The organism is Paenibacillus silvestris (genome assembly GCF_009882985.1).
Lineage (GTDB): Bacteria > Bacillota > Bacilli > Paenibacillales > NBRC-103111 > Paenibacillus_E > Paenibacillus_E silvestris.
Map to the genome: position 1 here is coordinate 1 of NZ_WTUZ01000040.1, position 57671 is coordinate 57671.

Consider the following 57671-nt stretch of genomic DNA (forward strand, 5'->3'; position numbering starts at 1 on the left):
CGATACATAGATTATTACAATCACAAACGTATCAAATCAAAACTAAAAGGCATGAGCCCGGTACAGTACCGAGCTCATGCCCAACAGGTTGCATAAAACATTTGTCTAACTTTAAGGGGTCACTTCAACAGGAAGGCTGCCTTTAAGTTTTTCATAACTGGATCCAAAAACGTCTAACCATATTGCCATTTTCCTCCGCGTATTCCGATTCAAATCGGCCACCGTTTTTCAGAATGGTTCTCTCAGATGCCTCATTCCCCTTATCACAAACAAGAAGTACCTTATTCAGACCCATTTCTTTCATCCGTCCTAAGGTTAAGGCCAGAAGTTGAGAGGCATACCCTTTGCGCCTTTCAGTAGGTCGTATGCCATAGCCGATATGCCCGCCGGAATTGAGCAGTTTTTCGTTGAGTCTATGCCTGAGATTTGCAGCCCCAACAATCTTTCCTGAAACCTCATCTAGTAACCAATACGTAGAGTGAGGCACAAAACTTCCGTCCATTATCTTATCTTCTGAATCCTGCGAGTATAAGAAGTTCACCATGCCTGTGAAATCATAAGGCTCCTTCTCAACAACCCATGGAACAATATCTTCACCACTGTCTTTCCAATCCTCATAAAACGACATATATTCATCCTTATATTCAGTTGACGGTTTTACCAGCTTAACTGAATTTTGCATCTCTCCACCTCTATTCCCATAACCTCGCAACATTTTTTAGTTCCTTTTCCTTAAATTCAAGTTTATATATATCTGGTTTGCTTGTTTGCTTCCAGAATTCGTAGCCGTAATTAGAATCAAAATATTTTAATATGATCGTCATTATATTTCCATGAGTCCCTATAACGATTTTCTTACCCTCAAAGTCAGAAAGCAGTTTTAAAATAATGGGTATCGCTCGATCTTGAGCTTGTCTTGTTGTCTCCCCCTCAGGCATGCAAAAATCAATGTCCGTGAATGATTTCTCAATCCCAAGTAATAGTTCTTCTTCAGAAATTGGATAACTTAAGGTTGCAATGGGCCTTTCAATGAGTTCATCGTATGGAATGACCTCTTTCTGCAGCTGCTCTGCCAATGGAGCAACGGTTTCTTTGGCTCGATGATACGAACTAGAAACTATTACATCTATGCTTTCGCCACCTAATAACTCTGCCACTCTTAGGGCATCTGCTTTTCCTTGTTCAGAGAGACTTGCCCCTCCTGCTCGTTCAAGCTCAAGTGAAAATGGTGCAATACCGTGACGAACAAAATAAATGTATGTGGTCATAAAGGCAGACCCTCCTTCTTCATCGTCTTTACCGAATAATACCATATTAGCTCTTAACGAAAAAGCCACCGAGCATAGCTCGGCAGCCCAAGTATATCTGTTCATTCATCCCTTCACAGCGGAACTGACCGTCAATGCGCTTTCCACTTGTTCCGTGAAGATGAGATATAACACGACCATTGGCAAGCTCGCGATCGTCATGACAGCTCCCATCCCACCCCAGTCTGTCGCGTGAAGACCTTGAAAATATATGAGTCCAATTGGCAATGTCATTAATGACTCTTTGGTTATCAATATTGATGCCAAAAAGAACTCATTCCACGTTCCCATAAACTGCAGAATAACAATGGTGGCAACTGCTGGAGTTAAGATTGGCAGCATAATACGGAAGAATGTGAGATAAATCGAGGCGCCGTCCATACAAGCCGACTCCTCCAGTTCTTGTGGAATGCCACGCAGGAAGCCGTAGAATACCATCGATGCAAAGGGCAGCCCGAACGCCACATAAGGGATTAAGAGAGCGCCGTAAGTATTCGTCAAGTGAAAATCTTTCACGATAATCGCCAAGGGAATAATAATGACTTGAATCGGAATAAACATCCCGATAATCATGTAAATCCGTACCGTTTCACGAAATTTCCACCGGAGCCTGGCAATGGCATAGGCAAACATGACGGCGAAAAGGACGACGCCGATCGTCGTAACAGTAGAAACAACTATACTGTTGGTGATATAAGTAGGAACACTGAATTTATTCCATGCATTCACATAGTTCTCATATCTGAAGTGAGACGGTATTCCGAAAGGATTGGTAACGAAGATTTCATCATTGTTTTTCAATGAATAGAAAACCATCCAAATTAACGGATAAACGGAAATAACGAAATAAATCCATAAAAAAGACTGCAGGACGACACTGACGATTTTGTTCATACGATGACTCTCCTTTACCCCTGTTCCAAACCGGTTTCTCTGCTATCAAACACTTTGTTGATGATGATGGTGGCGACTAGGCTAATCACAATCAACAAAACCGAAATGGCACACGCATATCCGTATTGATTACCCGAAAAAGCGTTTCGAATAATCATAAATGTGATCGTGTAGTTTGTCGTGCCTGGTCCGCCATTCGTCATAATTGCCATTTGAACATAAGCACCTATTCCAGCCGTAATGGCAATAATAAAGCAAAACTTGAACGTCTCTTTCATCAATGGAAGCGTGATGTGCCAATGTGCCCTCCATTTACCCGCACCGTCGATTCGAGCTGCCTCTGTGTAATGTTCGGGTACGGATTTTGCGCCGGCATAAAGCAAGGCAAACTGAAACCCCATATACTGCCATGCATTGACGAAAGCAATCGCAATAATCGAGACGCTCGGCGAGTTCAGCCAGTCTTGACGATACGTCATCCCAAGTGCTTCAAACAATTTATTGATGATTCCGTTAACCGGGTCATACATGGAGAGCCAAAGCTGGCACACAACCGTGACAGACAGCACAACGGGAATGAAATAAGCGGTTTTCAGTACTTTTCGTCCTTTAACCGTTGGATCCGAGCAAATAAGCGCCAGCAAAGTGCCTAGACCGATTTGGAAAATAACGAGAACGAGCGCGAATAAAAGCCCATTCCGGAGTGAAGTCGTCAATAAATAATCTTGACTAAGCTCGATATAATTTCTGACGCCTATAAAAGTCGCTTCGCTCAGCCCATCCCATTCAAAGAAGCTGCGATAAAAGGTCTGAAGAATGGGATAAAACACAATCACACTATATAGAACAATTGCCGGAGTTAGAAAAATTAAAATAGCCCATTTGTTTCCTAAATATTGTTTCATCTCTATGCTCCCTTTCTTTGAAAAGACTCACACCGACTTACAGGTCGATGTGAGCCATTAGGTACTGAAAGGATCTATTTCTTCAGCGACTTATTGAGATTCGTTACGAATTGCTCTGCGGTAAACCCTGCAACTACCAAGTTCTGCGAATTGTCATCAATGCTCAGGTTCACATTCGTATCATTTTGCACGGTCGCGAAGCTAGTAATATTCGGGATCACTTCTTTTCCAAGTCGAGTTAGCATCGCAGGAACTTGCGCTGTAACTGGCTTATCGACCTTGACGGAGACAATCGGCGTCCCTACTTGCGTGTACTTGTACTCTGCATATTTACGTGCCATGAACGCTGCTACTTTCGTTGCGGCTTCTTTGTTTTTCGTTTTTGCAGAAACGGCGAAACCTCCTGGGCCACCTGCTCCATTCATGGCGAACTTTGCTTTTTCATAAGTAGCTTCATCTTTCGCAGGGAAGTTCATGAAATCTACATTGTCACCCAGATTCTTCTGCGAACTCGGAATTTCCCATTGGCCATTCACGAACATGGCAGCCTTGCCTTGGTAAAAGAGTGAAGAAGCTTGATCGTAATTCGTCTGAGTTGCATTTTTAGCGAATAAACCTGCCTTTTGCAGCTCCTCTACTTGCTTAGCAGCCAGCTTCAGAGCTTCAGGTGTCTCTGCCGCGCCGTTGAGAGCACCATAGCCTTTCGATTCCTCACGTGTCATGAAGCCTTGTAATAAGGCATTTCCAATCCATTTTTCTTTCGAGAAGATGGCGAGCGGAGTGATTCCCTTCGCATTGAATTTTTTTGCGGCGTCCTTCAATTGATCGATCGTTTTGATCGGCGCCTGCACGCCAGCTTCAGCAAAAAGCTTTTTATTATAATACAAAATGATAAATTCAGTTCCAGCATACGGATAGCCATACACGTGGCCGTCTGGTGCAATCAATTTCGCTTCATTGCCTTTGTTCAAATCTTTCTTGAATTGCGCCGTTTCTGGGGCAGTATCTAACGTTAAAATATTGTTCGACTTACTGCCGATCTGCATGATATCCCAGTTCGTGTCGATAATGTCAGGCAAGTCTCCTGTTGCCATTTGCGTTTTAATTTTCTGCCCATTATCTTGCAGCCCAGGGACCAGAGTAACTTCAATGTTTGGCATTTCTTTCTTAAGCTCCGCAACCGCGTAATCGTAAGGCTTCGATGTGTCATCATCAAAATGATTTGTATAGATGCTAAGCTTAATTACGGCATCCGCTGGTGCTGCAGCAGCTGTCGCTGCCGGCGCAGATGTAGCTACTGCAGCTGGTGCTGCTGACGGTGCTGGCGTTGCTTTTGCGCCTGTCTCATTCTTCGTTTCCGTTCCACACGCGGTAAGCGAAACTGCCATGATTGATGCGAGTGTGATGCTGCTCAATTTCGTCCAGTTACTCACTATGTTTACCCCCATTAATAAAATCTAGATTTTGTTAAGCGCTTACATGACTGATTGTAAGGGAAAAATGATTTGACCATAAGGTACGATTCCCCCTTAAAACGTACAAATAACCTGTTTAACTGGAGGGCAATTTTCATGGATACGTGCTTTTTTCCTTTTTCACTTTACTTTATTTGCCAGAATGAGAGTTGGTCATTATACTTATACATAGATATACGAGGTATTAATGGATTCGCATGGAAAGGAGGATTTTTTATGAAAATTAGCAAAGAACTTATGAAAGGCAGTACGGTCATTCTGATTCTAACGCTTCTGAACCGTAAGGATATGTATGGGTATGAGATGACTAAAGAGATGGAAACGCATACGGACGGTGTGTTCACTTTAAAGGAAGGGACACTATACCCCATTCTTCATACCCTTGAATCAGATCAACTGGTGGAAGCCTATTGGCATGAAAAGGATGGCCGTAAACGCAAATATTATCGAATTACGAAAAGCGGCCAAGATGAACTTAGCCTTAAAACAAAGGAATGGACGTTGTTTCGTAGTACGGTTGACCGTGTTATAGAGGAGGGCGGCCGTATATGACGCAGATTCGATATCAGGAAGATATTAAAGAATTCTTAAAGCAAGTCTGCTCGCACATTCGAGCCAAGGAAGTTCATCACGAAGTGAAAATGGAACTTGAGAGTCATTTGCAGGATATCATCGAGGAGAAATTAGACCGAGGCATTGACCTAAATACCGCTATACAAGAAGCGATTAGCCAGATGGGAGCACCCGACCTTATCGGCGCTCAGTTTCAAAGAGTGCATCGCCCTAGGACAGATTGGAAGCTGCTTGCGCTTGTGGCCTGCTTCATCCTTTTGGGACTTGTCGCCGTTTTTGCCGCTCAGACTTCAATTGCTGAGCGGATAGGCTCCTCTACAATCGGAATGAAACAAGTCATCTATGTTTTTATTGGCGTACTCCTTATGCTTAGAATCCGTTTATTTAATTATGAGACATTAGCTCCCTATTCCTGGGTGCTGTATATTGGAACGTTGATCCTATTGATTTTCTCCACAGGGCCAGGATACCGAATGAATGGTTATTTGTACTTAGGAACAGAAATGGTGCATATTGTATCCATCACACCGTATTTGTTGCTCTTGTCAATAGCAGGAATATGGACGGCTAGACCTGCCATCCAAACAACTTCGTCTTGGATGAAGAGAGTAACAAGATCGTCGTTCTTGAACTTCGGTATTCTTTTAATACCCTGTATCTGCTTGTTGAAAGCCCACTCCCTTAAGGATTTGATCTTGTTTATTGTAGGTTCTGCTTCATTGCTTCTTACACTAAAGAAAAGTCCACACATTCTAGTTACACATGTGAGTATATTAATCGGTTCCATGCTCATCTATTTGTTAACCTCATCGAGTCATATGAATGATAAGCTTCATCGTTTTGTAGCCTTTCTAAGACCTCATGAAGATACACAAGGGGTTAATTATGTCCTTACTCAGTCCAAAGAAGCTATCTCATCTGCTAGCTGGTGGGGACATGGCTACGCTTCTCCCCTAACGACTTTACCTGAGCTTCAGTCCAACATGATGTTTGCCTATTTAATTCATTGCTTCGGCTGGATTGCCGGTATTCTAGTTTTCTTGATGGTTATCATGTTTATCTTCCACTCCATACAAATCAGCGGCAAAATCCAAGAAACTTATGGTAAAGCCCTGCATTCAACCTTTCTCACGTTATTTGTCATCCAGTTTATTTGGCCAATACTAATGTCTATCGGCTTGGCACCTATCAGTGCTTTCTCGCTTCCCTTTGTCAGCTATAACGGCACGCATGTTATTTTTCAGTTTGCAGCTATTGGCTTAATACTTAGCGTATATCGACGGAAGGATTTACAAGGGGCTTCAAATAGGATGATAAGAACTTAACCAACTTCATCTCAACCAATTTAGATAAATGTCTTACGACATATAATTAATCCTATATTGTAAAACGTAGACTCTCCCCCATTGGACGCGGCGGCTTTTTTTGTCAACAAAAAAAAGAAGCCCGCCTCAGCGAGCTCCTTATTAATCTTAATGCACCGCATTCATCGTTGCATGCTTAACGATAACGCGGCGAATGAAGAATGCCACTGCTAAGCCGATAAGTGTCACAATCATTGCGAACAAAAATACGTGCTGGGAACCGAACATCATGGCCTTAGCAGCCTCAACGGGTTCACTCGGCTTCGAGGAGCTGACGAGATACTTTTCTATGCCACTTGTTAGAATACTGATTGCGATGGCTGTACCGATAGCGCCTGCAACCTGTTGCAACGTATTCATGACAGCCGTACCATGCGGATAAAGCTCTGGCGGAAGTTGGTTAAGTCCATTCGTCTGCGACGGCATCCATACCATGGAGATACCAACCATAAGTCCGATATGCAGAACTACGATGAAGGCCACAGAAGAGGCAACTGTAATGCTGGAGAAAAACCATAACATCACAGCCACGATGGCAAGACCTGGGACTACAAGCCATTTAGGCCCATACTTATCGAATAAGCGTCCCATACGTGGCGACAAGATACCGTTCAACGCACTACCAGGCAGCAGCATGAGCCCTGTCGTAAACGCGGATAACTTCATCCCGTTCTGTAGATACATCGGCAGAATAATCATAGTTGACAAGATAATCATCATACAGGATAACACTAGAAGCAATCCGACAATAAACATTGGGTACTTGAAGACACGCAAGTTCATCATCGGTGCGCGCATAGAGATCTGGCGAAGTGCGAACAACACAAGAGCGACCAGGCCGATTATGATCGATGAGAGAACGATTGTACTCGTCCAGCCACCGTCCCCTTCGCCTGCTTTACTGAAGCCAAATACGACACCGCCGAAGCCTATCGTTGATAAAATAATGGAAATTAGATCAATACGCGGTCTTGTGACCTCGGTGACGTTGTCTAAGTTTTTCAAACCAATGAATAGACCAATGATCAAAAATGGAAGAGACAACCAGAAAATGTAGTGCCATGTTAAATATTCAATTAGAAGACCCGCCACAGTTGGGCCGGTTGCTGGTGCGAACATGATGACTAGACCAACGAAGCCCATCGCTGCACCGCGCTTCTCTGGAGGATATACGACTAGAATAGTATTAAACATGAGCGGAATCAATAAACCCATACCGGCTGCCTGAAGAACGCGAGCAACCATCAGCATCTCGAAATTGACAGCTAACGCAGCAATCAATGTTCCAACGATTGAGCTTGCAAGCGATACGACGAACATTTGCCTTGTAGTCAACCATTGCAGCAGTAGACCAGTCATCGGCATCAGAATCCCGAGAGTCAGCAAGAATCCTGTTGTTAACCACTGTGCAGTAGCCGCTGAAATCTGGAACACATCCATTAAGTTACTAATTGCTATGTTGAGTGCCGTCTCACTGAACATGCCAACAAAGCCGCAGATAAGCAGCGACGCCATAATAGCCTTAGTATTGTATTGCTTCATTTGTTTCTTCACTTCCCTCTCCTGAAAACTACTCTCATAGTTTTCTTTCTTTATAGTCCGTTCTAAATTACAACAGTCTGTCGAATTATACAAGAGCAAAAATAAATAAAATATATTTCTCCTATACAAAAAAAGAAAACACCTCCAAATAATTCAGGGAGGTGCAGTTCCTCATTTCAGCCCAATTAGTGCCAAAAGTCCTGATAGCATGGTGAATATTGATGGTTTCACGTTAGATCGCGTCCACTGCCAAGCATTATTTTCAATCTCTTTGAGCTCCTGTCTATGTTCTTTCATCTTTTCTTCAAAAAAATGCGGATAATGATGCACGATTTGCACCTCCAATTTCTTTATGTATGATGACCTCCCTTTGCTTTATGCTCATTATAATCAAGCAAGTATGACAGCAGTCTGTCATATTTATAGATAGCGATTTAACATTTTTTCAATTTTATTTTGGAGTAATTGCCTTAATGTGAGTGGTTCAAGTACCTCCACATCTTCACCAAAACTTAATATCGTTTCAATTAACCAGTCAACTTCTATAGGATTAATAATGGTTACCGTTAGCGTGCCATCTTCATTAAAATAGTTGTCTTCTGCATAAAAACAATCCAAAGCATGCGCCGATGATCTCCCTGAGATACGAAGAACAGCTCCCACGATTTCTTGTTTCTGATAGTTCATCGAGAAATCTTGTAGAATTACTGGGTGAATACGCTGATATGTTTCAGTCAGGGTAACCAGATCTATCATTCTTGTAAGTTTAAATACACGGTAATCCTTACGAGCTCTACAATACCCATGTAAATACCACGTATAATACTTAAACAGCAGGCTGACTGGCTCGACGATCCGATTAGCCCTCTCATTCTTAGCATTCAAATATTCAAAACGAATGACCTGACTATCCTTAATGGCAGCTCGAAGGTTATGTAGAATGGCATTATTGGCTCGCCAGCTGCCTAAATCTATGGTCAGGCTCGGCATTTTATCTCTTTGAATAGTTTGAAGCCTATGTATAGTCTCCGTCGCTCGTTCATCTTTGAACACTGTCGCCGTGCTGTGAAGAAGCGTGATCAAAGACTCAATATCGTTGGCGTTTAATAAACTTTTCTCCATTTTATACTCTTTAATGATGCCATATCCTCCATTGACGCCTTGATGGGATACAACTGGGATTCCTGCTGCACAAATAGTCTCTATATCACGGTAAATGGTTCGTTGAGAGACCTGATATTTATTAGCAAGCTCAGAAGCAGAAATCACATCATTATTTAGAAGCGCATAAGTAATCGATATTAATCGTTCAAGTTTCATCTAATCACCCGCTATAACATATAATCGAACATGTGTTTGTATATATTACACCATAATAATCCAATGGGTTCAAGAGGAAATAGGAAAACCGTCAGGATGGATTTCACCTGACGGTCTATAGGAACTGGAGTCCGCTATTTCGAGAAAAACAAAATGTTTCCACTCTGATCGGAACTACAGGGTCTTATATTGCCACTAGGGTATGTTTTTGTGTTAATTTCGACAAAATAGCCGACTGTAGTTCCCCCAGCCTGTGAAATATGCAGCTTTTCTCCCATATAGCGGACTGTAGTTCCTCCTTCTCCTCCTTGGACGTCATCTCCTCGTAGATATTCCCATTTTAAATCCTACACTTAGCGTAAGGGTCGAGAGAGAAAAGTTGAAAACTGACGACTCTTAAACGCCAAAAGGCAGTACGCTTTAATTAGCGTGCTGCCTTCTTTCTTATTAGCTATATATTAATTCGAGTCAGCTTCAACTGAACGATCGTACCATGTATTGAGTTCTTCCATCCGTTTGGTATAAGCATCACGAATCGAATAGGCTGATTGGGAACCAACTGGAAGGCGCAGCGGCGCATTTTCGCTTTTGATTACAGAGATAATATATTGTACCGCTTTGGCTGGCTCGCCAATCTTGATGTTTGATAATCCTTTTTCATAAGCTTCGTAATATGGAATGTATTCCGGCTTTTTCTCCGTCTGCTCCAAGGAATGTCCGAGAAACTCGGTTGCAAAAACCGCCGGTTCCACAATTGTCGTCTTGATCCCAAAGCTTGCGAATTCCTGTGCGAAAGCTTCCGAGAAGCCTTCAAGAGCAAATTTGGAAGCCGCATAAAGACTGAACGGCGGGAAAGACACAACTCCAAAGAATGATGAGAAATTAATATAATGACCTGATCCCTGACGCTTGAATACAGGAAGTGTTGCGCGAATGACATCCAATACGCCAAATACATTGACATCGAACTGTTTCCGAATTTGTTCATTCGTATATTCCTCAAGCATGCCGAACAGTCCGTATCCTGCATTATTTACGACAATATCAATTCTACCGAATACATCAACGGCTTCTTGAACCGCGGCTTGAATTTGGTCTGATTTGGTAACGTCTAAAGCTACAAGATGCACACGATCCGGAGCGAGTGCTTTAAAATCCTGAATGGCTTCGAGTTTACGTGCTGTAGCGACTACTTTGTCCCCAGCTTGAAGAAGTTGCTCTACAAAATGACGTCCGAATCCTGTTGAAGTTCCTGTAATAAACCATACTTTACTCATGTTTAATGTCTCCTTTGATGATTAGATTATTGAGAATGATCATTCTAATATTGGTAAAAAAACGCTGATCCAATTACACATCAAGCAGTGATATAGCGGAATCAGCTATGCGGTGCAGCTTCTCTTTGTTAGCCGAGGTTCGTGCGAGTACTCGCAAGCCCAGCATGGTGTTATGCATGTTTTCCGCGAGCTCACTTGCATCACGATTTGTTACGAACTCTCCACTTTCCTGGCCCCGTTGGATCAGTTCGACGAGAAGCTTCTCTACCTTATCGAAACTTTCTAAGGTCTTCATATCCACTTCTTGATCCCATGGAGCAACCTCCACAGCCATATTGACAAGCAGGCAGCCCGGAGGCTTGTCGTCATATCCTTCGATCATGAAGTCAAACAGAAATCGCACGGCTTGCCTAGTACTATCGGCGCGGGTGATGCCTGAGTGAAATTGCCCGCTCAAGTACTCGTTGTAACGTTCGATGGCTTGTAGAAACAATTGATGCTTGTCACCGAACGTATCGTACAAGCTTCTGCGATGAATACCCAAATGCTCGACTAGAGCATTGATAGAGGTTTTCTCATAACCTTGTTCCCAGAACAACCTCACAGCTTTCAACAACACTTCATCTACGTCAAATTCCTTGACCCGCGGCATTTCACATCCCCTCCTTCCATGAATATAGTTATATCACATTGGGAACGTTCGGTAAAGAATTATTTTTACCGAACGTTCCCGTATTCCGATTAGGGCACTGACAGCACTCCTCCAATCACATAGAAGGTATATTCGCAGCATCGAGTAGTTTATTCCTAAATCAAGAGGCTATCCCGGGAGTCATTTAATGACAGAGGGATAGCCTCTTTTTGAACATTTGGGGCCGAGCCCCCATTTCAGAATAGCGGGAAATACTACCGCTAAATCGCCCAAAAACACTTTACAGGCATGAATAGATGGAATTTCTCCAATTAATGCGAACGATTGAGCTTGGAAACAGTGTCGAAGGAGAGAATTAAATGGATTTTTTCCAGTTATTCGGCCAAAGTAGCGAGGATTCCCATGAAATAAAGGGATTTTTCCCAGTTATTCTCATTCCGGCACTCCATACCTGACAAGAACAGACTTCACAACCTCACTGCCCAAAGCTTGCTCCGGCAATCTGACTCCTGCTGCAATGAGACACTCAGCGACCGCGGCATAATCTCCTTGAGGATCTTGGTAATTAGCCGATCCCCAGATACAGCTATTGAGTGGAGTACCTCCATACTCGTTGACAATATCGGTGGATGCGCCGTGTCCAAGCAGCAATTGGACAATCTCACGGTCCCCTCGTATCGCAGCACGATGTAGAGCTGTCATCGAATGGTTATTACGGCGTGCATCTGGTTGAAAACCAACATCCAACATGAGTCGAACAGCCTCTGCCCGATGATCCCATGCAGCATCTGTGATGATACTCTGATCTTCCAAATCCAGAGAGTGGATAATATCCTGGTACTCCCTTATTAGGTTATGGACTGTTTTTGTATCTGCACGCATGCATGCAAGCAGAAGTTTCTGTTCAACTGAACTGTAAGGCAACATCACGTCTATAATGGCTTCATGTCCCAAGTGTGCCGCAAGAAAAAGTGGCCTTGCCGCTACGCCGATGCTGTACTCATAAATGTGTCCTCCAGTCGATTCACCAGAGGTAAAGTCTCCTTTTCCCATTTGAACTTGCAGGGCATTTGAATCCTCATGAAGAAGATTGCGAACAATTTCAATGTCCCCTAGTTTGATGGCCATAAAGATATCCGTACGGGCACCTCGATGAATCAAATGTCTACATTTGTCCGGATTATTTACTGCATATTGAGCAGGTGTGCTGTAATGGTCAATATCCCGCATGTTAATGTCAGCACCGTGATTCAGCAGGAAATCGATGACCTCAGGCGAAACAGCGTAATGCAGTGGAACCTGCCCATCAGGACCGCGCTGATTCACAACAGCTGGATTCTCCTCCACCATCTTTTGCAGGGCATCTATCATTCCCAAGGCTGCAGCAGCGTGTGGATCAACATGAGCTCCTCGTTCAATCAGATATTGGGATAATTGATGATGATCATGATGCAGTACACCAAACCCGCCTGCCCACCATTTACTCTTGGCATTGATGTCCGCCCCATACTGCAGCAGCACATCAACCATCTCGCGCTTACCTCTATATGCAGCAATGACAATAGCTGGTGTATCAAAAGCAAAACAGGGTTCGTTAATCCGTTTAACAAGGAATGGATGGCTTTGCAGCAAGTTTCCTACAGCTTGTGGGTCATTATTATCAACCGCTTGCTTGAATTGTTGAACAACCTTGTTGTCCTGATCATCCATTGGATGGGAATTATTTTTCGTATCCGTCACGTTCGCGTCCTTCCTCCCTTCCTATGCCTTAAGATTATAGAAAATCTCCGTTTCTAGTTTGGATTCATCCTCATTCCAGTGTCCATATACTTCCAATAACGGGAGCTCATGATGTTCACCTGAAGACTTTACGATTGAACGAATGCTTTCATAAGTTCTCTCTAGTTCACTGTAAGGGCCAACATGCTTACCATAAGCGTATTTTTCTAAAATAACATCCTTCTCTTCCAATAAAGTATCTTCATTAGGAGGTAGTAGCAGCTCAATTCCAGCAAAAATGTTGTCACCATCTTCATAAACAACATGGTTGGTTCCTTTATGTGAGAGTCCCTTTTCACTTACTTCTTTCCAAACTTTATCTAACAATTCGAAAATCGTATCACCATAAGCTTTGTTCTGATCATGAGTTTTAGAAAATCCAAACAAGGTAACCTTTTTTCTTTGATTAAAAATGATTGGTTCCATCATTATCACCTTTTATCTTTTGAATTTGTATTACCTGTCTTATCTAAGTGTAAAATGGTTATTTTTTACTTTCCTACTCCCCTAAACTCTTCTCCAGCCATTGCCAATATCCTGCTTTATGCTCGATAAAAGGACAGCACCCAGCACACGCCATTCCGGTCCGTAACGATGGCTAGCAGGCCGTTAAATGGAGCCTCATAAGCTTCCGTATTGATCGTCCCCTCAGACGAGAATGCTCCATAAATAGCACGGAACTTTTCCTCAGATTCGATTTTCAGGAAAACTCTCACGAAATCACCTTTCATCGCCGGCTTCGCTGCCTCAGTATCGGCAAACTTAAGCGTTGCTGTCCCAACATGAAGGTCCGCGTTAAGCACCTCATCACCTTGCTTGCGCAAAATCGTAATCTCACCGCCAAAAATGCCTTGATAATACTTGATTTCGTCTTTGCAATTATCAACTACGATAAAAGGGTTCACTATCATTAACTAAAACCTCCTTCATTATTGTTTTCTTGCTCACTAAGGTTGCTGAGGACTGTCTTCAAAAGGTCATTTAGCAAGTCGTACTGCTCATCCGTAATGCCCTTCCGGGTTTTCCGCTTGACGCGGCTTAAAGCTTCTTGCACCTTAGGCACCACCTCACGTCCTGATTCTGTCAAAAAGAGCAGCTGATATCGGTTATCCGTGGGATCTGCTTCCCTCCGAACATACCCTTCTGCCTCCAGTTTGGCGATTGCTTTGGCAGTTGTTGTCTTATCAATGAGCAGCCTTTCGCTAAGTGCTTTCTGCGTGATTGGCTGATGAAAAGCAATTGACATCAGGAAAATATACTGCCCACTTCCGATTCGATAAGACTGCAATTCAGATGAGATCAATATCTGCATGTGTCGGTAGATAGCTGAGATGTATTGACCGTGTGATTCCGTTGTGTCCTTGTTATCTGGGCTCCAATGATCGTTCATTTTACTCCTCCTTAAAATAGGGTGTTATTGCAACTAATTTCATCATATGTGAAATAGAATGCTATTGCAACTAATTTCAAACAAAAAGGCCTGACACCCCTGCAGATCAACCCGATTTCAGGTCAAAACACAAGGAACATCAAGCCTTTAATGTGATTTATTCTCCACTAACATAAGGAATTGTTAAAGGACCTAATGGCAAAACCGCTACTGTCATATTACTACCATACTTCGCTTTCAATTGCTCCAATGTAGCTTCGATGTTATGGGAAGTCTTTAGCATTGCTTTTTCCACGTCTTCATCCGCCAACGAGGAATACAAATAAACGTCAGCCCAGACCTGAATGACGGCCTGCTTCTGTACTTGCCATTGATCGAACTTTTGAAAACTGCCATCGTTGATCATCTCGAGAATTTCATGCGGTGTTTTTCTCAACTGCAGAATTTCCGCATAATTCCCATGGTTGGGAATACCATCCGAGCATTCGGAGGCACAGATAATGGTACCGCCCTCTTTGACGATCTTATGGGCTGCACTCATCCCTTTGACGGCCTGATAGAGATTCTGGTCCAATGGGTAACCTGAATTGGAAGTAATCACGACATCAAAACGCCCCTCAACGGGGATCATGGCATGCTTCTTGGTGAACGTACATCCTTGGTCATGGGCTTCAAACAACTCCCCAGCAAACACTTGCGAGATTTCCTTCGATTTATTGAGTGTCACATTAAGCATAAAATGGGGCTTGCACATGCGATTTACTTCCCGTGTCATATCCAGCAGAGGATTATTCACCATATTTCCCCACGTCGACAAGGGATCTCCAATCATTCGGGCGTTATGAAAAGTTAAGATGGTCTCAATTCCTGCGATGCCTGGCATAATCCCTTTCGGCCCTCCAGAAAACCCCGCAAAAAAGTGAGGCTCAATGAAACCGGTAACAATTCTGAAATCAGCTTCTACATAATCTTTATTTAAATAGACATCACATCCAAACTCACTATGGCCTACCTTCACCAGCTCATCTATGTTGTGGCAATGGTGATTGATCACCCGTACACTGTCGACAACGGACTTCCCCAACATTTGAACAAACTCTTCCTCCGTTTGATCGCGATGTGTTCCCGTACCGTTAATGATGACGAAATTTTCCTTAGGCACGTGAGATAGTTCTTCAATGATCCATGGCACCAGCTTCTCATTAGGGGTTGGACGTGTAATGTCACTAATGACAATAGCTACTTTGTCTGTAGCTTTGACCATGCCTGCCAAAGGCGGTAATCCTATTGGATGTCTGAGCGCCTCAATAACGGCTTGTTTATCTTCTTGTAGTCCTTCCAAATGATAAGGTTCGATGATCATCGAATGGTCAGGTACCTCTACCTTTAAAGTTCCTTTTCCGTACAGCAGGGCCGTTTGCATAACTATCCCTCCATCAAAATCAGTATGTAATAGTAAAAGTATAGCATAGACAAGCATAGACAATCTTCTTTTTAAAATTGAAGTTCATGACTGCCGCGGCTCAACAAAAACACAACTTTGGTTCACCATTATTTAATGATATAATGACCCTAGTTCTTCAAATTTCATAGAGTGAGGCGGTAAAAGTCATGGAAACAGCTAAACAAACAGTAACGGTAGAAACCACGGTACATGCGCCAGTTGAACAAGTGTGGGAATTTTGGACTCAGCCAGAACATATTACACAATGGTCTTTTGCCTCTGATGACTGGCATGCGCCAAGAGCCGAAAATGATTTGAAAGTTGGTGGAACATTCGTTACAAGATTGGAAGCCAAGGATGGAAGTTTTGGATTTGATCTTGGTGGCGTTTACGACGAAGTGAGAACGCATGAATTCATTTCCTATACGATGGGAGATGGCAGAAAAGTTGAGATTTCATTCATTCGTCAAGATAACGATACGAAGGTAATTGAATCTTTTGATGCCGAAACTGCGAATCCTGTTGAGATGCAAAAAGCAGGCTGGCAGGCATTTCTAGACAATTTCAAAACATATAGCGAAAATGCTAAATAAGATTTGAATCATATGAGTAAAATTGCATGCAAGCCTCCCTCTTGGGAGGTTTTTTTGCGCTAAAAAAGTCTATCAGATAGCATTTATCACTTTTTAGTTACTATATCACATAAAAGTGGGTACTTCCCATACTGATCCCTTTGATCCATAATAACATACGTGGGAGGTAAATAATTAGTTAAGAAGACTTTCTAACCTATTCTATTCATTTACTACAATATAAAAGGAGATCACATCATGGGAAAATTTACTGGTAAAGTAGCAGTTGTAACTGGAGGAACAAGCGGTATTGGTCTTGCAGCCGCGCAGCAATTTGCCAAAGAAGGTGCACACGTTTATATAACTGGACGCAGACAAAGCGAGCTAGATGCAGCGGTGAACTTAATAGGGTCAAATGTTACTGCTGTCCAAGGAGATATATCAAATCTAGCAGATCTAGATAAATTATACGAGACGATTAAGAACGAAAAAGGACATTTGGACATCCTGTTTGCCAATGCCGGACTCGGGTCATTACTTCCTTTAGGCGAGATTACGGAAGAGCAATATTATAAAACGTTCGACGTCAATGTAAAAGGCACGATTTTTACCGTGCAAAAGGCGTTGCCATTGTTTCCTAACAAAGTAGGGACAATTATCCTGACCGGCTCTACCGCTGGTTCGATTGGCGACCCTGCGTTCAGTGTCTATGGCGCATCGAAGGCAGCCATTAGACAGTTAATCCGCAACTGGATTCTTGATCTAAGAGGAACTAAAATCCGTGTAAACGTCGTAAGTCCTGGATTTGTTCATACTCCCGCGTATGATTATTTATTTGGTTCTGAGGTCGATAATGTCATTGAACACGCCAAATCGGTTACACCGCTAGGCAGAGTAGGAACACCCGAAGAAATTGCAAATGCTGTTATGTTCCTTGCTTCAGAAGAAAGCAGCTATGTGAATGGTATTGAACTATTCGTGGATGGTGGAACTGCACAAGTGTAATAGGAAAGAGGCTCTCCCTTGGTCATTAGTGACTTGGGACAGCCTCTTAGTTTGTTTTATTCCCTTTTAATCCACATTCAAAATTTCATACTCGTCCTCTGCGAATGATGTCTCTGCATAATTTTGGCCCCAATTACAAAGTGCACCCAAAACAGGTTCGAGTGACTGAGCAAGTTCTGTTGTGGAATACTCGACTTTTGGCGGTACTTGTTTGTACATCTCTCTATGTAAAAGTCCACTCGTCTCTAGCTCTCTAAGCGTTTGTATGAGCATTTTTTGAGTAATGTTAGGGATGAGTCGCTTTAACTCGCTTGTCCGTTTAGGACCCTTTATCAAATGATACAAAATAAGCCCCTTCCATTTCCCTCCGATGATCTCTAAAGTAACCTCCAGATTACAATAATACGTTCTCATTGTTGAATGAACATCTCCCTTAATTATCACTTTTTGGTTACTATGCACCATTTATATATGTACGATGATTATTATCATTTAAAACTCATCATATCATTTGCTGGTTTTCTTTGTATATATTTCATGCTGCTAGGAAAATATAACAAAAAGTTTTGAAAGTTAAGGGAGAATCAGGACGATGGATCCACTGATCAAAGAAATTACTACAAAATTTCTGAATAACGATGATTTCTTTCTTCAACAGGATTATTTCATGGATAGCCCTGTTATCTTAATGGGCTTTAATACGATGATTGATTTAACAGAGTCTCGAGAAGCCATTCATGTCTACATCGAACATGCTAATTCAGCTAGTAAGACAATAGATGAATTTATGAGCCTGTTCGGTGAAGTGAAAGAGAACGATATGAATGTAGTCATTTCTTCTATTGTGCAGGGCAAATTAATTATCTACTTCGCAAAATATAATAAATTTGTTGTTTCGCAGCCCATACCTAAATTACTCAATCGGTTTACGGAACCTCCTACGAATGAAAATGTTCTTCAAGGACCGTTAAGTTCCTTTGTTGAAGACATTGAGCAAAATGTTGGCCTTGTAAGAAAACAATTAAGCACAGATCAACTTTTAGTCAAATCGTTTTATGTCGGCCAGGATGAGAAAAAAAAGATTTCGTTAATGTACAGTGAAAATCATGTTCAAATGGAATTGGTGAATAACATTGTTCGTCAACTCGAAATGAATTTGGACAAGAATGTTCACAATTTACAAAACTTATCAAAAACAATGGGTTTTTCCAGCTGGGGACCTTTCACTAAATTTAACACAACAGAACTTCCCCAAGAGGTTGCTCATTCCTTACGTATGGGCAAAGTTGTTCTTTTTGTTGACCGCTTACCTTTTGCACTTGTGCTGCCAAGCTTGTTATGGGATTTGTTCGCGATGGAAAACGATCGCAATTTTCCGCTTCCTCTAATGCTGTCTATTCGATTTTTACGCATAACTGGCGTCTTAATGACTTTAATAATTCCTGCTTTATACGTAGCTCTTGTAGCCGTTAATCCTGAAGTGCTGAGAATTGAACTTGCGTTAGCTGTCTCCCAAAGCCGTGATGGTGTGCCTTATCCTGCACTCGTTGAGATCCTTATGATTCTTTTGCTTTTGGAATTAATCCTGGAAGCTAGCGTGAGATTGCCCAAGAGTATTGGCCCTACGCTTACCATGGTAGGCGGAATTATACTCGGGGAAGCCATCGTCGCAGCGAAATTAGTGAGTAACCTCATCATTATCATCCTTGCTGCTACAACAATCGCAAACTCAACGGTTGTTGGATTTCAAAATTCACTCTCCATTCGCTTATTTAAATATTTAATCGTTATTTTAGCAGCGATCTACGGTGTGTTAGGCATCTTAGCAGGTTTAGTCTTAGTATGTGCCTACTTAGCGAGTCTAACTACTTTCGGAGTTCCCTATATTCAAATTCATCTGGCAAAGGACCGAACTAAAAATGGATAAAAGCTCATCGATTATGATCACGTATTTACTCACTCACTTAGGGCTTATTTTCTTCTTGTATCCGGAAAATATTATTGGAAGCACTGATTCAGCGCATTGGATTCCTATCCTTGTAGGGGTTATTGTGCATTTTGTTGTCATTTCGATCTATATGAAAGGGCTGAGTTTTTTTCCAAACTGGGACATTATTCGTATCTATTCAAATGCTGGAAAAGGAATAACTCTCATTTTTCTTGCACCTATGGCACTGTATTTATTTATAATTGCTATCCTTGCTGTGCGCTCCTATTCAGAGGTAATTACTATCATCTTTTTATCTAGTACCCCATTGTGGTCAATCATGATCTTATTAATCTTCGTGTCCATGTATCTAGCATCCAAAGGTGTTGAAACGATATTACGCACCGGAGTTCTTCTTGGAATTATTTTTCTGCCTTCGATTTTCATCATTTGCTTTACTTCCTTACAGAACATTGATTGGAACTACACCTTTCCCCTTTTTGAACAAAATTTTTCATTCCTAACGAAAGGCTCGTATTTTCAAAGTTTTTTTGCCTTTACAGGAGGCTATTTGTTTCTAGGCTTCGTACAGCCAATGGTTACTTATCAAAGAAAAAAAGTTTTACTCGCGGCCGTTGTTCTTATCCCCTTCTTTATCTTCTCTGTCTATATTCCTATTCTCACTTTTGGAGAGGCGACAGCCGTAACTCTTCATTTCCCCTTTGTTGTTGTAGCGGAGACACTAAATATTTCTTGGCTCATGTTCGACAGAGTCACCATGTTTTTCTTGCTCACACTGATCGCTTTCAGCATGCTTTTTATCGCAATCACACTTTGGGAGACCAACCGCATCATTAGTCAATGCATTCCCATCATTAAACCGATCTATCTAACGCTCGTGCTCTCCGTTCTAATCTTTGTTTTATGTTTAATGATTCCCGACTGGAAAGCGGTAGAAAAACTTTTTTTATGGAACTCCCCATTAAGAATCTTTATTCTAATGACGGTTCCGTTGTCTACCTATTTTCTTGGGCTGCGCTTTAAAAGGAAGGTGAGTCATGAAATCAGTTAAGTTTACCTTACAAATTCTCATGACTCTGGGTCTGGTAGTTACACTTACCGGTTGTTGGGATAATAAGGACATCAACCATCGCACTTTGCCACTAGTTATGGGGATTACGAAACAAGATGATGAGTATAAAGTCATGCTGCAAACCCCTGAACTCGATCAGAATACGATAAAATTGAGGATGATCAGCCAGACCGGGAAAACAATAAGCCAAGCGGTAGATAAGATCAGTATGAATAAGGAAAAGCAAGTCGACTTACTCCACATTAAAGTTATCCTTATTGAGAGAAAAGTAGCCGAGCAAGGAATGAAAGATATTGTCTCTGGCTTTATGAGAAACGGGGAAATTTCACTTAAAGCTTACGTTGCGATATGTGATGATGACATTTCCAAGTTTTTATCTGCTGAGACCAAAACGACGGTTCCCAAAGGAGCTTTTGTTTACGACTTTTTCGAAAAAAATGCGGGATGGAACCCACAAATTGCAAGAGCACAAATTTGGCAGATTTATCGTAGTATTTATTCCTACACCAATGACATTGCGATCCCTCTTGTAAAATCAGGTCAAAATTCCCCTTGCGAATATGTTGGGTCTGCTGTTATTAGAAATGGGGCGATGGTTCAGCAGATCAGCCCCGACGAAACTCTCGTTTATAATGCCTTCAACAGGGAAAGCACGCAGGGAAAAATTGAAGTGATGGATCATGCGAGCGTCTTAATTGTTAGTAATTCGATGAAACATGATGCTCAGTTTGTTGACAATAAGCCATACATGACTACTCGAATTAACTTGAAAGTCGTTATCCTAGAAACCAAAGGAAATCCTTCTCAATCGTTAGTCTTACAAGAATTAGAAACGCTAATTTCAGAACGATTTGAAGCCCTATTCTCGAAAATCCAAAAAAGCGAAGCTGACATTCTAGGAATTGGGCAGCGATTCCGAACCAAAATACCAAGAAAAGATTTGCAGCATTGGCGAACAGACTACTATCCTCAGCTGCAAATGGATCTTCAGTTTCATACAGACATCCAAAATGAAGGTTTAATAAAAATGCGTTCGACTTGAAATGACTTGTAGAGAGAAAAGGAACCTGCCGGTTACCGCCGCAGGTTCCTGTATCACAACCACCTTGTTCACCAATGTTTCTCCATAGCTTCTTCACATGGCATGAAGCCATTCCTCAAGTAAAAATCAACACTATGACTGCTAGGCCAAACAATGAGAAATTCAACTTTATTCTCTTTGGACCACGTTTCCATAGCTTGCTGAATACTGGTCCCCAAACCTTGGCTTCTATAAGGAGGTTGCGTATACACATTCGTAACGTATCCATAATAGGGATCTGGCGACTTGCCTGGCCTTGGGATTTTATGAATCAATTGCAGGTACATATGGGAGACAATCTTACTATCAATTTCAGCGATCCAAATGTACCAGTCTCCGCTTTCAATCGCTCTCACCAAAAATCCGCTGCAAGTCTCATAAAACTCCTCCAAGTTAACTGCATTTAAATCCTGATCTTCCGCTGTAAAGTCCCAGCGCAGCTGTACAAGCTGCTCAACATCGTCCACCGCAGCGAGCCGTATAATCGCCATAGCGCCCACTCCTCCTCAGTCTCTCAGAGAGCCATCCCCTGTCGAATTAGTCTTGTCGCCTCCACAATCCTCCGGAACAAAGGGTAAATCCACTCTCTGTATAGAAGGATGTATGTTTCGAATCAAAGGTCAAGGTTACAATCTCTAAGCTGATCCGCTCTGCTTCTTGCAGTAATTTCTTTACTAAGGCCTGACCTATTCCCTGCTTCTGAAATTGAGGATGCACCATAATGTCTTCCATATAGCCATGTTGCAAGCCCATTCCTGCTACATAACCGAATGCAATAAGCTCACCTTGTGTTTCCCTGAGTCCGGCCCAGTAGTTACACCGCTCAAATAACATCGGGTAATCCGCATGTCGACCGTCCCATCCTACCAGTTCTCTTAATTTTGGAACTTCGTGTGATTCTATAGGCAGATTAATACTTATTTCTTGCTCCAATGGACAACCCCCTTGCTCGTTCAGCTCCTGTAAATTTTCTCCACAACGATGAAACAATCCTTCCCTTCTTTACCATCGATGCAGAATTTCATTTCTAAATAACCAACTTATCGAATATATTGGGTTCAAGCAATTGTACGGAAATGGACAGGAGGTAAACGCTTATGGAATATTGTTCTCTAACAGAGCCGTCTAAGCGGATATCAGATTTGATAACTCTTATAAAAGAGACCCATGATGTCCTTCACCGGGAGTCGAATCTGACCCCTCTAAATTACGCGGTCACGAAACCGATTTCTATTTTCACAGAGGCACTCAGGCAAGCGTACACACCAGAAGAAGTCAAGTATGTGATGGGTAATGTCGAAGTCACCACGTTGCAGAAAGGATTACTTGCCAAGCTGTCAGAAGCCGAGTACCAGATGGAGTTGTTCGACTCCCGCCACCTCTGCCATCAGCCCGAATTCGGATTAGCTAGCTTGTTTCAATATAAAAACTGGGGGAATTATGAAAGTCTTGTTGGCGAAGAACTGAAGCAACTTCGCAAAATTAGTCGACCGGAAGAGATCACATCGCCGATCGTATTCGTTGGAAGCGGGCCTTTACCGCTTAGTGCCCTGCTGCTCCATCTGAGGTGGAATGTGAGTGTCATCTGTTTAGATATCGACCCGGACGCTTGCAAGGCCGCACGTTTCATGATGGAACGGATCAACTTAAGCGAGAACGTGCAAGTTGTCCATCGAGATGGTGCGGAATTCGATTATGCCGATTATCAACATGTGTTTATTGCAAGCCTTGTTACGCAAAAGGACAAAGTACTTGAACAAATCCGCCAATCGAATCCAGGCGCCTTAGTAGCCATTCGTACAGCGGAAGGCATACGACGACTCATGTATGAAGCGATCAACGAGGAAGCTATCGCCGCGGCTGGATGGCAACTGCTCGGCCGAACATCGCCGATAGAAAATCGTGTCATCAATTCAGCTCGCTTCTATCGACTGGGAATGAATTAGGGACAGTAAAGAAGGTGCAGCCCATTAACATGGTCTGCACCTTCTTTGATTACTTCTCAACTTTATCCCAAATCACATATCCTTGCCCGAGTTCAATCTCTGTAAAGCCAGCCATATGACGTGCTTGGTACCCAATTGGCTCATTTCTTCCTATGAGAATAATATTTTGCATGTCGGCGACACCTCCCGAGGGTAAAGAAAATGCTTTAACATAAGTAAATTCCTCACTCAGTGTTGCATGTATAGCGTTCACAAGCTGGTCATTCTCACCTTTACCGAACAAGTTCATGATGATCAATCCCGATGAATCGAGTTTGTCTCTGCACATTTCAAAAAATGGTTTGGAGACCAGATGCATTGGTGTTCCTTTTTCAGTAAAGGCATCCAGTACGATTGCGTCATAAGCATGCCGCTCTTCATTCGCGAGAAGTTGACGCCCATCACCAATACTGACATTATCCCTTCTGTATCCAAAAAATCTTTGGCTTAACTCCACCACAGTCTGATCTAGTTCTGCAACTTTGCATCGCTTCTCAGAAAAATAACCAGCTATTGTTCCAATCCCATGTCCAATAATAAAGGCGTTCTCGAAGTCCGGGATGTTATAGTCAATGACATGGATCATGGCTCGCGGATATTCAAATAGAATACGTGTGGGATCATTCAAGTCCATCGCACCTTGGATAGCACGATTGGAAAACTCCAATACGCGAAAACTCCCCTTTTCTCCATACAGCTCAGTTGTGTCGTAAACGGAAATCTCATGATTGGGGCTAGATGTTTTGAAAAGTAAATTCAAGTTACCGGTCCCTTTCTTTGTTGCTTACTATTGTGGAAGATGATTTCAGTTAGTGAAATCGCCGGCCTTATCTTGAATAAAGCTGACGAATTTCTGTGTTGCCGGGGACAGAAAACGGTCTTTTTTGATATGCAGACCAACTTCCCACCGCCATCCTTCCTCTTGAATCTGAATCCATCGCAGACCTTCCAGATGCAAGCCGGATGTTTTCGGCAGGACGGAAACGCCGAGACCTGCTGCTACGAACCCTGCCACCGTTGGAAGATCCTCCGCATCGTAAGTGGACGCGAGAGTAAAATTCATATGATGGACGCGGGTAAGGAGCGAATCTCTTAAAGAGCAGTTGTGTTTCAAGCCCACGAAAGGCTCCCCAGTAATCTCTTTTAAGCTAATGGACTCCCTCTCCGCAAATCGGTGATCGAATGAGACCACCAAATACAAGGGCATAGAAAGAATCGGCACCCACTCATACGTGTCGCTAGCTGGTCTTTCTGAAGTGATCATGACATCTGAAAATCCATTCTCAACCTGTTCGACAATCGCCCCCTTGTCTCCTTGCGTCAGCTCGAAGGTGATTTTCGGGTTGGCTTTCTGATATTCGCGAATCAGCTTAGGAATTAAGCCTACACCTAATATATTTAGATAAGAGAGATAGATGATACCTGACTCAGGGTTGGAACATTCTTCGATTTCCTGTTTTCCCCGCTCTACCTCTTGCAATATCTTCTCGACTCGCTTCATGAACATGGTTCCATATCGGTTAATTTGCAGGTTGCGCCCCTTCCGCTCAAATAGCGGTACACCTAGTTCAGCTTCCAGTTTGGAGATAGAATGACTTAGGGCAGGCTGCGTCACGGATAAAGCTTCAGCAGCTTTCGTCAGGTGTTCGATCTGGGCGACCTTCAAGAAATACTCTAATTGTGTAAGCTCCATTTCTCTTCTCCTAAATTCATAATATTCATAAATCCTGTTGTTATCATACATATTGTTAATGATTGAAGCAAGGTTGACGTTCAAGAAGGCTCTATTTACATGAATTTAAGTAATGTAATCAATTATTAATATAAATTAGACTTATGATTCATTCAGACGTAAGCTTAGACATGTGATCAACGTTCACAACATCAGATTTTATATACAGGAGGACTTATCAATGAAACTTTCTTCATATGAGCACGAATTTCAAGGTAAACGAGCACTTGTAACTGGCGGAACCAAGGGTATGGGCTTTGCGATCGTGAAAAGGCTGGCAGAAGCGGGAGCTACCGTGCTCACTACGGCACGTACAATCCCAACAGATTACGAGATCCCTAACGTTCATTTCGTTCAAGCAGATATTACGAAGCCGGAAGGCACAGCGATCATCATTGAAGCAGTGAAAGAGAAACTCGGCGGTATCGACATCCTCATAAATACGGTTGGCGGTGCCTCCACGCCGCCAGGTGGTGCGTTGGCACTAACAGAGGAAGACTGGATGGAAACCTTGAATATGAATCTTCTTGGTGCTGTGCGGTTAGACAGAGGTTTGATACCGCTAATGGTCGAGCAAGGAAAAGCAGCTATCATTCACGTAAGTTCCATACAGCGTAAAATGCCACTCTACGAAACTACATTAGCGTATGCAGCATCTAAAGCGGCCCTCACCAATTACAGCAAGGGCTTATCCAAGGAGTTCTCGCCGAAAGGGATTCGCATTAATACGATAGCACCAGGTTTCATTCAGACTGAAGCGGCAGATCGTATGATTGACCGAATCGCTACCGCAGCAGGAAGCCGCGAAGCTGCGTTAGATGAGCTGATGAATTCCCTCGGAGGCATTCCTATTGGACGTCCGGGCTTGCCGGAGGAAGTGGCTGAGCTTGCCGCTTTCCTGGTTTCCGACCGCGCAGCCTCTATTACAGGAAGTGAATATGTGATTGATGGGGGCACGTTAGCAACCATTTAATTGTATTGCGAAAATGAAAAAGTTCTCAGGAATTTCGTTCCTGAGAGCTTTTTTGTATAAACTATGCTAAGTTCATTCAGAGAAACTCGTGATAGAATTAAATGAAATCTTAAGCATACAAAGGGGAATAATAGAAATGACAAATGCTGTAGACTGGAAAAATGGTGCTCGTGGACATGCCTTTGTGGCCTCTTTTAGCGGAGGAAAAGATAGTGTTTTAGCTCTGTATAAAGCAATGCAAACAGGCAAAGCACTTGGACTGATCGTCATGCTGGAGGAAGAAGGAAAACGTTCCCGATCTCACGGGACCCCTCCCGAACTTATCCGTGCCCAAGCTGAATCTATCGGATTGCCTGTCTATACAGCACCTGCAAGTTGGGCTGATTACGAAGAAGTGTTTATACGTCTTTTAGTAGACGCTAAGAAACATGGAGCAGAAGTTCTAGTTACGGGAGACCTCGAGTTGACGGCTCATGGTTGCTGGCAAGACGAGGTATCGAGCATGGCTGGATTGAAACTAGGGATGCCACTATGGGAAATGGACCACCGTGAAACCGTTGAAGAATTCATTACCTTAGGATTTGTTACGATCGTTGTTACTGTCAATTTAGCATTAGGAATGCGCGAAGAGGATCTAGGTCGAACGTTGACCCATGCTTTTGTCGAGGAGCTTGTAGCTCGCGGTATCGATCCTTGCGGCGAGGGTGGCGAATTCCATACCACCGTCATTGATGGTCCCCTTTTTAAACAATCCATCGCCGTTCGCAGGGGTGTTATTGTACATCATGGCGAATATGCCTTCTTGCCATTGGAGCTAGACCCGTTACAATAATCAAACCAGCAATTCCGTTTATATTCAGTTTAAAAAAGCAAGCTATACTCCATGTAACTTATTAAGTAGGAGGAATTGGCATTGGATCTGTTAAACAGAAAACAAGGCTCTGAAGTTTTGGCCGTCGAAGCACGTGGGCTCTTCAAAGCTTTTGGTCAAAATCGCGCGGTAGACGGCGTTGATTTGAACGTGCGCGCCGGCACGATTTATGGCGTTCTTGGACCTAATGGTGCTGGCAAGACGACCACCATTAACATGCTGGCAACGTTGCTTCGACCAGACGGAGGGTCGGCGAAAATTTTCGGCCACGATGTTGTGAAAGAGTCCCAGATTGTTCGTCAATTGATCGGGGTAACGGGCCAGTACGCTTCGGTTGATGAGTCGCTTAGCGCTACAGAAAACCTTATGATCTTCTCTCGACTTCTGGGCCTAGGCCGTGCAGAGGCAAGAAACAAGACAGTGGAACTGCTTGAGGAATTTGGCTTGACTGAGGCCGCGAAACGACCCTTGAAGAACTTCTCCGGCGGCATGCGCCGCAGGCTGGATCTCGCGGCAAGCCTCATCGCGCAGCCCCCTCTTATTTTCCTGGATGAACCTACTACAGGGCTAGATCCTCGCACACGTTCGCAAATGTGGGATACAATCCGTCGGTTAGTGAACACAGGGTCTACCATCCTGTTAACAACGCAGTACCTCGAAGAAGCCGATCAACTGGCTGACCGGGTCGCGGTTATTGATCGCGGTCGCGTGGTCGCCGAAGGAACCGTGGATGAATTGAAAGCATCCGTCGGTACTTCCTCCTTGCAACTAATCGTCCATAATCCATTAGATATCGAAGCAGCCTGCCGTACCATTGAACAAGTGCTCAAGGTACACCCAACGGTGACTTCCGGGAAAATTACGGCCCCGATGGCAAACGCTGATCTTGTAACAGATTTGCTAATATCCCTGCGCGAAGCTGGTATCCATTTGGCAGAGATGAGTGTGCAGAAGCCTACGCTAGACGAGGTATTTTTAACGATTACAGGTCAAGGTGTTCAGGATCACTCGCAGCAGGCATCCGATGCATCCAGCAGCAAACAGGAGGCAAGAGTATGAGGAGCAATTCAATCCTACCACCAGCCGAGCGACAATTGAAAAACCATACAAGTTTCAGTCAATCCGTGCGCAATTCGCTGACAATGGCTTATCGAGGACTTCTGAAGATCCGACGCACGCCGGAACAATTGTTCGATGTCACGCTTCAGCCCATCATTTTCACACTAATGTTTACTTACATCTTCGGTGGTGCCATTTCAGGTGACGTAGTGAGCTACCTGCCTGTCATTATTCCTGGTATCCTCGTGCAGACAGTCATCACGACCTCGATCGTCACAGGTGTCCAATTGCGTGAGGATATGGATAAAGGCGTTTTCGACCGATTCAAGTCACTGCCTATCGCAAGGATAGCGCCGTTAGCAGGAGCACTCTTGGCTGACACGATACGTTATACCATTGCGACTGTTCTAACCTTCTCGATGGGATTTATTATGGGCTATCGTCCTGAAGGCGGCCTAGGACATGTGGCTATCGCTGCGATTCTTGTCATCTTCTGCTCTTGGGCTATTAGCTGGATCTTCGCCTTCTTCGGCGTAATTGCTCGTACAGCCTCAAGTGTACAAGGCATATCGATGCTTGTCTTATTCCCCCTTACGTTTCTTTCCAATGCGTTCGTTCCTGTGGATACGATGCCCGGATGGCTTCAATGGTTCGTTAACATCAATCCGATCTCTCACCTCGTCTCAGCCGTTCGGCTGCTTGCTAACACAGGCACCGTTGGTTGGGATCTAACGATTTCCCTGATCGGAGCTATTGTCATTGTGGCAATTTTCGCACCAATTACCGTAATTGCTTACATGCGCCGAACCTAATCGTTCAAAAATAAGAAGGCTGCCACATTTTTACGTGGCAGCCTTGTTCAGTCTGAGCGGGCCCAGAGGAAGATTTAGAAGGTAGCAGGTGACATAAAATAGGAGTACCATAAATTCGTCATAAAGATATCGAGCAGAACAAAATAAAACAATTCCAAACCAATATTACGATCATCCAGTCCTTTTCTCCATACCCGAGTACAGACATAAGCAAGCAATGCCATGATAATCAGCATACAGAAGTAGACCAGGATAGGCTGTAATGCGTCTGGCATCACTTGAAGCGCGGTAACCTTACGGTAGTCCCCAATGAACAGCACCTTAACACCCAGATACATGCCAATTGATACGAAAAAGTGCAGACGCGGACGGGAATCATAGTGATGCTGCCAAAAAGCGCTGAGCACCAGCAAATAGATGCCAGGCAAGAAGATCCACTTTAGACTTAGAAACCAAGTTACAAGACCAATCCCCCAGAGCAGCGGCAGATTCTCGGCAGCCGTTCGTAAGTCATCTGCCGTAAGCTGGTTCATCCTCTCCCTGTAAAGTTGTTGATCCGTGGCATAATAGACGCGGTATGACGTTTGATTAACCGGATCAAGCCAAACCGCAAGGCGAATATCTTGCTCTTGCATAAGGTTCGGGTATTGCGCGAATCCGCCGAATTGGCTGATTTTGGTTGATGCGGCTAGCTGAGTTTCGTTAAAAGTCAACTGATACACTTCTTGGCTGCTCATGCGCCGATTTTTCTCATACACCGATGAAACCACAAGAGTGACTTCCCCAGTAGCTGACTGAGAGAACGTCGGCTGCAAGATCGTGTCCGAATCCATAGTCGCAGAGCTTGGAAGATCTATCCGTTCGTCTTGCCTGTTAGCAGGTTGATCCCACGGGTAGGTGAGCATCTGCAAAGTACTCTTCCCTGACTTAGCTGAGCTGATCGTGTAGGCAACCCTGAGGAAAGATTTGTCTGCATATAAGGAGAAATCCTCTAAAGACCTGTTAATTAGCTCCAATTCTTTGAGCTTTTCCATAACGACCGTCTTTCCAGACGCGGTATCCAGCTTGATAATGTGCAGGGCTGAATTCCCTTCCCTACTTGTCGCATAAACTACGGACAGCAGACCATCTGTCTCCAGGAATCCTTGAAGCTGTGTAACTCCAGTCGTATTTACCTTGATCCAATTCGGCGCAACTTCGCCTTGCGTAGTCCCCACAAAGAGTGCCTCGTCGTTATAGGCGAGTAGGACCTTTTTGCCATTTTGCCCCTGTATAGCTTGAACGCCGTTCATCGAGGAATCATTCAGCATTCTTTTCGGTGACCAAGTCCCGTTCTTCCATTCACTCGCATATAGCTTGTTGCTCGCACCGATCCAAACAGCTTCTTCCTCACCAATGAGGCGATAAGACTGAAATAACTCCGCATCCGGCACAGGCCGCACTTCTGAGCTGCTTCGCCCTTCCTTGTCAATTTTCACATAAATAAGCTCATTTCCGGATTTGTACGCGAAAGATTTCGAGCCGATCATTTGAACAGGACCAGCTTGCGTAGCAAGGTCCGGCAATGCTGTCGCTCGTCCATAAGGTTCTGCATATGGCATCACCTGCTCTCTCGCTAGCAGCACAGTATGTATAATTCCGATCAAGATCATGACCGCTAGAAACGGCACAACAGTAAACAACTTCCATAAAGTACGGTTTCTCAATCGAAAGCTCCTCATCTTCGAGTTAATCTGACAGATTATTAGACGTCATTATCTCTAGTATGGTTGCGCAAATAAAAAGAAGTCGCAATTATGCGACTTCTAAGTATAATCTATATATCGATTTATTCGTTAGTATCCATCCATTGGAAATGGAAGCTGCCTTTTTTATCAACACGCTCGAATGTATGCGCCCCAAAATAATCCCTTTGTGCTTGAAGTAAGTTAGCTGGCAGTCTCTCAGTGCGATAGCTGTCATAGTAAGCTAATGCGGAAGCAAATGCAGGAACCGGAATCCCTCTTGTAACGGCAACCGAAACAACTTTTCTCCATGCATCCTGATAGTTATCAACGATTTTGCCGAAGTAGTCGTCAAGGAACAAGTTTTTAAGTGCAGGGTCACGGTCATAAGCATCCTTGATATTTTGCAAAAATCTTGCGCGGATGATACATCCACCACGGAAAATCATCGCAATATTCCCATAGTTCAGATCCCAGCCGTACGCGTCAGAAGCAGCTCTCATTTGAGCAAACCCTTGTGCATACGACGCGATTTTGCTTGTATACAAGGCTTTGCGAACAGCTTCGATGAATTCTTTAGGATCGCCGTCATAGCTGGATGCCGCGGGACCATTCAGGCGTTTGCTTGCAGCAACACGCTCTTCTTTCATCGCAGAGATAAATCGTGCAAACACGGATTCTGTAATGATGGATAATGGAACTCCCAAATCGAGTGAGCTTTGGCTTGTCCATTTACCAGTACCCTTTTGGCCAGCCGAATCGAGGATCACATCCACCATTGGCTTGCCTGTTTCCGGATCTGTTTTCTTGAAAATATCGGCTGTGATCTCGATCAAATAGCTATCCAGTTCACCGTTGTTCCATTCCGTGAAAATGTCATGCAACTCGCTTGTATTTAAGTTTAATACATCTTTTAACAAGTGATACGCTTCTCCAATAAGCTGCATATCGCCATATTCAATGCCGTTATGAACCATTTTCACATAGTGTCCAGCACCGTCTTCTCCGATATAGGTCGAGCATGCATCACCGTTCACTTTGGCCGAAATTGCTGTAAGAATTGGCTCTACCAGTTCATAAGCGTCTCGTTGTCCCCCTGGCATAATCGCAGGCCCATTAAGAGCTCCTTCTTCCCCACCGGAAACCCCAGCGCCGATAAAACGGAATCCTTGAGCTTGAAGCTCTTTATTTCTGCGCTGTGTATCAGGGAAATAGGCGTTACCGCCATCGATTAAGATATCCCCTGGGCTTAGGTAAGGGATGAGTGAATTAATCGTATCATCCGTTGGTTGACCTGCTTTTACCATGATTAAAATTTTACGCGGCGACTCCAGAGATTGAACGAATTCTTCAGCACTGTATGTGCCAACAAAGTTCTTCCCAGGCGCTTCCGTCAGAAGTTCATTCGTTTTCTCAGGGGAACGATTATACAAAGCAACAGAGAAACCTTTGCTTTCGATATTGAGTGCCAAATTTTTACCCATAACAGCCAAGCCAACCACACCAATTTGTTGTTTACTCATTGTAATTGCCTCCTCTTAGTTCTGCTCTGTAGCAGCTATACGTTTTTGTAATTCGGCTTTTTGCGCTTCAAAACCAGGTTTACCCAGCAGCGCAAACATATTGGTTTTGTAGGCTTCGACACCTGGTTGATCGAACGGGTTCACACCAAGCAGCAAGCCGCTGATACCGCATGCTTTCTCGAAAAAGTACACCATTTCTCCATACGTATACTCATTCAGAGCATCCAGTTCAACGATCAGATTAGGAACACCACCGTCAACATGGGCAAGTCTAGTGCCTTCTGCTGCCTTCTTATTCACTTCGTCCATCGTCATACCGGCAATGAAATTCAAGCCGTCCAAATTGATGGAATCCTCCTCGATCGTCAGCTCAACTCTCGGTTTCTTGACAGAAAGTACCGTTTCGATGAGATCTCGACGACCTTCTTGGACATACTGTCCCATTGAATGCAGATCCGTCGTGAAATCAACGGACGCCGGATATAACCCTTTCTGGTCTTTACCCTCGCTCTCACCGAACAACTGCTTCCACCATTCGGATACGAAATGTAAGGACGGTTCAAAGTTCGCGAGCAGCTCGATGCTTTTCCCTTTCCGGTAGAGGGCATTTCTTACCGCCGCATATTGATAGCTTTCATTGGTTGCAAGATCATCATTATTGTATTTCTGTGCAGCTGCCGCGGCTCCCGCCATCATCTGATCAATGTCGAGTCCTGCAGCGGCAATTGGCAGAAGTCCTACAGCAGTGAGGACAGAATAACGGCCGCCTACATCGTCAGGAATCACAAAAGTTTCATAGCCCTCTTCATCAGCAAGCTTTTTCAAGGCACCTTTGGAAGAATCTGTTGTCGCATAAATACGTTTTTTTGCTTCCTCTTTACCGTATTTTTTCTCCATATAATCTCGGAGAATGCGGAATGCAATGGCAGGTTCTGTCGTTGTTCCCGATTTGGAAATAACATTCAAGGAAATATCCTTACCCTCAAGCAGCTCAAGCAAATGGCTGATGTACGTAGAACTGATATTTTGTCCAGCAAAATACACTTGTGTTTTTCCATCCATCTGATTGTGAAATGTGTGAGACAGGGCTTCAATCGCAGATCTTGCACCCAGATAGGAGCCGCCAATTCCAATGACAACTAAAGCATCGGAATTTGAACGAATACGCTGCGCGGATTCTTTAATTCTTGCGAACTCTTCTTTATCATATTGAAGCGGCAGATTCACCCAGCCCAAGTAATCGGAACCTGGACCTTTCTTCTCATGAAGCATGTTATGTGCCACTTTCACAAATTCACTAAAGTAATCGACTTCGTGCTGTTGAATAAAGGATAATGCACTGGAATAATTAAATGAAATAGCCATCTGGAACCTCTCCTTTTGAACCTGCTTTTAGTGTTTGATTCTGAAATCAGTTAGTATGATGGGCAAAATATTTTTCTTCCTTTGTATCATTTTCAACTTTATTTTCTTGTGTGTTCTTGGAGTCAAACCACCAATGATGGCCGTTGTCCGCCAATAAGGCATCGGATTCTGCTGGACCATTCGTACCCGCGGCATATTGATGAAGCGGAACTAGATTCTCTTGGAAAGCATCCAAGATTGGCTGCACCCAAGCCCAAGCCAATTCGACCTCATCCCAATGCGCAAAGAATGTCGGATCTCCTTGCAAAGCATCGAAGATCAAATTCTCATAAGCTTCGGGAACATCATCCTGAGTTTCATGAAAATCTATTTGAATTGGTTTGTATTTCCCATTATGCTGAGGATCTTTCGAATTTAATTGCAGCGTAATGCTTTCATTCGGACTAATTTCAAATATCAGAAGATTAGGCACTTGGCTATTATCATGATGTTGAGTCAAATTCGTTGACGGCTCTTTAAACTCAATGACAATCCTTGTTGATTTCTCGTTCATACGTTTACCTGTTCGAATATAGATCGGAACACCCCGCCAGAAGTAATCATCGATCTGCAATTTAGCAGCAATAAAGGTATCGTTCATGGATGTGCTCGCAATCCCAGGTTCAGAAGTATAACCAACGACAGGTTTACCACCGATCGTTCCTTCTGTGTATTGCCCGCGGATAACGCTGGCACCAACGTCCTGTTTCAGCAATGGTTCGAGATTTTCCAACACTTTTTTCTTCTTGAACCGTACCAACTCGGAGTTGCTTATATTAGGAAGGTGCATCGTGAGCATCATGAGCAATTGCAGCATGTGGTTTTGGAACATGTCTCTTACCGCGCCTACATGATCGTAGTACCCAGCTCTTTCTTCCACACCGACGGTTTCGTTTGCAGTAATTTGAACATTGGCAATGTAATTATTAGCCCATATCGCATGAAGAACTGGATTGGCCTGCTGGATAACCTCAAGTTTCTGCACCATCGGTTTGCCCAGGTAATGGTCGATTCGATAAATTTCATTTTCTGCAAAAGCTTTGCTTAGCTGCTCATTCAAATCCCGAGCAGATTGCAGATCATGGCCAAATGGTTTCTCGATCACCAGGCGCTTCCAGCCATTCGCGGAACCAAGACCACTATCCTTGATATTCGCGGCGATCGTTTCAAAGTATTCAGGTCCCACCGATAAATAAAACATGCGGTTCGGTACAATACGGAGTTCTTCTTCCCGTTGTTCAATGAGCTGCAGCAGCTTCTGATAATCTTCTTTACGGTCTATATCAAGCACGCTATAGCGGAATGCACGTAAGAAGCTTTTCAATAATTCAGGATTATTTACTTTGCGCCTGGAGAAAGTATGGATAGAATGTTCGACATTCGCCTGGAAGGCTTCATCAGACAGCTCTCTTCTTCCCAGTCCAAACAAAGAGAATGATTCTGGGAGTTTTTGATCGACAAACAAATTAAACAGTGCAGGGTAAATCTTTCTTTTTGCTAAATCCCCTGTCGCTCCAAATAAGACAAATGTAGTAGGTTCCATTTATTCTCTTCTCCTTCCAACAGAGTCCCTCGATCTATCCGTAGGCTCTGGTTTCTTTTTCGTAACTCCACTATAATATAATTACCACCTATAAAAGAAATCATTATATTTCAGAGGAGATATAGACCTCATCTATGATAAATAATTACGAATTGTACAAAGTTTTTTATTGGGCTGCCAAAACCGGGAGTTTAACACAGGCTGCCAAAGCCCTTTACATTACCCAACCAAGCGTCAGTCACGCCATCAAACAGTTGGAGGACAGCTTTGGTCTCGCCTTGTTTTACAGGAATTCCAAGGGTGTTGCTTTAACGCAAGAAGGTGCCATCCTTTATTCCTATATTGAGCAGTCGCAAAACTTCATTTCAAGAGCTGAGGAAAAAATGGCTGCACTAAAAAATCTGGACAGCGGCGAGCTGCGAATTGGCGGAAGCGATTCTCTCTTCAAGCATTACTTGCTACCTTACTTGGAAGAATTTCATCAGAGGCACCCAGGTATCAAGCTGCACTTGAATCATGGTACGACACCAGAGATCATCTCTTTTCTAAAAGAAGGTCGAATTGATTTAGGCGTTGTTCGTATGCCAATTGTTGATTCTCAACTTGAAGTAAGAGAAAGCATTCAGCTTAAGGATTGCTTTGTTGCGGGGCCGCGTTACGAACAGCTTAAAGGTGAAACGTTATCACTAGAAATGCTGCTCGAATTTCCTGTCATTCTCTTCTCGCGCAATAGCCGGGCGCGAATGGCCATTACGGAGTTATTCCAAAGTTACGGTTATAAACTCAAGCCCGAAATCGAGGTTGGAAGCGTGGAGCTTCTCATTGAGTTTGCACGGAAAGGGCTAGGAATCTCTTACGTGACCAAAGAGTTTATTTCGAAAGAACTTGAAGAAGGTTCCCTCTTCGAAATTCAATTAGACGTGAAACTGCCTCCTACACATGTGGGTATTATGACTATGCGTAATATGCCTCTTTCCATTTCTGCCAGAAGGTTCATAGAGTTGGTTCAATAGAGTTACAATGGAAACAGCCGATCCCATAAGGACCGGCTGTTTTTGTTTATTTTTAATTAGATGGGATGATGCGAAAGCTCTTATCCAAATTAACAAGCATCATGAAATTACGATTGAAAGTAAAGATACGTTTGACCTGATAATAGGACATTGTCACAGCAGTGAATGCTTCACTAAGCGAGAAACGCAGCTCAGGCCTGTCCAGTAGTAATCGACGCGATTCCCCTTCGAACTCAGGACTGCTCGAAATGACAGTTAACTTGCCTTTACTCACTGCTTTATCGATGGCACTCAGGAAATATTCTGCCTTCTGATAGCTGTATGCATTGCGCAGCCACTCGTGAAGATCAAAAATAATAGAGTTGGTTGTCACGTAGTTACGTTCTAGATCATGCAAATCCAGAAACAAAGAACGGGCTTTCGCATAACAGGAATCCTCTGGGTTCATTAAGGCAGCTAAAGCTGTTCCATCCAGGAAAATAGCATCCTGTATGTTCATTTGATTATCCATATGACGTCATCACTCCTTAATCCTCTAATCTGCATATACCATCCAAATACAGCAATGGGTTATCTTCCTTTTGATCAACCGAGATATGGGTTGTTTCGTATGGTGCGCTTTCCAGGTATTGCGCAATGATGCCATTGACAATTTCCTGAACGGTCGTATGCTGCATATCGGCGATTGCTCTCAGCTCATTATAGGTGTCGGGACTCAGTTCTAACGTGTCTTCTTCTTGCTCTTCACTTCTTGAAGTAATGAATTCGGAAGCGGTAGATTTCGCTTTTTCGAGTTGATTCTGAATGAAGCGTTTGTACGTATTCGTCGCCATCTTAATTCACTCCTTAATTATGCATAGCTTTTAAAGGATTCGTCGTATTTTGTCGATATCAGGGGGTGTTGTCGAACGGAAAGTGAGATTTCCCATCACCCGGTGTAAAATCAGCGAAAGCGCGCATAATAATAAAAAGACATGCAGGGAGATTTTCTATGACACCAGAGCAACAGCATGTATACGAAGAATTATTAAATAAAGAGAAGTCGTTATCTAACTCCTGGATTGACTATTGGGTACAATTTTCAAATGCGACCACCTGGCAATTTTGGGTCAATCTTGCTATGTTCGTGATTCCTTTAGTTATTCTTTGGTTCGTTCTTGATCGCAAGAAGGCGCTGCAAATCGGCTTTTACGGTTTCAGCGTGCATGTCATGGCTACTTATATTCATCTGTATGGCGTAAGAAATAATATCTGGGGATTTCCCTATATAATCATGCCTTATTTGCCTACTAGCATCACCATGGATGCCTCCTTCAATCCCGTTGTGCTTATGCTGCTATATCAATGGACTGTAAATCACAAAAAAAATTACTACTTATTTGGTGCACTTATGTGCGCCGGCTTCTCCTTCGTCTTTAAGCCATTGTTATCCACCATCGATTTATTCCATTTGTACGGCAGAATGAATTATTTTTATTTATTTTTGCTATACTTCCTAGTAACTATCCTTGCCAAATTGATAACCGATTTGTTTATTTATTTTCAAAGAGACTCTAGGCAAACTTCATAGTAGGAGCAAAAAAAGGCTTTCCCTAAGGTCATTAAATGACTGAGGGAGAGCCTTTTTGAACGTTTGGGAGCGTCTTTTTTTGGATTTAACTGGAAATAATAGCGTTAAGTAGTTGAATAACGCACAACAGGCATGAATAAATGGAATTTCTCCTGTTAATCCAGTCAATTGAGCCTAGAAACAGGCTTAAAGAGCTGATTAACAGGACTTTTTCAAGTTATTAGGTCAAACTAGCCGTGATTTGCTTGAAATTTAGGGAGTTTTTTCCAGCTATTCCATTCGGCTCAGAATCGTACAGGCTGTCCCATGTCATCCATTAACAGAGGGATCGCCTTTTTGTCCTACACACGATTAGCTTCTACATGTATAAATTTAAGCAAATCTATCAGATCAGTCAACCGTTCTGTTTGTGATTGATATAAACGATTAGGTTGAAGTCGCTTTATCGCTATTGCCTCTTCAATAAGTCCATGCCACTTGCCCGGCACATGATGAGTGCTGTAGAATCCAGCGCCTATTTTGCTAGTTATATCATGCTCTTTCAGTGTATACAATTGGCGCAACATACCGAGCGTACACCACTCGATTGCTTGATCAAGCTTTTCAATATTAATATCTTGTTCCTGTGCAAGGACAAGCTGCAATGTATCCTCAAGCCTAGTTATCCAACCAACCCAATAGCTGTTTAAGTTATGAATGACATATTGGCATAGAGAAGCAACATCCAATTCGTAATTGAACGTTATTTCGGAGCCATAGAACCGGATGCCCTGATTTTTTAATATCCACCACGTAATCGGATTGAGATCTGCTCCCTTGCCTTGTGTATTAGTTTGCTTATCAAAGTACGTCAATTGGGCATTGATTTCATTACGTATATTCGCTAGATCATCTAGAAGTAGGTAAGTTCCCATTAAACCCGTGTTCGGAATCTGAGCCTCCAATTCTTCGTGCGCTTCGGCGATGGCTTGGATATCCGATTTAGTTAGTGGTTCTCGTACAAAAGCTATAAAATCGATGTCACTGGAGCCTTCTATATAATCTTGTAAAGCAACTGAACCATACAGATAAATAGATACAATATTAGACGTTCGCGTGTTTAAAGAATGGACTAATTGCTTCATTGTTTTGTCAACCGCAGCTGGTAACATCATGATTTCCTCCGATTCCATGCTCTCTTCTTCTCATCTTTTATGATAAAGTTAGACAACATTCGAATAAAGAGAAAAAAAATAACGCCCATTTTCCAGTTTTAACAGTTGCAAAGGATGACAATTCCCCGAAATCGGAGTAATCTTCAAGTGAGGGGTTGACCACGGAAAAAGGAGTGTACACGATGGGTTTTATGAAGATTTATGTCAGTAAGCACTGGAAGCTGTTTCTGGTTGCTGTCTTTTTCGTGACGTTGGAAGCGCTCGCGGATCTACTGCAACCGACCATTATGTCACACATATTGGACGTTGGCGTTGCGGAGAAACGGCTTGACTATGTGCTCCGCATGGGCGGTTTGATGCTGATCATCACCGCGTTCGGAGCCGTCGCTGCCTCGATGCGCAATATTGTGGCAAGCCATGTTTCACAGAAATTCGGCACGGAACTAAGACGGGATTTATTCGAAAAAATCCAAGCGCTCTCGTTCGCGAATATCGAGCAATTCGAACGCGCATCATTAATTACGCGATTAACGAATGATGTGACACAAGTACAGAATTTTGTTAATGGTCTTATGCGCATTTTTGTTAAAGCTCCCCTCCTATGCATTGGGAGTCTCATCATGGCCGTGCGACTCAATCCCCATTTGTCCGTCGTACTGCTCATCGTTGTCCCGGTCGTCAGCGTGCTCGTTGCGCTCAACTTGAAGGTGGGATTTGCCCGGTTTGTAGGCGTACAAAAGTCGCTGGACAGCGTCAATCGGGTTATGCGGGAGTATCTGTCTGGCGTTCGCGTCGTCAAAGCTTTCAATCGGTTTGACCATGAGACAGGTAAGTTCCAACAGGCCAACATCGAATATCAGAACAAATCGATTCAGGTGACGAGGCTTCTTGCTATTTTTAATCCCTCTATTCTGCTCAGCGTCAACTTCGGGATCGCTGCTGTGTTATGGCTAGGAGCCTCACGGGTTAGTAACAATCAGATGCAAGTCGGGCATATCGTCGCATTCGTCAATTACATGACACAGATTTTGTTTGCGCTGATGACTATATCAATGGTTTTCAACTTATTCGTACGGGCGAAAGCTTCCGCCAATCGAATTGGCGAAGTTTTTGATCAGGTAAATACAATGACTTGGGACGCGAATACCGCTCTGCCCACCGGTCGTCAAGGATGCCAGATTGACTTTGAGCATGTTTCGTTTTCCTATGAGGGTGCGTCTGGAGAACCGGTACTCAAAAATATCAACTTAACGTGCTTACCGGGTGAAACAATTGGTATTATTGGGTCTACTGGCTCAGGAAAAAGCAGTCTTGTGAACCTCATTCCCCGTTTCTATGATGTGAGCTCCGGCTCGATTCGCGTAGATGGTGTGGACACTCAGGAGCTTGACCCAGCGAAGCTCCGTGATCGAATTGCCATTGTGCCACAGAAATCGATTCTGTTTAGCGGCACGATTGAAGAGAATCTGCTTTGGGGCAATGAGCATGCTTCGCGTGAAGAGATTATGCAGGCTGCGAACATGGCAGAAGCGCACAGCTTTATAGCTGCGTTCCCCGAGGGTTATGAAACCATGCTTGGTCAACGTGGCGTGAACTTGTCAGGTGGCCAGAAACAACGCTTGTCGATCGCTCGTGCACTCATTCGGAAGCCGGATGTTCTAATTCTGGATGATTGTACAAGCGCTCTGGATACGACAACGGAGACAAATATTAAAGAATCACTCAAATCATTCGCATCTGGTGTCACCTGTCTACTCATTGCACAGCGGATTACCTCTGTCATGGATGCTGATAAAATCGTTGTCATGGACGATGGTGAGATCGTTGGCATCGGCACCCATGAAGCATTGATGAAGAGCTGCCGTGTCTATGTGGAAATTTTCCAATCGCAATTCGGAAAGGAGCTGCCTCATCATGTCAAAGCCGAATGAAGGATCGCGTCAACCAGCCCCTGACGTCCCAATGATTGCGGGACCCCTGGGTCGGGGAGGTCGCGCTCCAACCGTGAAGCCCAAAAATTTCAAAGGCACCCTAAGCCGTCTATGGTCCTACCTAGGTACAGAACGAAAATGGCTGACGATAGTCTTCCTGTTCATTATTGCGGATTCCGCTTTGACACTAGCCGGCCCTTACCTCATCGGTGTAGCCGTAGACGCGATGGCAGGAGGCCAGGTTAATTATAGCGTACTGGATGTAACACTTATCGTTCTCCTTTCCACTTACATCGCAGATGGCGGGCTTACCTTCCTGCAGAGCTGGGTTATGGCTGGACTAGCACAGCGCGTAGTGAAACGGCTTCGGCAAACGATGTTTGCGAAGCTGCAGAAGCTCCCTCTTGCTTTCTTCGATGGGCGCTCTCATGGTGATATCATGAGCCGATTATCGAATGATATTGATAACGTGAGCAACTCAATATCGCAATCCACTACGCAGTTGATGTCAGGCTCCATTGCTATCGTCGGTTCCTTAGTGATGATGCTGATCCTAAGTCCGACCCTGACGCTGGCGAGTCTCATCACCGTTCCACTCGTATTCTTCCTGGCCAAGACCATTACCAAGCGAACTAGTGTGTTATTCAAAGACCAACAGGCACAGCTAGGCAAGCTCAATGGTCATATTGAGGAAACCATTTCCGGGCTTCTCGTTGTCAAAGCTTTTAATCGTGAGAAGAAAGCTATCGACGAATTCAATTCCGTGAACGGAAGACTCTATGAAGTTGGGTTGAAGGCGCAGATCTGGTCCGGCTTTTTAATGCCTCTGCTAAGCGTCATCAACAATATTGGTTTCTCCGCTGTTGCCATTGTAGGAGGTGTTCTCGCTGTCAAAGGTCACATCACAGTCGGCGTTATTGCCAGCTTTCTGAGCTATTCGCGCCAATTTGTTAGACCGCTTAATGAGATTGCGAACACGTATAACGTGCTGCAGTCTGGTGTTGCTGGGGCAGAACGTGCCTTTGAAGTGTTGGATGAAGCGGAGGAAGTCGAAGATGAACCTGGCGCTATCGAACTGGTGAAACCCGTCGGACACGTCACCTTCCAGGATGTAACCTTCGGTTATCGTCCCGATCGGCCGATCCTGAATCAAGTCAGCTTTGATGCGCCGGCTGGCAGCAGTCTTGCACTTGTTGGACCCACTGGCGCCGGCAAGACGACGATCGTCAACTTAGTGACACGGTTCTATGACGCCACCAGTGGGACGATTTTCATTGACGGGCGCGATATCAAATCCTATACGCGCGACAGCCTGCGCCGCAGCTTCGGCATCGTGCTGCAGGATACGTATTTGTTCTCCGGCACCATTAAGGAGAACATCAAATACAGCAAGCCGGATGCATCGGATGCTGAAGTGATTACCGCTGCTAAGCTTGCGAATGCAGATGCCTTCATCAGCCGGCTGCCTAAGCGATACGACACCCCGCTCTCCGAGAATGGCGGGAATTTGAGTCAGGGGCAGCGCCAATTGCTTGCGATCGCGCGCGTCATACTGGCTGATCCTTCCATTCTTATTCTGGATGAGGCGACGAGCAGCATTGATACGCGGACCGAATTGCATATTCAGGAAGCCCTGCTCTCCATCATGAAGGGCCGCACTAGCTTTATCATTGCGCATCGTCTGAATACGATTAGGGACGCGGATACAATTATGGTTATTGACCGTGGTGAGATCGCCGAACAAGGCAGTCACAGCACATTGATGAATCAAGATGGTACGTATTCCCGGATGTTTTCCAATCAATTTAAAAATCTTGAGAGTACAGCTGAATAAAAGAAAAAGAGCCCTAGGATGCTTAGCATGCCTCGGGCTTTTCTTATTCGTAATCCAAGCGCTCCTTGTTACGGTGCTCTTCTGCCCGTTTCAGTAAAAGTTCCTTTTCTCGTTCATTTTTCGTCATCGATGCGGCGCGTTCAAATTCCATACAAGCTTCATCTAGCCTCCCTAACTTGACCAAGAGATCACCACGAACACTCGGCAACAAATAATATCCCTTTAAGGATGTCTCCGATTGCAAAGCATCAACCATTTGCAGCCCGAAGGCCGGACCAAAAGCCATTGATATTGCAACAGCCTGATTTAATTCAACAATCGGTGATGGCGATACGATCGAAAGCGCTTCATAGAGTGCTGCAATTCGGATCCAATCTGTCTCAGTTGCAGTCCTCGCTTCTGCATGACAGGCAGAAATCGCTGCCTGTATTGCGTAAGGACCAAGTGGCTGTCCAAGCTTCCTGCTTCTTTCTAATGCCGTCAAGCCTCTGCGGATCAACAGGTGATCCCAACGGGCTCGATTCTGATCCATAAGAAGCACGGGTTCTCCGTTGCTGTCAACCCGTGCTTTAAACCTTGAAGATTGAAGCTCCATCAAGGCGACAAGTCCATGCACTTCTGGTTCCTGTACAGCAATCTCCGCAAGTACGCGTCCGAGCCTCAGTGCCTCTTGGCACAACAGGGGACGGATCCAATGTTGCCCCGAGGTTGCTGAGTATCCTTCATTGAACATGAGATAAATGACTTCAAGAACGGAAGACAGGCGGTCTTTAAGTTCCTCGACAGGCACTTCAAAAGGCACCTTCTCAGCACTAAGAGTCCTTTTTGCACGAACAATTCGCTGGGCTATCGTTGGCTCGGCGACGAGAGAAGATCGCGCTATCTCATCTGTGGTCAGTCCACATAATAGGCGAAGCGTCAGTGCAACTCTCGCATCCCGCGATAAAATAGGATGGCAAGTCATAAAGATCAAACGAAGGAGATCGTCACCGATCTCCTCTTCCAAATGCTTGTCATTTTCTTCGTATGCATCTAGGGTATAGGCCATTTCCCTATATTTTTGATCACGAAGTTTGTTCCTGCGCATATGATCAATAGCTCGCCGCTTGGCTGTTGTCATTAACCAGGCGCCCGGATTGTCAGGAATATTGTGATCGGACCATCGATCAAGAGCAATCACAAGCGCATCCTGGGCAAGATCCTCTGCAAGGCCCACGTCACGCACCATTCGCGTTAATCCCGCGATAATTTTGGGCGACTCCATTCGCCATATTGTCTCAATGGTTCGATGTGTAGTGGACAACTTCACGCTTTATGCTGCTCCCTGACTAGCTGACGAAGTGCTGCATCTCTCGCAATTGTTTCGGGGTCGTCCGCTAACTCCTCCATCTCGAATACCTGTCTGAGCTCAATTTCCCCTTGACCGAATCCATGGGGATCCGGCATGCGCAGCGCCCACTCGATGGCCTCTTCCCTGGACTTAACTTCAATCAACGTATAGCCAGCTATCATTTCTTTGGCTTCCGTGAACGGACCGTCGACTACTTTCGGTTTGCCTCCAGGCTCTGGGTAGGAAATCCGAATAGCGCCAGAGCTAGGCTGTAAACCGTCCGCAGCAAGTAAAACACCGGCTCGTACTAATTCCTCGTTATACTTTTGCATGGCGTCAAGAAGTTCTTGGCTTGGCAAATTCCCTGCCTCTGAGTCTGTTGTAGCCTTAACAATCATCATGAATCTCATCTTCTTGGATCCCTCCTAATTTTGTATACCTATGAATTAATAATTAACTGATTTTATTGGTTTCCATAAAGAAAGCTGCAAGCTCCGTGGATATAAGCTTGGAATTGAGTTTCTTCGTATGCCCAAGCCCCTTTTTACTCCGCAGTTCTGCGTTAGGGAGCACACCGGCTAGTGCTTGGGCAGCATGACGCAGCGAAGCAGGACTCTCAACGCCTTCGAGCACCAGAGTTTGTATCGTGACATTTCCCCATTCGCTTGTTGGCAGCGGCTTTCCGTCCATGAATCCTGCTAATAAAGCTGCATCGTAGGGAAGTGTGTGCGCAACAGCCATGAGATTTGCCCACACACCTGGCATCATGCGCATCATACTGACTATGAAAGAAGGGGCACCCATGCCTTTGGTCATAAAATACTTGATGGCATCAGCAGGACGATTAGCGGCAATAAGCTCAGTAACATGTTGAACCAAATCTTGAGGCGGTCTGCGGTCTGTCTCTTTCACCACAAATGGAGGCTCATGCAGAGCTAATTTCGTGATGTTTGCTCCTCTTGCTGCAGCTTGCAAGGAAAGCACTGCCCCGGATGACAAACCCCATACGTAGGCCGAACCACCAGCTGCTTCAATTAATGCATCAAGATCTTCAAACTCGCGTTCTATGGCGTATGTGTTCTTGTCTCCGCTGCTGCCGCGGCCGCGGCGGTCATAGTTGTACACCGTGAAATGCTGGGATAATAAACTTGCCAGCTGTACCACATCTGGGAACTTGCGATAACTGAATGCCCCACCTACCAGGATAATTGCTGGTCCATGCCCCATTTTATCATACGCGATCTTCGTGCCGTCTTTCGAAATGATAGTGTCCATTGAAATCTCCTTTTCTAGTGCCTTGAATTTCACTCTCTATAAGGACAACGAATGGGCGACGAAAGAATCGACACGATAGCAACATATTTATAACTTATTTATTAAAATAATGGACTCGCCATGATCGATAGCCGTTATTGCACTAAGCTTGATTCTGTACAACTGGTCTCCCCATACGTCACTCATCACTTCGTCATCAAGAACAATCAGGTCAGTTGAAGCCGCAAACATTTCCCCATCATATCGGATCATCAACTTATTATCATTGATATCTTGCAGCGCAATGATGCCAATTCTCTCGAACTGAGGAGCATGTGGTGTCATTATAATGAGAGAAATATCGCCTGTCATACGCTCCAGTTGAAAATTATCCTTGATTTCAATAGAGGGATTTGAATCACGAATGAGGCTAATGGAGCGCTTCCAGCTTGTAATGCCAGCAGAATCAGCGTAAGCGTTCTCTATGTTCATCGAGATCGAAGCAACCGAATCTTCTTGAGTGTAAATGACTTGATCCGCTCTATGCTGTCTTCCAGCAAGCTGCTGCACCCCATTAATAAGGGGTAGATTATGATTAGCAGACTGATTTGACCAGATGGAATAGCGTTCTGAAAAGAAAGATTTGGATGTATAGGTCCCAACACCAGGATCAATAATCATCGGAGAACCATCGTAATACACGATGAAATGACCGATGTCATTATGATTATGACTTTCATCATTATGTCCACCCTTAGCTGCGAGGTACAACCCCTTGGATGAGCCTTCCTGCTCCCGCGCAACCATCACTTGAATCCCGCCAAGCCAAGCATCCCTTATATACGGAGATTCTCCGGTATCCTGCTCCATTTCTCTGTAATGAAAAACAGCTGACAATAAACGAAACATGGTCGAAAACTCTACATGGGTTGCTTCCTCACGCTTTTTCTTCAACTCGATGGCACCAAGTCCAGATAGCTTAGCATCGTTAATACGCCGGCCATATCGATACATGAGTTCAGCAGGAATATGTACGATAGCCGAGCTGTCAGCAAAGTTGGCATAATAATTCCCGTCAATATAAGCTTTGTAGATATATCGACCCATATTTTGAATAAGCGGCTCTTGAAAAACATCCAAGCTTCCACTCGTCGCACCATAAAGCAGTTCCAGACAATCAAACAATTTGCCACCTGCATATATCCAATACTTCGGCCCTTCTTCGCAGCCGCCATCTGAATCTAGTCGTTCTATATACTTATCCAAACTGCGCATCGCTTTAAGAATCGCTTCTTCACGACGCTGTTGGTCGTCTTCCAAGAGCAGGAACGCCAGTAGGCAATTTGAATGACACCAGGGGTTCCAATTGTTTAACATCCGCTCTTGATTGAATCCCATCCACCAGAAATCAGTACGTTGTAAATAAGGGTCTAGAATCCGATTCTTAACCTCAAGATGTATGCGTTCACAAACCATAATGCTACTAACATCCAGCTTCTTTTTCAGTAGAAAATAGGCCCATGACAGCAAGGTCGCAGTTTCAGCAGCGAACAATTCAATGATTGGATCCGTCACATCAGGAAGTGGATCCTGTCGCTTCATCATATAACCATGCCCTGGGATCCCCCAGAATGTTTCTTCACAAATGCACCAGATTCCATTGATGATATCATCCATAAAGCGCCCTTGGTTCTCGATACATTCCGCAACGACCAAAGAAGCGAGGTCCTGCCTTCGTTCTAATAAAAGCGAATCATATTTAACACGATTCCCTGTTCTACTGAAGTCCATATATTGCGTGGCTGTGATAGTTGGCCATGAATAATTGAGCTTGCGTTCAGCTTTTTCAATCCAAAAACGCTGCACATTTTGTGGAACATCAAGCCATTCCGTGCGCTCCTCACAAGTAGGAAATGGCTTGTAATTCTCCTTAGAAAGCAAGTTTCTTCTCACAAATTCAGCATCATAACGATCTGCTAACATGACTATCATCCTCTACCTTAGATGTAAAGAACCATTAAATCCTCATCAAAATATTGTTCGTTAACCTTCAATGCTTTACGTTCCACGCCATAGATTTCGAAACCTAAGGACTTGTACAATTTTTTGGCAATAAAATTCTCTGACATAACGGTTAAATTAATTTGCTCCAATCCTTCATAACCGCTTGCTCTTTTAACCAAGTCCAGCATAAGTTTTTTCCCTAAACCATGCCCACTCGCTTCAGGTGCTACATACATCCCGTAGACATTTCCTTTATGGAGGCTTTTCAGACCGTTCTCTCGAACGAAGTTTACTATGCCAACAAGCGAACCGCTATCATCAAATGCCCCAAGTACAAACTTCCCATTCGCAGGTTTTATTCTCTCAGCGAAGGTTTCCAACGTAAACTGAACTTCTCTTTCGTAGGTCGAGCCAAATGCCTCAGGGCTAAGTTTCAAGGCTTTTAAACGCAACTCTTGATACTTTCTAACATCGGACTCATCCAGAACTCGAATATTCATCATTTTTTCCTCCTATCTCCTATTTCCATGTCATTACTATTTCTTCATCACGCTATTAAAACCTTTTGGTTTAATCCGCGGCAGTTTGAAAATGTAAAAGACTCCTATAGCGAAAAAACCTCTGAACACGGCTCAATGGCCAAGTTCAGAGGTTTTATCATCTCTTATGTTATTGTTCGCGTCTAGGTGCCAATTCAATCGCTTGCTTAAGAGCTTCTTTCAGACTTTGCTCATCCGCAATGCCTTTGCCGGCAATATCAAACGCTGTACCGTGATCTACGCTAGTTCGGATAATCGGAAGACCTACCGTAATATTAACACCGGCTTCCAGCCCCAATACTTTGATCGGACCATGTCCCTGATCATGATACATAGCAACGACGATATCGAAGTCTCCCCGCGTTGCGCGGAAGAATAATGTATCTGCCGGCAGAGGTCCTACAACTTGAATGCCTTCTTCTTGCGCCTTCTTGACCGCAGGAACGACTTTCTCGTCTTCCTCCCCATAGCCAAAAAGCCCATTTTCTCCCGCATGCGGGTTGATTCCGCAGACAGCAATTTTTGGTGCCTCATACCCAGCTTTTTGCAAGGTTTCGTGAGCCATTCGAATGACTTTGTAGACACGATCTGGATTGATCATCCGTACAGCATCAAGAATACCAACGTGTGTCGTGACATGAATAACCTTCAATTTCGGCGCTGAAAGCATCATTGAAAAGTCTTCTGTACCTGTCAGATCAGCTAAAATTTCAGTATGTCCTGGGTAGATATGTCCACCTTTATGAAGGGCTTCTTTGTTTAACGGAGCTGTACAAATAGCATCAATTGCTCCTGCGTTAGCTAGTTCAATCGCCTGTTTCAAATACATGAATGCGGCATGTCCAGCTTCTTTGGAGACTTGACCTATTGGAAGATCCGCTGGCAATAAGTCTAGGTCATAACAATCCACAGTTCCGTGTACGAATTGCGCTTCTTCCACTGAAGCAATTCGGCGAACACGAAGTCCTGTATGAACGAACTGATCCGCTCTCTCTAATAATTTGGCGTCTCCAATAACAAAGGGACGGCAGGTATCATAAATTTGGGCATCTTTTAGTGATTTCATGATGATTTCTGGGCCTACACCTGCTCCATCACCCATTGTAATGCCTATTATTGGTCTATTCATTGAAATACTTCCCCCTTTAAAGCTTTTTTAGCTTTGGATAAGCTATGTTCATTTCCGAAAGCTCCTGCTTTTGTTACTGCCCATACGGGCTTATCACGAACAAGGAGTCCTAATGGGATACCTGGCTCTATTTCTTTGATCAGCTGTATGGAGGATACGCCTAGATGTTTACAAACCCCTTTTGCCGTATCTCCTCCTGTTAAAATAACTCCTTGCAGCTCGACGCTCTGCATAATTTCGGAGGCGATTTCGCCTAAAATATGCGAGATCTGGTTGGATACTTCTGTAGAATTGAGTCCTCTTTGTGAGCCTGCTGCCTTCGTCAATTGCACTTGTTCAGGAGATGAGCTTGCGCACAGAGAAACGTCGAAGCCGTCCATTAACGCAGCTTGAAGCTCCCTTCCACAACGTTCAATCTCTGCCTTTAAACCTTCTTCGGAAGCGATGGCTTGTACCGTATTTAGTTCTACGGCGATAACTCGCGGCTCCCTGTTATAAGCAGCTACTTGCCCACGGGTCACCTGCGAAATGCTTCCTGCAACTAACATCACAGGCTTCGTCCCGCCTAGCGTTTGCTCGGAAGACTCACTTGAATGAACTGGAAGCGATAATGCGCTAGGCAGGAAATCAGCTAATCCCGCAGAACCTGCCCACAACGGTTTGTAACTAGTTTGAGCAACCCACTCAGCGATATGCCCGACATCTTCTTCGGTTGTCGCATCAAAAACGATGAGTTCTATTTTCGCTTCAAGGAGTGATTGGATATTCAGGTGTACCTGATCTTTTCCAGCGCGCAGGATGTCTAAAGGAATAAGGCCAACTTTACGTTTGGATTGCGAAGAAAATAATTTGACCAAATCGGACTCTTTGACTGGACATTTCGGATCATTCGCTATTTCGGTTTCACTTACCGGAACTCCGTTCAGATAATGAATGCCTTGTGATGTGGTACGGCCAATCTTCGGGAATGCTGGAGCTACGACGGCAAAATCAAAAGGAATGACATCCATCACAGCGTCAATTTCGACACCCAGATTTCCGCGAAGTGTGGAATCCATTTTTTTATAAATATGTGGGAAATCCGCTTGATGAATGGGAAGGGCTGCTTCCTTCACCCTGGCATATGCGATCTCTTGCGCAACAGAACGGCTGTCGGTATCGATGACGATAGCCTCCATCGCCTGCTCTTGTTTGGAAACTTGCTCAATATCAAAAAATACTTGTGTTTGCAGTCCTTTTCTTGCAAATTGAACACCTGAATCGGAAGCTCCGGTCAAGTCATCTGCAATGATGGCAATTTGTTTCATGGTGCAGTTCCTCCCATGCAAATCTATAACGATTTAGTTGATTTGACTCTTTGCTCCAATTTTTTTGGCATACCAAGCTGTTACGATTGGAACCAGGATCGCTGTAACGATTACGCAAGAAGCTACCAATGCTGTTGCAGATGGTACTAGCGGAGCATAAGCGGCATTCGCCGCGGCTACTGCTGCTGGAACACCCGCCGCATTTCCTGCTGTCGAAGCAGCGGATATACCTGCAATACCGTTTCCGCCAATCAATCTGTCGATAAGCGTTAGAGTAAGACCGGTAACAGCGACGACGCCAATTCCCAGCAATACGCCAAGGAAACCAGCTTTCCAAACCGTTTGAAGATTCAAACCTGCACCCAAAGCAAAGGCAAAGAACGGAACTAAGACAGGAACAGCTTTGGATAGAAATTCACGCATGTCTTTATCTAAATTTCCTAAGATCATACCCACGATTAATGGCAAAATCGCGCCAACGAATGTCTGCCAAGGAAACGCGGCCAAACCAGCAATTCCTAATGAAATCATCGTAAAGAAAGGTCCGGATTCCAAGCTCATGACAGAGTAAGCGCCAACATCTTCTTTCTTGCCGAACTGTCCCATTAGAGCCATATACAATCCACCGTTTGTATCATTCATGGCAGCTACGATGGCGAGTACTGAAATGCCGGCAAAGAAGCCTTCGCTAATCATGCCACTGCCTAGAAACTTAGCAGCTATAAATCCTACGACGATCGCAGTTAAAATTTTAGTGCCAAGCAAAGTGCCGCCTTTTTTCAAAATGTAAGGAGTTGCTTTAAAATTGATCGTAGAACCCATACAGACGTAGAAGACAGCTAAAATTGGCAAAGATCCCGTCATTAAAGCGCCTGTGAAAGATCCAAATGTTTTGCCCATTGTAGGGAATAATGTTGTAATAATAGCCCCCAAAATCAGCGGAACAATCATCATTCCCCCGGGAATCCGATCAATTGCTGCTTTAATTCTCATGATGTACTTCCTCCTAAGAAGTTTTTATTGAGCATATAGTTGCAATATGCAACACTGTTTTTCGATATTGCCCATGAGATGATTATATGACAGTATCAAGGTGAGAACAACGGGCACAATCGTTTAAATTTGCAACACGTCTTTCAACTTCCTCCATAGCGTAGATCGATTAATGCCTAATCGTTTTGCGGCTTTTGATTGATTCATTCCTTCTTTTTCTAATATTTCCAACAGAATTCGCTGTTCAATCTCATCCCATGTCCCTGATAAATTTATGGTAGCCAGCTGGCTCGATGCTTCATTTTGCAACGATTCCTTTACTTTCTGCCAACCTTCTTTGGCTTCACTCGTGCCGATATAATGTCCGTTCGTACAGGAAAGCATGCTCTCCAAAACGATTCTCAATTGGTGGATGTTTCCTGGCCATAATTTGTGCATGAGATCATCTTCTAGTACCTCCGGCCTGATACCAACAATTTGTTTGCCATGACGGGAGTTATAATTCGCAATTAATACGCGGGCTATTTCATCAATATCTTCCAATCTTTCGCGTAAAGGCGGCAGGTTCATGTTCATATCCATGAAGGCAAGGACAAAGGACGGCTCCATTTCTTCTTTTTTTAGCATCAACTTAATCGGGTGGGACGTTGTTACTATAAGACGGGCGTGTGTCCCCGTTGTCATCGTAGAAAGAAGCTTCCGCTGCAGCTGCGGACGAACGTGTTGGATATTAGCTAGACAAATCGTTCCGACAGATTCTTTGAAAAGTAGTCCGGGATAATCCTCCGTCCCGAGTAAGACCGCTTCCTGTTCCTCTTCCGATAATTGCTCGCATGGAATGATGTATAGAGCGTCTGCTGAGCGCGCACTTGCGGAATGAATGGCTTGACAGAAAAGCTGCTTTCCGCTGCCCTCTTCTCCCGTTATCCAAATGGGATTTCGTGTTTGCGCCATCGCTTTAGCCCGCTTAATAGCTTGCATAATGACACTGCTGGAGCCCATAACCTGGGCAAACGTAGCAATGCGGTCGGTTATTTGGAAATTATAAGTACCAGCACTGTTACTATTAGTTTCTGTAGGATATAAATAAACGAAGTAGCTATAGCTCGCTCGACTTTGCTTCGAAGGCACAATGATTTCAATGCTTACCTGTCTTCTCTGAAACCACTTTGTTTGTTTATTTACCCCGCCAGTTGTACGCTTGCCAGCCTCCTCCAAATAACGGCTCCATATTGGATCGATGCCTGCTAGATTCATCCCTCGAATCACGGAGCTGTTATAACCTAATAATGAGGCCGCTGCTTCATTGGCATAGAGGATTCCGCCGCTTTCATTGACAGCCATAACGCCTGTCCGGTGATGTTCAAGGATATGTTCAAATAAATGTTCGCTTTCCTGGGCTTTCCAGACGAACTCATAAATCCTTTTCACCTCTTCAAGCGCTTCGAGCACAGACTCCCGTCCGCTAGTTATCAGAATGCCGTTATAGCCCATTTGTTCGGCTGTATTCACGGTGACGACATCTCCAAGAACGATTTGGGCATCTTCCGCCAAAGCTTTTTCCAATGCTTGAGGAACGTCAGAAGCCCGATCCACCGAATAGATGGGAATTTCATAATCAAGCAAGCTGGAGACCTCCGCGACTCCGCGGCAAATGTTAGGAAAACCAATGATGGCTACTTTACTATTCGAATTTTTCACCAATGTGAGTACCCTCAAAATGTCGTACCCAGAAACAGGAATATCGACCACAGGTGTAGTTACATGGCTTTTAATCAATGTCGATGTGCCCCCACGGCTCAAGATGACATCATATTTTCCTTTGGCAGCTTGAACGATGGGAAGCGCGTTATGTAGATCCGCCACTTCAATGTCAATCTTTATCCGTGCATCATCCTTAGCGATGCTCTCGATTAACCCCTTTAACCCGGGATATGGGGCGATTGCCAATACTTTTATTTGCATGCGGGAAGAAACTCCTTTATGTAAAAATAATTTATTATTGTGTTGCACTTTACAACAAATATGTATCATTATAAGCTTTCTCGTTTTATTATAGCCAATTTAATTCACGGTTACTTGATTATGCAACATTAATCTGCTAAGAAGGGTCCACGTGGCGGTCCTTTCGTGTCTAACGGCAAGTTCAATAACACGTAAGCGGGATGAGATGTTGTGGTGTTAGCCGCGAGATTGGATACGGCAAAGGAGACATATGCCTGACGCCCTAGCAATCCTGCAAAAAGTGCAGCAAATTTTGCGGGTTGATCCCAAAGGTTCCCTATTGACACATACTCGAGGCACTGTTGGTTTCACTTGCGAGTACATAATCTGGGGTGCTAGGTTCTCACTCTTCTTCTCCCGTTGGATGAAATACAATGTGATCACCGTAAAAACATATTCATTCCTCTTTTGATTGGATGAAATCCAACAACAGTGACTAAAAAGACGCTAAATCCGTCAAAATTTCTTGCTTCGCTGGATTTTGTCCAATCAAATAGGCATTTGGGCCTCTAAATTCGCATGCTCGTTGGAATTCATCCAATGTGCCTTACTTAGCCACCCCTTCGACCCTACCTAATAAACAAGGAGTAAGTTCATGCTTACACCAAAATATCTAAAAAAGCTAGCAGCACAAGATCATTGATCCTGTGCTGCTAGCTATATTGTTTACATAACTTAAGTTATGTTACATTATTCACTTTCCATCTACTCGACAACTCGCACACGACTCCCATCCAAGAGCGGTTCACTGCTCTCCACAATGACCGCTTCTTGCGGAAACAGTCCTTCGATGGCAGTAGCTTGCTCGTTCGATTCAACAACTTTTACGTTTCTTCGAACGGCATGGAAGGCATTGCCGAGTGGACCCTGTTTTTCTTCGACCGCGTACACGAATGTGCCTGATGGATCACTCCGTACTGCTGTCTTCGAGACAACCATCGCGCCGGCTTTTCCTTTTTTGGTAATTGTCACTTCGGCTCTTTCATTGCCTACAAGCGATGCATCTTGGAAAAGTACCGTCAACTGGGTTGTTTCCACTGACTTCTCCATTTGTCCGCCACTCGTCTCCGTTAATGCGTTATTTCCGCTCTCCGCACCTTCCAACTTCGTTACTTTTCCTGAAATGGACCGAGTATCTTTACCATGGAGTTGAACCTCGATATCCTCGCCTAAAGTAAGACTCTCGGCAATCAAGGTAGGAATGAGCAAATTAATTTGGTAACCTTGCTGCGTATTCAAGAGCAAGATGTCAGGAGCCCCTGCTACTCCTGCCATCCCTTCTTTGGCGTTTATCTCCGCGACCTTCCCATCGAAAGGAGCAAGCAGCGATTGATTTGCCGCCAATTTAGCAGTCAAATCACTGATTCGCTGCTGCTGTGCGCTGATATCAAGCTTGGCGCTTTCCACCGCTGCTTTGGCTGCGAGAATATTTCCTTGGTCTTCGTTATGTTCCGCTTGCACATAGTCATATTCCAACTTTTCCATAGACACCATCAGTTTGTTTAATGCCGTATTCTCTGTTTGCAGTTGATTTTGAGCGTCCTCATTGTTGTACTGTACAAGGATTTGGCCCTTATGAACAACTTCATCTTTTTGCACCAGTACCTTCGTCACCTGCCAGCCTGACTGTCCCGAAAGTTCTCTTCGTTCCACAGGCTTAAGAAAAGCACTGCCTTTAAATGTCTGATCTAATTGTCCAGCTCCAACACTTTGTGTCGACACCTTTGGAAGTGTCATGCCATAGAGCGTGTTGCTCAACAGCGTTGATAACACGAACACAGCTATCATCAGCACGGTTGCGACATGCAGCCAGCGTTTCCCAGTTTTACCTCTGCTATTGTTCGTTTCTAAATCCAAAACGATTCCTCCTGATCTTACATTTGCTCACAATCAACCGGATGCTGCCCCTATCCTTTTATCCCTGATAGCTGAATCCCTTCTACGAAATAGTTCTGAGCATAAAGAAATAGAACGACCATAGGACTCATATAGAGGACGGATGCTGCGAAAACAACCCCTCTAGCCTCCTTGCTGATCTGCGCTAAATAAAGCGATAAGGGCTGATTAACCGCATCCTGCAGGAAAATGAGCGGCTGCTCGACCATATTCCAGTAGTCAACGAATAACAGAACAATTAATGCCGCTAGACCCGGTCTCACAAGTGGGAGAATAATCCGACCAAAGATGGTGAAATGCCCAGCCCCATCCATTTTGGCTGCTTCCGTCAATACGGCTGGAATATGAAGCATAAACTGGCGCAGCATGAAGACACCGAAGGCTGCGAAGATGCCTGGCAGCACAATAGCCAAGTTCGTGTTCAACAGTCCGAGCTTTTCCAAAATAATATAGTTCGGAACTAACGTCACTTGAAATGGCATTAGCATCGTCAATAGATAGCATAGAAACCATTTGTCCCTGCCTGGGAAGCGAAGCTTGGCAAAGGCATAGGCTGCTAACGAAGCTACAACAACTTGCCCCAAGATGATGGGAACAACCAGCCCTACTGAGTTCCAGAACATATGCAGGAACTTCGGATTACGTACTAATACTTCGGCATATTGACTGAAACTAAGCCAATCCGGAATCCATTTCAGATTAACGAATGCATCCTTATCCCCTGCTGACGCATCAGGCATTTTCCCAATCCAGTCATAATTAAGTCCAATCTCACGCTCCGTCATGAGAGAGTTCGTAAAGGTTAACACTATGGGAACCAAGGAGATTCCTGCTGCCATCGCTAACAAGAGAGTTACTATGACCTTGGTCAGCCGTTTCACAATTGATTTCACTTCCTTTTATTCCATAAAAGATTGAAAACGCCGCTCAATAGTAAGCAGTACGAACACGATTATTAGAATACACCCCACCATCAGGGATGCCCCTGCAGTAAGCTTCTGAATATCCAGCGAAAAGAACATATTGTTCATATAGTGCTGCAGCATATAGATGCGGTCATAGGGGTAATCGCCTGCGAGTAAATAGGTCTCCCTGAACACTTTAAACGAGTTAATAATCGAAATCAGTACGACAAAAATCATCGTTGGCGTCAAATAGACCAGCGTGATATGTACGAACTGACGCAGCTTGCTCGCCCCATCGATCCTGGCGGATTCATAATAGGAGACGGGAATCGCCTGAAGTCCAGCCAGAAATAAGATCATGTCGTACCCGATATTTTTCCAAATATATAAAATGACCAATACCCCTAGCGATCCATCAGACTGCATCCAATCGATCCTGCCCCAGTTATGACTATGCAGCCAAGCATTAAGGGCGCCATTCCAGTCAATAAAAATTTGCCAAATCATAATGATGGAAGCTACTGGGACGACAAGCGGCAATACAAATGATGTCTGCAGCCAATCACGAATCACGAGTTGCCGATTCAAAAGGATAGCAAGAATCAAGGATAGTAGGATCAGCAGCGGCACGCTAATACTCGTAAAAAGCAATGTATTCATAGAAGCTTTATGAAACGATTTGCTGCTGAGCAGTGCCGTATAGTTATCGAAGCCGACAAACGAACCGCCAATCGTAGCATCTGTAAAAGAGTAAACAATCCCCATTCCAAATGGGATGATATAGAACAGAATGAAGCCAGCTGCGCTAGGCGCCAAGAAGATCCATGGCACGATGCTTTCTTTCCCAAGCCAAGTTGGAAGTAGGAATTTATTCATTCAAGTACGTCATCACCTTGTTTTGGATAAGCTTCGCCACATCACTCGCGGGTTTCTGACCGGTGAAGTAGGCCTCGCTTTCCTTTTGAACGATCTCTTCGATCTTGGTTGGTTGGAAAGCAACGGGATGAATCGCCTCGGATAGATAGCCGTTCAGCAGTTGAATCTGGGCGGGATCGACAGGAATCGATTGACCGTGAAGTGGACCTTCTTCATAGGCTTTAACTGTTCCGCTGGCCAGGAGCTGCTGCACTTGCTTTTCATACACTTTCTTGTTGACAGGGAAACCAGCTCGCTCTGGCGCAGTCTCTATATTTTCAGACATCAAGTACTGGAGAAACTCCCAAGCTTCTTGTTTGACGGCTGATTTATCATTGATCCCAATGACCTTGTATGGATAAAAGTATCCTCCCGCTGTCGTTCCTTCCGCTCTTGGTTTAGCATATAATCTCGCATCTTTGCCAGATTCCTTCATCGTAACGAGATAATCCCAGGCAGAATTCACATTCTTCGGGGTGAAATAGGATCCGCCGCGAGTGCTCGCGAATACGCCGTCATCATACATCTTTTTGACCTGACCCATCATATCCGTAAAAGCAGCCGTGTCGAAACTTGCCTTCCTGGTAGACTCATTCACCAAATGCGAATAATTTTCTTTTACCATTTCTGCCAGCAGCACCTGCATCATTTCTTTCCCATCGGATGG

At 44.1% G+C, this 57671-nt stretch carries 57 protein-coding genes (1 of these 57 running past the window's edge); 17 read left to right on the plus strand and 40 right to left on the minus strand.

Annotation, left to right across the window (positions count from 1 at the left end):
• A partial coding sequence (locus GQF01_RS32040) for an IS3 family transposase (RefSeq protein ID WP_161405452.1) occupies positions 1-96 on the plus strand: 96 nt, incomplete at its 5' end.
• Between the two features lie 55 nt (positions 97-151).
• Here the strand turns inward: GQF01_RS32040 and GQF01_RS32045 are convergent.
• The 5 genes from GQF01_RS32045 to GQF01_RS32065 all read right to left on the minus strand — a co-directional run bounded on the left by GQF01_RS32045 (position 152) and on the right by GQF01_RS32065 (position 4539).
• On the minus strand, positions 152-682 hold the full coding sequence (locus tag GQF01_RS32045) for a GNAT family N-acetyltransferase (protein ID WP_161412073.1): 531 nt from the start codon (positions 680-682) through the stop codon (positions 152-154).
• A gap of 10 nt (positions 683-692) precedes the next feature.
• Entirely contained in the window at positions 693-1268 is a 576-nt protein-coding gene (locus GQF01_RS32050; protein WP_161412074.1) for a histidine phosphatase family protein, read from the minus strand.
• Between the two features lie 105 nt (positions 1269-1373).
• Positions 1374-2201 carry a carbohydrate ABC transporter permease gene (locus GQF01_RS32055; protein ID WP_161411163.1) on the minus strand — a complete coding sequence of 276 codons (828 nt, stop codon included), beginning with the start codon at positions 2199-2201 and terminating at the stop codon, positions 1374-1376.
• Between the two features lie 14 nt (positions 2202-2215).
• A complete protein-coding gene (locus tag GQF01_RS32060; RefSeq protein ID WP_161411164.1) occupies positions 2216-3106 on the minus strand; it encodes a carbohydrate ABC transporter permease in 891 nt (296 codons plus the stop codon).
• A gap of 74 nt (positions 3107-3180) precedes the next feature.
• Positions 3181-4539 carry an ABC transporter substrate-binding protein gene (locus GQF01_RS32065; protein ID WP_328803576.1) on the minus strand — a complete coding sequence of 453 codons (1359 nt, stop codon included), beginning with the start codon at positions 4537-4539 and terminating at the stop codon, positions 3181-3183.
• 258 nt (positions 4540-4797) lie between these two features.
• Here GQF01_RS32065 and GQF01_RS32070 point away from each other — a divergent pair, with 258 nt between their 5' ends.
• On the plus strand, positions 4798-5133 hold the full coding sequence (locus GQF01_RS32070) for a PadR family transcriptional regulator (protein ID WP_161411165.1): 336 nt from the start codon (positions 4798-4800) through the stop codon (positions 5131-5133).
• Positions 5130-6479, plus strand: coding sequence for an FtsW/RodA/SpoVE family cell cycle protein (locus GQF01_RS32075; protein ID WP_161411166.1), 1350 nt, complete (start codon positions 5130-5132; stop codon positions 6477-6479). The genes GQF01_RS32070 and GQF01_RS32075 overlap by 4 nt, the downstream gene beginning before the upstream one ends.
• A gap of 147 nt (positions 6480-6626) precedes the next feature.
• On the opposite strand, the gene GQF01_RS32080 is transcribed toward GQF01_RS32075, so the two are convergent.
• The 10 genes from GQF01_RS32080 to larA all read right to left on the minus strand — a co-directional run bounded on the left by GQF01_RS32080 (position 6627) and on the right by larA (position 15901).
• Positions 6627-8060, minus strand: coding sequence for a DHA2 family efflux MFS transporter permease subunit (locus tag GQF01_RS32080; protein WP_161412076.1), 1434 nt, complete (start codon positions 8058-8060; stop codon positions 6627-6629).
• A gap of 171 nt (positions 8061-8231) precedes the next feature.
• A complete protein-coding gene (locus GQF01_RS32085; protein ID WP_161411167.1) occupies positions 8232-8390 on the minus strand; it encodes a hypothetical protein in 159 nt (52 codons plus the stop codon).
• A 90-nt stretch (positions 8391-8480) separates the two neighbouring features.
• Positions 8481-9380: a helix-turn-helix transcriptional regulator gene (locus GQF01_RS32090; protein ID WP_161411168.1), complete on the minus strand. Its 900-nt coding sequence runs from the start codon at positions 9378-9380 to the stop codon at positions 8481-8483.
• Between the two features lie 458 nt (positions 9381-9838).
• Entirely contained in the window at positions 9839-10657 is an 819-nt protein-coding gene (locus GQF01_RS32095) for an SDR family NAD(P)-dependent oxidoreductase (RefSeq protein ID WP_161411169.1), read from the minus strand.
• 73 nt (positions 10658-10730) lie between these two features.
• Entirely contained in the window at positions 10731-11309 is a 579-nt protein-coding gene (locus GQF01_RS32100; RefSeq protein ID WP_161411170.1) for a TetR/AcrR family transcriptional regulator, read from the minus strand.
• A gap of 432 nt (positions 11310-11741) precedes the next feature.
• Complete coding sequence (locus tag GQF01_RS32105; protein ID WP_161411171.1) at positions 11742-13049, minus strand: ankyrin repeat domain-containing protein; 1308 nt, start codon at positions 13047-13049, stop codon at positions 11742-11744.
• A 21-nt stretch (positions 13050-13070) separates the two neighbouring features.
• Entirely contained in the window at positions 13071-13514 is a 444-nt protein-coding gene (locus tag GQF01_RS32110; RefSeq protein ID WP_161411172.1) for a GyrI-like domain-containing protein, read from the minus strand.
• 116 nt (positions 13515-13630) lie between these two features.
• Positions 13631-13999, minus strand: coding sequence for a VOC family protein (locus tag GQF01_RS32115; protein WP_161411173.1), 369 nt, complete (start codon positions 13997-13999; stop codon positions 13631-13633).
• Positions 13999-14478: a MarR family winged helix-turn-helix transcriptional regulator gene (locus GQF01_RS32120; protein WP_161411174.1), complete on the minus strand. Its 480-nt coding sequence runs from the start codon at positions 14476-14478 to the stop codon at positions 13999-14001. Before GQF01_RS32120 ends, GQF01_RS32115 begins: the two co-directional genes overlap by 1 nt.
• A gap of 157 nt (positions 14479-14635) precedes the next feature.
• Complete coding sequence (gene larA / locus GQF01_RS32125) at positions 14636-15901, minus strand: nickel-dependent lactate racemase (protein WP_161411175.1); 1266 nt, start codon at positions 15899-15901, stop codon at positions 14636-14638.
• 188 nt (positions 15902-16089) lie between these two features.
• Between larA and GQF01_RS32130 the strand changes: the two genes are divergently transcribed.
• Entirely contained in the window at positions 16090-16515 is a 426-nt protein-coding gene (locus tag GQF01_RS32130) for an SRPBCC family protein (RefSeq protein ID WP_161411176.1), read from the plus strand.
• A gap of 237 nt (positions 16516-16752) precedes the next feature.
• Positions 16753-17499 carry an SDR family NAD(P)-dependent oxidoreductase gene (locus GQF01_RS32135; protein WP_161411177.1) on the plus strand — a complete coding sequence of 249 codons (747 nt, stop codon included), beginning with the start codon at positions 16753-16755 and terminating at the stop codon, positions 17497-17499.
• Positions 17500-17565: 66 nt separating this feature from the next.
• Here GQF01_RS32135 and GQF01_RS32140 read toward each other — a convergent pair whose 3' ends face one another.
• The gene (locus tag GQF01_RS32140; protein ID WP_161411178.1) at positions 17566-17913 is read right to left on the minus strand and encodes a winged helix-turn-helix transcriptional regulator; all 348 of its coding nucleotides are present in this window, start codon (positions 17911-17913) and stop codon (positions 17566-17568) included.
• A gap of 178 nt (positions 17914-18091) precedes the next feature.
• Between GQF01_RS32140 and GQF01_RS32145 the strand changes: the two genes are divergently transcribed.
• The 3 genes from GQF01_RS32145 to GQF01_RS32155 are packed head-to-tail and all read left to right on the plus strand — an operon-like array spanning position 18092 to position 21561.
• Entirely contained in the window at positions 18092-19426 is a 1335-nt protein-coding gene (locus GQF01_RS32145) for a spore germination protein (RefSeq protein ID WP_161411179.1), read from the plus strand.
• The gene (locus tag GQF01_RS32150; protein ID WP_161411180.1) at positions 19419-20498 is read left to right on the plus strand and encodes a GerAB/ArcD/ProY family transporter; all 1080 of its coding nucleotides are present in this window, start codon (positions 19419-19421) and stop codon (positions 20496-20498) included. The genes GQF01_RS32145 and GQF01_RS32150 overlap by 8 nt, the downstream gene beginning before the upstream one ends.
• A complete protein-coding gene (locus tag GQF01_RS32155; RefSeq protein WP_161411181.1) occupies positions 20485-21561 on the plus strand; it encodes a Ger(x)C family spore germination protein in 1077 nt (358 codons plus the stop codon). The genes GQF01_RS32150 and GQF01_RS32155 overlap by 14 nt, the downstream gene beginning before the upstream one ends.
• A 68-nt stretch (positions 21562-21629) precedes the next feature.
• Here GQF01_RS32155 and GQF01_RS32160 read toward each other — a convergent pair whose 3' ends face one another.
• Both GQF01_RS32160 and GQF01_RS32165 read right to left on the minus strand, forming a co-directional pair.
• A complete protein-coding gene (locus tag GQF01_RS32160) occupies positions 21630-22091 on the minus strand; it encodes a GNAT family N-acetyltransferase (RefSeq protein WP_161411182.1) in 462 nt (153 codons plus the stop codon).
• A 46-nt stretch (positions 22092-22137) separates the two neighbouring features.
• Positions 22138-22533 carry a GNAT family N-acetyltransferase gene (locus GQF01_RS32165; protein WP_161411183.1) on the minus strand — a complete coding sequence of 132 codons (396 nt, stop codon included), beginning with the start codon at positions 22531-22533 and terminating at the stop codon, positions 22138-22140.
• 164 nt (positions 22534-22697) lie between these two features.
• Here GQF01_RS32165 and GQF01_RS32170 point away from each other — a divergent pair, with 164 nt between their 5' ends.
• Positions 22698-23546, plus strand: a complete 849-nt coding sequence (locus GQF01_RS32170) for a nicotianamine synthase family protein (protein WP_161411184.1) — start codon at positions 22698-22700, stop codon at positions 23544-23546.
• A 49-nt stretch (positions 23547-23595) separates the two neighbouring features.
• On the opposite strand, the gene GQF01_RS32175 is transcribed toward GQF01_RS32170, so the two are convergent.
• Positions 23596-24345 carry a spermidine synthase gene (locus GQF01_RS32175; protein ID WP_161411185.1) on the minus strand — a complete coding sequence of 250 codons (750 nt, stop codon included), beginning with the start codon at positions 24343-24345 and terminating at the stop codon, positions 23596-23598.
• Between the two features lie 45 nt (positions 24346-24390).
• The gene (locus GQF01_RS32180; protein ID WP_161411186.1) at positions 24391-25278 is read right to left on the minus strand and encodes a LysR family transcriptional regulator; all 888 of its coding nucleotides are present in this window, start codon (positions 25276-25278) and stop codon (positions 24391-24393) included.
• Positions 25279-25498: 220 nt separating this feature from the next.
• On the opposite strand from GQF01_RS32180, the gene GQF01_RS32185 reads away from it, so the two are divergent.
• The 4 genes from GQF01_RS32185 (at position 25499) to GQF01_RS32200 (ending at position 29032) form a co-directional block, all read left to right on the plus strand.
• The gene (locus GQF01_RS32185; RefSeq protein ID WP_161411187.1) at positions 25499-26290 is read left to right on the plus strand and encodes an SDR family oxidoreductase; all 792 of its coding nucleotides are present in this window, start codon (positions 25499-25501) and stop codon (positions 26288-26290) included.
• 136 nt (positions 26291-26426) lie between these two features.
• A complete protein-coding gene (locus GQF01_RS32190; RefSeq protein ID WP_161411188.1) occupies positions 26427-27122 on the plus strand; it encodes a Dph6-related ATP pyrophosphatase in 696 nt (231 codons plus the stop codon).
• Positions 27123-27203: 81 nt separating this feature from the next.
• The gene (locus GQF01_RS32195; protein WP_161411189.1) at positions 27204-28220 is read left to right on the plus strand and encodes an ATP-binding cassette domain-containing protein; all 1017 of its coding nucleotides are present in this window, start codon (positions 27204-27206) and stop codon (positions 28218-28220) included.
• Positions 28217-29032 (plus strand): ABC transporter permease, encoded by an 816-nt coding sequence (locus tag GQF01_RS32200; RefSeq protein WP_161411190.1) that lies wholly within the window; start codon positions 28217-28219, stop codon positions 29030-29032. The genes GQF01_RS32195 and GQF01_RS32200 overlap by 4 nt, the downstream gene beginning before the upstream one ends.
• Before the next feature lie 74 nt (positions 29033-29106).
• On the opposite strand, the gene GQF01_RS32205 is transcribed toward GQF01_RS32200, so the two are convergent.
• The 4 genes from GQF01_RS32205 to zwf all read right to left on the minus strand — a co-directional run bounded on the left by GQF01_RS32205 (position 29107) and on the right by zwf (position 35226).
• On the minus strand, positions 29107-30738 hold the full coding sequence (locus GQF01_RS32205; RefSeq protein ID WP_161411191.1) for a hypothetical protein: 1632 nt from the start codon (positions 30736-30738) through the stop codon (positions 29107-29109).
• Between the two features lie 122 nt (positions 30739-30860).
• Positions 30861-32279, minus strand: coding sequence for an NADP-dependent phosphogluconate dehydrogenase (gene gndA, locus GQF01_RS32210; protein WP_161411192.1), 1419 nt, complete (start codon positions 32277-32279; stop codon positions 30861-30863).
• A 15-nt stretch (positions 32280-32294) separates the two neighbouring features.
• The gene (locus GQF01_RS32215) at positions 32295-33644 is read right to left on the minus strand and encodes a glucose-6-phosphate isomerase (RefSeq protein WP_161411193.1); all 1350 of its coding nucleotides are present in this window, start codon (positions 33642-33644) and stop codon (positions 32295-32297) included.
• A 46-nt stretch (positions 33645-33690) separates the two neighbouring features.
• Positions 33691-35226, minus strand: a complete 1536-nt coding sequence (zwf, locus tag GQF01_RS32220) for a glucose-6-phosphate dehydrogenase (protein ID WP_161411194.1) — start codon at positions 35224-35226, stop codon at positions 33691-33693.
• A gap of 134 nt (positions 35227-35360) precedes the next feature.
• Between zwf and GQF01_RS32225 the strand changes: the two genes are divergently transcribed.
• Complete coding sequence (locus GQF01_RS32225; protein ID WP_161411195.1) at positions 35361-36239, plus strand: LysR family transcriptional regulator; 879 nt, start codon at positions 35361-35363, stop codon at positions 36237-36239.
• A gap of 52 nt (positions 36240-36291) precedes the next feature.
• Here GQF01_RS32225 and GQF01_RS32230 read toward each other — a convergent pair whose 3' ends face one another.
• Positions 36292-36750: a hypothetical protein gene (locus GQF01_RS32230; RefSeq protein WP_161411196.1), complete on the minus strand. Its 459-nt coding sequence runs from the start codon at positions 36748-36750 to the stop codon at positions 36292-36294.
• 16 nt (positions 36751-36766) lie between these two features.
• Positions 36767-37072 carry a hypothetical protein gene (locus GQF01_RS32235; protein ID WP_161411197.1) on the minus strand — a complete coding sequence of 102 codons (306 nt, stop codon included), beginning with the start codon at positions 37070-37072 and terminating at the stop codon, positions 36767-36769.
• Between the two features lie 158 nt (positions 37073-37230).
• Between GQF01_RS32235 and GQF01_RS32240 the strand changes: the two genes are divergently transcribed.
• Positions 37231-37809: a CBO0543 family protein gene (locus GQF01_RS32240; RefSeq protein ID WP_161411198.1), complete on the plus strand. Its 579-nt coding sequence runs from the start codon at positions 37231-37233 to the stop codon at positions 37807-37809.
• A gap of 341 nt (positions 37810-38150) precedes the next feature.
• On the opposite strand, the gene GQF01_RS32245 is transcribed toward GQF01_RS32240, so the two are convergent.
• Positions 38151-38963 (minus strand): nucleotidyltransferase domain-containing protein, encoded by an 813-nt coding sequence (locus GQF01_RS32245; RefSeq protein ID WP_202556816.1) that lies wholly within the window; start codon positions 38961-38963, stop codon positions 38151-38153.
• Positions 38964-39145: 182 nt separating this feature from the next.
• Between GQF01_RS32245 and GQF01_RS32250 the strand changes: the two genes are divergently transcribed.
• Entirely contained in the window at positions 39146-40894 is a 1749-nt protein-coding gene (locus GQF01_RS32250; protein WP_161411200.1) for an ABC transporter ATP-binding protein, read from the plus strand.
• 31 nt (positions 40895-40925) lie between these two features.
• A complete protein-coding gene (locus GQF01_RS32255; protein WP_235960848.1) occupies positions 40926-42728 on the plus strand; it encodes an ABC transporter ATP-binding protein in 1803 nt (600 codons plus the stop codon).
• Positions 42729-42771: 43 nt separating this feature from the next.
• On the opposite strand, the gene GQF01_RS32260 is transcribed toward GQF01_RS32255, so the two are convergent.
• The 13 genes from GQF01_RS32260 to GQF01_RS32320 form a co-directional block, all read right to left on the minus strand.
• Entirely contained in the window at positions 42772-44037 is a 1266-nt protein-coding gene (locus tag GQF01_RS32260; protein WP_161411202.1) for an RNA polymerase sigma factor, read from the minus strand.
• Entirely contained in the window at positions 44034-44468 is a 435-nt protein-coding gene (locus tag GQF01_RS32265; protein WP_161411203.1) for a YciI family protein, read from the minus strand. The genes GQF01_RS32260 and GQF01_RS32265 overlap by 4 nt, the downstream gene beginning before the upstream one ends.
• 43 nt (positions 44469-44511) lie before the next feature.
• A complete protein-coding gene (locus GQF01_RS32270; RefSeq protein ID WP_161411204.1) occupies positions 44512-45333 on the minus strand; it encodes an alpha/beta fold hydrolase in 822 nt (273 codons plus the stop codon).
• Positions 45334-45420: 87 nt separating this feature from the next.
• Positions 45421-47295, minus strand: a complete 1875-nt coding sequence (locus tag GQF01_RS32275) for a heparinase II/III domain-containing protein (RefSeq protein WP_161411205.1) — start codon at positions 47293-47295, stop codon at positions 45421-45423.
• Between the two features lie 17 nt (positions 47296-47312).
• On the minus strand, positions 47313-47816 hold the full coding sequence (locus GQF01_RS32280; RefSeq protein ID WP_161411206.1) for a GNAT family N-acetyltransferase: 504 nt from the start codon (positions 47814-47816) through the stop codon (positions 47313-47315).
• A 169-nt stretch (positions 47817-47985) separates the two neighbouring features.
• Complete coding sequence (gene pdxA / locus GQF01_RS32285) at positions 47986-48984, minus strand: 4-hydroxythreonine-4-phosphate dehydrogenase PdxA (RefSeq protein WP_202556817.1); 999 nt, start codon at positions 48982-48984, stop codon at positions 47986-47988.
• A complete protein-coding gene (locus GQF01_RS32290; RefSeq protein ID WP_161411207.1) occupies positions 48981-50291 on the minus strand; it encodes a four-carbon acid sugar kinase family protein in 1311 nt (436 codons plus the stop codon). The genes pdxA and GQF01_RS32290 overlap by 4 nt, the downstream gene beginning before the upstream one ends.
• 33 nt (positions 50292-50324) lie before the next feature.
• On the minus strand, positions 50325-51284 hold the full coding sequence (locus GQF01_RS32295) for a 2-keto-3-deoxygluconate permease (RefSeq protein ID WP_145663490.1): 960 nt from the start codon (positions 51282-51284) through the stop codon (positions 50325-50327).
• A 123-nt stretch (positions 51285-51407) separates the two neighbouring features.
• On the minus strand, positions 51408-53249 hold the full coding sequence (locus GQF01_RS32300; protein ID WP_161411208.1) for a sigma-54-dependent Fis family transcriptional regulator: 1842 nt from the start codon (positions 53247-53249) through the stop codon (positions 51408-51410).
• A 744-nt stretch (positions 53250-53993) separates the two neighbouring features.
• Positions 53994-55145, minus strand: coding sequence for an efflux RND transporter periplasmic adaptor subunit (locus tag GQF01_RS32305; RefSeq protein ID WP_161411209.1), 1152 nt, complete (start codon positions 55143-55145; stop codon positions 53994-53996).
• A gap of 50 nt (positions 55146-55195) precedes the next feature.
• Positions 55196-56023, minus strand: a complete 828-nt coding sequence (locus GQF01_RS32310) for a carbohydrate ABC transporter permease (protein WP_161412078.1) — start codon at positions 56021-56023, stop codon at positions 55196-55198.
• 60 nt (positions 56024-56083) lie between these two features.
• On the minus strand, positions 56084-56965 hold the full coding sequence (locus GQF01_RS32315) for a carbohydrate ABC transporter permease (RefSeq protein WP_161411210.1): 882 nt from the start codon (positions 56963-56965) through the stop codon (positions 56084-56086).
• Positions 56958-57671, minus strand: the end of a protein-coding gene (locus tag GQF01_RS32320; RefSeq protein WP_235960772.1) for an ABC transporter substrate-binding protein. Its footprint extends 717 nt past the window's final position; only the last 714 of its 1431 coding nucleotides appear in the window; its start codon lies off the right edge, out of view; its stop codon occupies positions 56958-56960. Before GQF01_RS32320 ends, GQF01_RS32315 begins: the two co-directional genes overlap by 8 nt.

What these genes read in the sequence shown, in the direction of transcription:
- GQF01_RS32045 (WP_161412073.1), bottom strand. Translation starts at nt 682, where the DNA reads ATGCAAAATTCAGTTAAGCTGGTAAAACCGTCAACTGAATATAAGGAT.
- GQF01_RS32050 (WP_161412074.1), bottom strand. Translation starts at nt 1,268, where the DNA reads ATGACCACATACATTTATTTTGTTCGTCACGGTATTGCACCATTTTCA.
- GQF01_RS32055 (WP_161411163.1), bottom strand. Translation starts at nt 2,201, where the DNA reads ATGAACAAAATCGTCAGTGTCGTCCTGCAGTCTTTTTTATGGATTTAT.
- GQF01_RS32060 (WP_161411164.1), bottom strand. Translation starts at nt 3,106, where the DNA reads ATGAAACAATATTTAGGAAACAAATGGGCTATTTTAATTTTTCTAACT.
- GQF01_RS32070 (WP_161411165.1), top strand. Translation starts at nt 4,798, where the DNA reads ATGAAAATTAGCAAAGAACTTATGAAAGGCAGTACGGTCATTCTGATT.
- GQF01_RS32075 (WP_161411166.1), top strand. Translation starts at nt 5,130, where the DNA reads ATGACGCAGATTCGATATCAGGAAGATATTAAAGAATTCTTAAAGCAA.
- GQF01_RS32080 (WP_161412076.1), bottom strand. Translation starts at nt 8,060, where the DNA reads ATGAAGCAATACAATACTAAGGCTATTATGGCGTCGCTGCTTATCTGC.
- GQF01_RS32090 (WP_161411168.1), bottom strand. Translation starts at nt 9,380, where the DNA reads ATGAAACTTGAACGATTAATATCGATTACTTATGCGCTTCTAAATAAT.
- GQF01_RS32095 (WP_161411169.1), bottom strand. Translation starts at nt 10,657, where the DNA reads ATGAGTAAAGTATGGTTTATTACAGGAACTTCAACAGGATTCGGACGT.
- GQF01_RS32100 (WP_161411170.1), bottom strand. Translation starts at nt 11,309, where the DNA reads ATGCCGCGGGTCAAGGAATTTGACGTAGATGAAGTGTTGTTGAAAGCT.
- GQF01_RS32110 (WP_161411172.1), bottom strand. Translation starts at nt 13,514, where the DNA reads ATGGAACCAATCATTTTTAATCAAAGAAAAAAGGTTACCTTGTTTGGA.
- GQF01_RS32115 (WP_161411173.1), bottom strand. Translation starts at nt 13,999, where the DNA reads ATGATAGTGAACCCTTTTATCGTAGTTGATAATTGCAAAGACGAAATC.
- GQF01_RS32120 (WP_161411174.1), bottom strand. Translation starts at nt 14,478, where the DNA reads ATGAACGATCATTGGAGCCCAGATAACAAGGACACAACGGAATCACAC.
- larA (WP_161411175.1), bottom strand. Translation starts at nt 15,901, where the DNA reads ATGCAAACGGCCCTGCTGTACGGAAAAGGAACTTTAAAGGTAGAGGTA.
- GQF01_RS32130 (WP_161411176.1), top strand. Translation starts at nt 16,090, where the DNA reads ATGGAAACAGCTAAACAAACAGTAACGGTAGAAACCACGGTACATGCG.
- GQF01_RS32135 (WP_161411177.1), top strand. Translation starts at nt 16,753, where the DNA reads ATGGGAAAATTTACTGGTAAAGTAGCAGTTGTAACTGGAGGAACAAGC.
- GQF01_RS32140 (WP_161411178.1), bottom strand. Translation starts at nt 17,913, where the DNA reads ATGAGAACGTATTATTGTAATCTGGAGGTTACTTTAGAGATCATCGGA.
- GQF01_RS32145 (WP_161411179.1), top strand. Translation starts at nt 18,092, where the DNA reads ATGGATCCACTGATCAAAGAAATTACTACAAAATTTCTGAATAACGAT.
- GQF01_RS32150 (WP_161411180.1), top strand. Translation starts at nt 19,419, where the DNA reads ATGGATAAAAGCTCATCGATTATGATCACGTATTTACTCACTCACTTA.
- GQF01_RS32155 (WP_161411181.1), top strand. Translation starts at nt 20,485, where the DNA reads ATGAAATCAGTTAAGTTTACCTTACAAATTCTCATGACTCTGGGTCTG.
- GQF01_RS32160 (WP_161411182.1), bottom strand. Translation starts at nt 22,091, where the DNA reads ATGGCGATTATACGGCTCGCTGCGGTGGACGATGTTGAGCAGCTTGTA.
- GQF01_RS32170 (WP_161411184.1), top strand. Translation starts at nt 22,698, where the DNA reads ATGGAATATTGTTCTCTAACAGAGCCGTCTAAGCGGATATCAGATTTG.
- GQF01_RS32180 (WP_161411186.1), bottom strand. Translation starts at nt 25,278, where the DNA reads ATGGAGCTTACACAATTAGAGTATTTCTTGAAGGTCGCCCAGATCGAA.
- GQF01_RS32185 (WP_161411187.1), top strand. Translation starts at nt 25,499, where the DNA reads ATGAAACTTTCTTCATATGAGCACGAATTTCAAGGTAAACGAGCACTT.
- GQF01_RS32190 (WP_161411188.1), top strand. Translation starts at nt 26,427, where the DNA reads ATGACAAATGCTGTAGACTGGAAAAATGGTGCTCGTGGACATGCCTTT.
- GQF01_RS32200 (WP_161411190.1), top strand. Translation starts at nt 28,217, where the DNA reads ATGAGGAGCAATTCAATCCTACCACCAGCCGAGCGACAATTGAAAAAC.
- gndA (WP_161411192.1), bottom strand. Translation starts at nt 32,279, where the DNA reads ATGAGTAAACAACAAATTGGTGTGGTTGGCTTGGCTGTTATGGGTAAA.
- GQF01_RS32215 (WP_161411193.1), bottom strand. Translation starts at nt 33,644, where the DNA reads ATGGCTATTTCATTTAATTATTCCAGTGCATTATCCTTTATTCAACAG.
- zwf (WP_161411194.1), bottom strand. Translation starts at nt 35,226, where the DNA reads ATGGAACCTACTACATTTGTCTTATTTGGAGCGACAGGGGATTTAGCA.
- GQF01_RS32225 (WP_161411195.1), top strand. Translation starts at nt 35,361, where the DNA reads ATGATAAATAATTACGAATTGTACAAAGTTTTTTATTGGGCTGCCAAA.
- GQF01_RS32230 (WP_161411196.1), bottom strand. Translation starts at nt 36,750, where the DNA reads ATGGATAATCAAATGAACATACAGGATGCTATTTTCCTGGATGGAACA.
- GQF01_RS32235 (WP_161411197.1), bottom strand. Translation starts at nt 37,072, where the DNA reads ATGGCGACGAATACGTACAAACGCTTCATTCAGAATCAACTCGAAAAA.
- GQF01_RS32240 (WP_161411198.1), top strand. Translation starts at nt 37,231, where the DNA reads ATGACACCAGAGCAACAGCATGTATACGAAGAATTATTAAATAAAGAG.
- GQF01_RS32245 (WP_202556816.1), bottom strand. Translation starts at nt 38,963, where the DNA reads ATGATGTTACCAGCTGCGGTTGACAAAACAATGAAGCAATTAGTCCAT.
- GQF01_RS32250 (WP_161411200.1), top strand. Translation starts at nt 39,146, where the DNA reads ATGGGTTTTATGAAGATTTATGTCAGTAAGCACTGGAAGCTGTTTCTG.
- GQF01_RS32255 (WP_235960848.1), top strand. Translation starts at nt 40,926, where the DNA reads ATGATTGCGGGACCCCTGGGTCGGGGAGGTCGCGCTCCAACCGTGAAG.
- GQF01_RS32265 (WP_161411203.1), bottom strand. Translation starts at nt 44,468, where the DNA reads ATGAGATTCATGATGATTGTTAAGGCTACAACAGACTCAGAGGCAGGG.
- GQF01_RS32270 (WP_161411204.1), bottom strand. Translation starts at nt 45,333, where the DNA reads ATGGACACTATCATTTCGAAAGACGGCACGAAGATCGCGTATGATAAA.
- GQF01_RS32275 (WP_161411205.1), bottom strand. Translation starts at nt 47,295, where the DNA reads ATGTTAGCAGATCGTTATGATGCTGAATTTGTGAGAAGAAACTTGCTT.
- GQF01_RS32280 (WP_161411206.1), bottom strand. Translation starts at nt 47,816, where the DNA reads ATGAATATTCGAGTTCTGGATGAGTCCGATGTTAGAAAGTATCAAGAG.
- pdxA (WP_202556817.1), bottom strand. Translation starts at nt 48,984, where the DNA reads ATGAATAGACCAATAATAGGCATTACAATGGGTGATGGAGCAGGTGTA.
- GQF01_RS32290 (WP_161411207.1), bottom strand. Translation starts at nt 50,291, where the DNA reads ATGAAACAAATTGCCATCATTGCAGATGACTTGACCGGAGCTTCCGAT.
- GQF01_RS32295 (WP_145663490.1), bottom strand. Translation starts at nt 51,284, where the DNA reads ATGAGAATTAAAGCAGCAATTGATCGGATTCCCGGGGGAATGATGATT.
- GQF01_RS32300 (WP_161411208.1), bottom strand. Translation starts at nt 53,249, where the DNA reads ATGCAAATAAAAGTATTGGCAATCGCCCCATATCCCGGGTTAAAGGGG.
- GQF01_RS32310 (WP_161412078.1), bottom strand. Translation starts at nt 56,023, where the DNA reads ATGGCAGCAGGAATCTCCTTGGTTCCCATAGTGTTAACCTTTACGAAC.
- GQF01_RS32315 (WP_161411210.1), bottom strand. Translation starts at nt 56,965, where the DNA reads ATGAATAAATTCCTACTTCCAACTTGGCTTGGGAAAGAAAGCATCGTG.